The sequence below is a fragment of the Microbacterium sp. NPDC058342 genome (assembly GCF_042723935.1).
In the GTDB taxonomy this organism is placed as follows: Bacteria; Actinomycetota; Actinomycetes; order Actinomycetales; family Microbacteriaceae; genus Microbacterium.
Genome location: NZ_JBHXID010000002.1, coordinates 524387 through 579193, shown reverse-complemented (window position 1 = coordinate 579193; position 54807 = coordinate 524387). Strand labels below are relative to the sequence as shown.

At 70.5% G+C, this 54807-nt stretch carries 57 protein-coding genes (2 of these 57 only partly in view); 27 read left to right on the top strand and 30 right to left on the bottom strand.

Annotated elements, in window-relative coordinates; genetic code table 11:
- Positions 1-146, bottom strand: the start of a protein-coding gene (locus tag ACFWHT_RS12650) for an isochorismate synthase MenF (protein WP_378829044.1). Its footprint begins 1120 nt before the window's first position; 146 of the gene's 1266 nt are visible here — the first part of the coding sequence; the start codon lies at positions 144-146; its stop codon lies off the left edge, out of view.
- A gap of 43 nt (positions 147-189) precedes the next feature.
- A complete protein-coding gene (locus ACFWHT_RS12645) occupies positions 190-780 on the bottom strand; it encodes a hypothetical protein (RefSeq protein WP_378829042.1) in 591 nt (196 codons plus the stop codon).
- 158 nt (positions 781-938) lie between these two features.
- On the opposite strand from ACFWHT_RS12645, the gene ACFWHT_RS12640 reads away from it, so the two are divergent.
- The gene (locus ACFWHT_RS12640) at positions 939-1652 is read left to right on the top strand and encodes a class I SAM-dependent methyltransferase (RefSeq protein ID WP_378829040.1); all 714 of its coding nucleotides are present in this window, start codon (positions 939-941) and stop codon (positions 1650-1652) included.
- Positions 1653-1671: 19 nt separating this feature from the next.
- On the opposite strand, the gene ACFWHT_RS12635 is transcribed toward ACFWHT_RS12640, so the two are convergent.
- On the bottom strand, positions 1672-2526 hold the full coding sequence (locus ACFWHT_RS12635) for a PPK2 family polyphosphate kinase (RefSeq protein WP_378829038.1): 855 nt from the start codon (positions 2524-2526) through the stop codon (positions 1672-1674).
- 56 nt (positions 2527-2582) lie between these two features.
- Here ACFWHT_RS12635 and rmuC point away from each other — a divergent pair, with 56 nt between their 5' ends.
- The gene (gene rmuC, locus ACFWHT_RS12630) at positions 2583-4151 is read left to right on the top strand and encodes a DNA recombination protein RmuC (RefSeq protein ID WP_378829036.1); all 1569 of its coding nucleotides are present in this window, start codon (positions 2583-2585) and stop codon (positions 4149-4151) included.
- 15 nt (positions 4152-4166) lie between these two features.
- Here rmuC and menD read toward each other — a convergent pair whose 3' ends face one another.
- Positions 4167-5837, bottom strand: a complete 1671-nt coding sequence (gene menD, locus ACFWHT_RS12625; protein WP_378829034.1) for a 2-succinyl-5-enolpyruvyl-6-hydroxy-3-cyclohexene-1-carboxylic-acid synthase — start codon at positions 5835-5837, stop codon at positions 4167-4169.
- Positions 5834-6175 (bottom strand): PLDc N-terminal domain-containing protein, encoded by a 342-nt coding sequence (locus ACFWHT_RS12620; protein ID WP_378829032.1) that lies wholly within the window; start codon positions 6173-6175, stop codon positions 5834-5836. Before ACFWHT_RS12620 ends, menD begins: the two co-directional genes overlap by 4 nt.
- A 110-nt stretch (positions 6176-6285) precedes the next feature.
- On the opposite strand from ACFWHT_RS12620, the gene ACFWHT_RS12615 reads away from it, so the two are divergent.
- Positions 6286-6561: a DUF4229 domain-containing protein gene (locus ACFWHT_RS12615; RefSeq protein ID WP_378829029.1), complete on the top strand. Its 276-nt coding sequence runs from the start codon at positions 6286-6288 to the stop codon at positions 6559-6561.
- A gap of 27 nt (positions 6562-6588) precedes the next feature.
- On the opposite strand, the gene ACFWHT_RS12610 is transcribed toward ACFWHT_RS12615, so the two are convergent.
- From ACFWHT_RS12610 to ACFWHT_RS12600, 3 genes are read right to left on the bottom strand one after another with little or no spacing between them, the layout of a single operon-like run.
- Positions 6589-7233, bottom strand: a complete 645-nt coding sequence (locus tag ACFWHT_RS12610) for a dihydrofolate reductase family protein (RefSeq protein WP_378829027.1) — start codon at positions 7231-7233, stop codon at positions 6589-6591.
- Between the two features lie 2 nt (positions 7234-7235).
- Positions 7236-7553: a DUF4287 domain-containing protein gene (locus ACFWHT_RS12605; RefSeq protein ID WP_378829025.1), complete on the bottom strand. Its 318-nt coding sequence runs from the start codon at positions 7551-7553 to the stop codon at positions 7236-7238.
- Between the two features lie 10 nt (positions 7554-7563).
- On the bottom strand, positions 7564-7920 hold the full coding sequence (locus tag ACFWHT_RS12600) for a cupin domain-containing protein (RefSeq protein ID WP_378829023.1): 357 nt from the start codon (positions 7918-7920) through the stop codon (positions 7564-7566).
- Between the two features lie 61 nt (positions 7921-7981).
- Between ACFWHT_RS12600 and ACFWHT_RS12595 the strand changes: the two genes are divergently transcribed.
- Positions 7982-9007, top strand: coding sequence for a DUF5937 family protein (locus tag ACFWHT_RS12595; protein WP_378829021.1), 1026 nt, complete (start codon positions 7982-7984; stop codon positions 9005-9007).
- 46 nt (positions 9008-9053) lie between these two features.
- Here the strand turns inward: ACFWHT_RS12595 and ACFWHT_RS12590 are convergent, their stop codons facing one another.
- Positions 9054-10016, bottom strand: a complete 963-nt coding sequence (locus ACFWHT_RS12590; RefSeq protein WP_378829019.1) for a 1,4-dihydroxy-2-naphthoate polyprenyltransferase — start codon at positions 10014-10016, stop codon at positions 9054-9056.
- A 40-nt stretch (positions 10017-10056) separates the two neighbouring features.
- Positions 10057-10506 (bottom strand): Lrp/AsnC family transcriptional regulator, encoded by a 450-nt coding sequence (locus tag ACFWHT_RS12585; RefSeq protein WP_378829016.1) that lies wholly within the window; start codon positions 10504-10506, stop codon positions 10057-10059.
- Positions 10507-10579: 73 nt separating this feature from the next.
- Between ACFWHT_RS12585 and ACFWHT_RS12580 the strand changes: the two genes are divergently transcribed.
- Positions 10580-12010, top strand: coding sequence for a DUF6421 family protein (locus tag ACFWHT_RS12580; protein WP_378829014.1), 1431 nt, complete (start codon positions 10580-10582; stop codon positions 12008-12010).
- Between the two features lie 36 nt (positions 12011-12046).
- Positions 12047-12688, top strand: a complete 642-nt coding sequence (locus ACFWHT_RS12575) for an SDR family NAD(P)-dependent oxidoreductase (protein ID WP_378829012.1) — start codon at positions 12047-12049, stop codon at positions 12686-12688.
- Between the two features lie 18 nt (positions 12689-12706).
- Here the strand turns inward: ACFWHT_RS12575 and ACFWHT_RS12570 are convergent, their stop codons facing one another.
- Positions 12707-14218 carry an MFS transporter gene (locus tag ACFWHT_RS12570; protein WP_378829010.1) on the bottom strand — a complete coding sequence of 504 codons (1512 nt, stop codon included), beginning with the start codon at positions 14216-14218 and terminating at the stop codon, positions 12707-12709.
- Between the two features lie 50 nt (positions 14219-14268).
- On the opposite strand from ACFWHT_RS12570, the gene ACFWHT_RS12565 reads away from it, so the two are divergent.
- Positions 14269-15336, top strand: a complete 1068-nt coding sequence (locus ACFWHT_RS12565) for a threonine aldolase family protein (RefSeq protein ID WP_378829008.1) — start codon at positions 14269-14271, stop codon at positions 15334-15336.
- 6 nt (positions 15337-15342) lie between these two features.
- Here ACFWHT_RS12565 and ACFWHT_RS12560 read toward each other — a convergent pair whose 3' ends face one another.
- The 10 genes from ACFWHT_RS12560 to ACFWHT_RS12515 all read right to left on the bottom strand — a co-directional run bounded on the left by ACFWHT_RS12560 (position 15343) and on the right by ACFWHT_RS12515 (position 25662).
- Complete coding sequence (locus ACFWHT_RS12560; protein WP_378829006.1) at positions 15343-16065, bottom strand: FadR/GntR family transcriptional regulator; 723 nt, start codon at positions 16063-16065, stop codon at positions 15343-15345.
- Positions 16066-16079: 14 nt separating this feature from the next.
- Positions 16080-17522, bottom strand: coding sequence for an aldehyde dehydrogenase family protein (locus ACFWHT_RS12555; RefSeq protein ID WP_378829004.1), 1443 nt, complete (start codon positions 17520-17522; stop codon positions 16080-16082).
- Between the two features lies 1 nt (position 17523).
- Complete coding sequence (locus tag ACFWHT_RS12550; RefSeq protein ID WP_378829002.1) at positions 17524-18897, bottom strand: glutamine synthetase family protein; 1374 nt, start codon at positions 18895-18897, stop codon at positions 17524-17526.
- Positions 18894-19658, bottom strand: coding sequence for an SDR family NAD(P)-dependent oxidoreductase (locus tag ACFWHT_RS12545; protein WP_378829000.1), 765 nt, complete (start codon positions 19656-19658; stop codon positions 18894-18896). Before ACFWHT_RS12545 ends, ACFWHT_RS12550 begins: the two co-directional genes overlap by 4 nt.
- Positions 19659-19682: 24 nt before the next feature.
- The gene (locus tag ACFWHT_RS12540) at positions 19683-20411 is read right to left on the bottom strand and encodes a gamma-glutamyl-gamma-aminobutyrate hydrolase family protein (protein ID WP_378829491.1); all 729 of its coding nucleotides are present in this window, start codon (positions 20409-20411) and stop codon (positions 19683-19685) included.
- Between the two features lie 80 nt (positions 20412-20491).
- A complete protein-coding gene (locus tag ACFWHT_RS12535; RefSeq protein WP_378828998.1) occupies positions 20492-21976 on the bottom strand; it encodes an APC family permease in 1485 nt (494 codons plus the stop codon).
- Between the two features lie 122 nt (positions 21977-22098).
- Complete coding sequence (locus ACFWHT_RS12530; protein WP_378828995.1) at positions 22099-22695, bottom strand: NUDIX hydrolase family protein; 597 nt, start codon at positions 22693-22695, stop codon at positions 22099-22101.
- A gap of 26 nt (positions 22696-22721) precedes the next feature.
- Complete coding sequence (locus ACFWHT_RS12525; RefSeq protein ID WP_378828993.1) at positions 22722-23657, bottom strand: alpha/beta fold hydrolase; 936 nt, start codon at positions 23655-23657, stop codon at positions 22722-22724.
- 8 nt (positions 23658-23665) lie between these two features.
- A complete protein-coding gene (locus tag ACFWHT_RS12520; protein ID WP_378828991.1) occupies positions 23666-25093 on the bottom strand; it encodes an amidase in 1428 nt (475 codons plus the stop codon).
- Positions 25090-25662 (bottom strand): TetR/AcrR family transcriptional regulator, encoded by a 573-nt coding sequence (locus ACFWHT_RS12515; RefSeq protein ID WP_378828989.1) that lies wholly within the window; start codon positions 25660-25662, stop codon positions 25090-25092. Before ACFWHT_RS12515 ends, ACFWHT_RS12520 begins: the two co-directional genes overlap by 4 nt.
- 192 nt (positions 25663-25854) lie before the next feature.
- Here ACFWHT_RS12515 and ACFWHT_RS12510 point away from each other — a divergent pair, with 192 nt between their 5' ends.
- Both ACFWHT_RS12510 and ACFWHT_RS12505 read left to right on the top strand, forming a co-directional pair.
- Entirely contained in the window at positions 25855-27171 is a 1317-nt protein-coding gene (locus tag ACFWHT_RS12510; RefSeq protein ID WP_378828987.1) for an MFS transporter, read from the top strand.
- Positions 27168-27818 (top strand): alpha/beta hydrolase, encoded by a 651-nt coding sequence (locus tag ACFWHT_RS12505; RefSeq protein WP_378828985.1) that lies wholly within the window; start codon positions 27168-27170, stop codon positions 27816-27818. The genes ACFWHT_RS12510 and ACFWHT_RS12505 overlap by 4 nt, the downstream gene beginning before the upstream one ends.
- Here ACFWHT_RS12505 and ACFWHT_RS12500 read toward each other — a convergent pair.
- Positions 27815-28075: a hypothetical protein gene (locus ACFWHT_RS12500; RefSeq protein WP_378828983.1), complete on the bottom strand. Its 261-nt coding sequence runs from the start codon at positions 28073-28075 to the stop codon at positions 27815-27817. The two genes, ACFWHT_RS12505 and ACFWHT_RS12500, sit on opposite strands and share 4 nt — an antisense overlap.
- A gap of 320 nt (positions 28076-28395) precedes the next feature.
- Here ACFWHT_RS12500 and ACFWHT_RS12495 point away from each other — a divergent pair, with 320 nt between their 5' ends.
- The gene (locus tag ACFWHT_RS12495) at positions 28396-30060 is read left to right on the top strand and encodes an ABC-F family ATP-binding cassette domain-containing protein (protein ID WP_378828981.1); all 1665 of its coding nucleotides are present in this window, start codon (positions 28396-28398) and stop codon (positions 30058-30060) included.
- 38 nt (positions 30061-30098) lie between these two features.
- Positions 30099-30281, top strand: coding sequence for a PspC domain-containing protein (locus ACFWHT_RS12490; protein WP_378828978.1), 183 nt, complete (start codon positions 30099-30101; stop codon positions 30279-30281).
- An 8-nt stretch (positions 30282-30289) separates the two neighbouring features.
- Here ACFWHT_RS12490 and ACFWHT_RS12485 read toward each other — a convergent pair whose 3' ends face one another.
- Complete coding sequence (locus ACFWHT_RS12485) at positions 30290-30904, bottom strand: hypothetical protein (RefSeq protein WP_378828976.1); 615 nt, start codon at positions 30902-30904, stop codon at positions 30290-30292.
- A 51-nt stretch (positions 30905-30955) separates the two neighbouring features.
- On the opposite strand from ACFWHT_RS12485, the gene ACFWHT_RS12480 reads away from it, so the two are divergent.
- The 6 genes from ACFWHT_RS12480 (at position 30956) to ACFWHT_RS12455 (ending at position 38252) form a co-directional block, all read left to right on the top strand.
- Complete coding sequence (locus tag ACFWHT_RS12480) at positions 30956-35542, top strand: ATP-dependent helicase (RefSeq protein WP_378828974.1); 4587 nt, start codon at positions 30956-30958, stop codon at positions 35540-35542.
- 51 nt (positions 35543-35593) lie between these two features.
- Positions 35594-35842 carry a type II toxin-antitoxin system Phd/YefM family antitoxin gene (locus tag ACFWHT_RS12475; RefSeq protein ID WP_378828972.1) on the top strand — a complete coding sequence of 83 codons (249 nt, stop codon included), beginning with the start codon at positions 35594-35596 and terminating at the stop codon, positions 35840-35842.
- On the top strand, positions 35839-36105 hold the full coding sequence (locus ACFWHT_RS12470; RefSeq protein WP_378828970.1) for a Txe/YoeB family addiction module toxin: 267 nt from the start codon (positions 35839-35841) through the stop codon (positions 36103-36105). The genes ACFWHT_RS12475 and ACFWHT_RS12470 overlap by 4 nt, the downstream gene beginning before the upstream one ends.
- 111 nt (positions 36106-36216) lie before the next feature.
- Positions 36217-36975, top strand: coding sequence for an EI24 domain-containing protein (locus tag ACFWHT_RS12465; RefSeq protein ID WP_378828968.1), 759 nt, complete (start codon positions 36217-36219; stop codon positions 36973-36975).
- Positions 36968-37741, top strand: coding sequence for a DNA-formamidopyrimidine glycosylase family protein (locus ACFWHT_RS12460; RefSeq protein WP_378828966.1), 774 nt, complete (start codon positions 36968-36970; stop codon positions 37739-37741). The genes ACFWHT_RS12465 and ACFWHT_RS12460 overlap by 8 nt, the downstream gene beginning before the upstream one ends.
- 103 nt (positions 37742-37844) lie before the next feature.
- Complete coding sequence (locus ACFWHT_RS12455; RefSeq protein WP_378828964.1) at positions 37845-38252, top strand: transferase; 408 nt, start codon at positions 37845-37847, stop codon at positions 38250-38252.
- A gap of 98 nt (positions 38253-38350) precedes the next feature.
- Here ACFWHT_RS12455 and ACFWHT_RS12450 read toward each other — a convergent pair whose 3' ends face one another.
- On the bottom strand, positions 38351-39010 hold the full coding sequence (locus tag ACFWHT_RS12450) for a LuxR C-terminal-related transcriptional regulator (protein WP_378828962.1): 660 nt from the start codon (positions 39008-39010) through the stop codon (positions 38351-38353).
- A complete protein-coding gene (locus tag ACFWHT_RS12445) occupies positions 39003-40253 on the bottom strand; it encodes a PspC domain-containing protein (protein ID WP_378828959.1) in 1251 nt (416 codons plus the stop codon). Before ACFWHT_RS12445 ends, ACFWHT_RS12450 begins: the two co-directional genes overlap by 8 nt.
- A 114-nt stretch (positions 40254-40367) precedes the next feature.
- Between ACFWHT_RS12445 and ACFWHT_RS12440 the strand changes: the two genes are divergently transcribed.
- Genes ACFWHT_RS12440 through ACFWHT_RS12430 form a run of 3 tightly spaced genes read left to right on the top strand, consistent with a single transcriptional unit; the run spans position 40368 to position 43048 of the window.
- Positions 40368-41939 (top strand): PspC domain-containing protein, encoded by a 1572-nt coding sequence (locus ACFWHT_RS12440; RefSeq protein WP_378828957.1) that lies wholly within the window; start codon positions 40368-40370, stop codon positions 41937-41939.
- A complete protein-coding gene (locus ACFWHT_RS12435; protein WP_378828955.1) occupies positions 41936-42277 on the top strand; it encodes a hypothetical protein in 342 nt (113 codons plus the stop codon). The genes ACFWHT_RS12440 and ACFWHT_RS12435 overlap by 4 nt, the downstream gene beginning before the upstream one ends.
- 42 nt (positions 42278-42319) lie before the next feature.
- Entirely contained in the window at positions 42320-43048 is a 729-nt protein-coding gene (locus ACFWHT_RS12430) for a LysR substrate-binding domain-containing protein (RefSeq protein ID WP_378828953.1), read from the top strand.
- Between the two features lie 12 nt (positions 43049-43060).
- On the opposite strand, the gene ACFWHT_RS12425 is transcribed toward ACFWHT_RS12430, so the two are convergent.
- A complete protein-coding gene (locus ACFWHT_RS12425; RefSeq protein ID WP_378828950.1) occupies positions 43061-45613 on the bottom strand; it encodes an ATP-dependent Clp protease ATP-binding subunit in 2553 nt (850 codons plus the stop codon).
- A 100-nt stretch (positions 45614-45713) separates the two neighbouring features.
- Between ACFWHT_RS12425 and ACFWHT_RS12420 the strand changes: the two genes are divergently transcribed.
- A complete protein-coding gene (locus ACFWHT_RS12420; RefSeq protein WP_378828948.1) occupies positions 45714-46430 on the top strand; it encodes a GMP synthase in 717 nt (238 codons plus the stop codon).
- A gap of 11 nt (positions 46431-46441) precedes the next feature.
- Here ACFWHT_RS12420 and ACFWHT_RS12415 read toward each other — a convergent pair whose 3' ends face one another.
- Positions 46442-46900: a glutaminase gene (locus ACFWHT_RS12415; RefSeq protein WP_378828945.1), complete on the bottom strand. Its 459-nt coding sequence runs from the start codon at positions 46898-46900 to the stop codon at positions 46442-46444.
- A gap of 75 nt (positions 46901-46975) precedes the next feature.
- On the opposite strand from ACFWHT_RS12415, the gene purU reads away from it, so the two are divergent.
- Positions 46976-47839 (top strand): formyltetrahydrofolate deformylase, encoded by an 864-nt coding sequence (gene purU / locus ACFWHT_RS12410; RefSeq protein WP_378828943.1) that lies wholly within the window; start codon positions 46976-46978, stop codon positions 47837-47839.
- A 721-nt stretch (positions 47840-48560) separates the two neighbouring features.
- Here the strand turns inward: purU and ACFWHT_RS12405 are convergent.
- Entirely contained in the window at positions 48561-49607 is a 1047-nt protein-coding gene (locus ACFWHT_RS12405) for an NAD(P)H-dependent flavin oxidoreductase (protein ID WP_378828941.1), read from the bottom strand.
- Between the two features lie 138 nt (positions 49608-49745).
- Between ACFWHT_RS12405 and ACFWHT_RS12400 the strand changes: the two genes are divergently transcribed.
- Genes ACFWHT_RS12400 through ACFWHT_RS12390 form a run of 3 tightly spaced genes read left to right on the top strand, consistent with a single transcriptional unit; the run spans position 49746 to position 53067 of the window.
- Complete coding sequence (locus ACFWHT_RS12400) at positions 49746-51155, top strand: ABC transporter substrate-binding protein (RefSeq protein ID WP_378828939.1); 1410 nt, start codon at positions 49746-49748, stop codon at positions 51153-51155.
- Positions 51152-52132: a carbohydrate ABC transporter permease gene (locus ACFWHT_RS12395; protein ID WP_378828936.1), complete on the top strand. Its 981-nt coding sequence runs from the start codon at positions 51152-51154 to the stop codon at positions 52130-52132. The genes ACFWHT_RS12400 and ACFWHT_RS12395 overlap by 4 nt, the downstream gene beginning before the upstream one ends.
- Positions 52129-53067 carry a carbohydrate ABC transporter permease gene (locus ACFWHT_RS12390; RefSeq protein WP_378828934.1) on the top strand — a complete coding sequence of 313 codons (939 nt, stop codon included), beginning with the start codon at positions 52129-52131 and terminating at the stop codon, positions 53065-53067. Before ACFWHT_RS12395 ends, ACFWHT_RS12390 begins: the two co-directional genes overlap by 4 nt.
- A gap of 93 nt (positions 53068-53160) precedes the next feature.
- Here ACFWHT_RS12390 and ACFWHT_RS12385 read toward each other — a convergent pair whose 3' ends face one another.
- Positions 53161-53472, bottom strand: coding sequence for a hypothetical protein (locus ACFWHT_RS12385; protein ID WP_378828933.1), 312 nt, complete (start codon positions 53470-53472; stop codon positions 53161-53163).
- Entirely contained in the window at positions 53469-54353 is an 885-nt protein-coding gene (locus ACFWHT_RS12380; protein WP_378828931.1) for an SDR family oxidoreductase, read from the bottom strand. The genes ACFWHT_RS12385 and ACFWHT_RS12380 overlap by 4 nt, the downstream gene beginning before the upstream one ends.
- 203 nt (positions 54354-54556) lie before the next feature.
- On the opposite strand from ACFWHT_RS12380, the gene ACFWHT_RS12375 reads away from it, so the two are divergent.
- Both ACFWHT_RS12375 and ACFWHT_RS12370 read left to right on the top strand, forming a co-directional pair.
- The gene (locus ACFWHT_RS12375; RefSeq protein ID WP_378828930.1) at positions 54557-54796 is read left to right on the top strand and encodes a hypothetical protein; all 240 of its coding nucleotides are present in this window, start codon (positions 54557-54559) and stop codon (positions 54794-54796) included.
- On the top strand, positions 54793-54807 hold the start of the coding sequence (locus ACFWHT_RS12370; protein ID WP_378828927.1) for a hypothetical protein. 246 nt of this gene lie beyond the right edge of the window; 15 of the gene's 261 nt are visible here — the first part of the coding sequence; it begins with the start codon at positions 54793-54795; its stop codon lies off the right edge, out of view. The genes ACFWHT_RS12375 and ACFWHT_RS12370 overlap by 4 nt, the downstream gene beginning before the upstream one ends.

The window sequence follows — 54807 nt, the reverse complement described above, 5'->3', positions numbered from 1 at the left end:
ACGACCGCCGCCGCATCGTCGCCTGCCGCCACCATCCCCTCGCCGCGGCGCAACCAGGCGAGGGGCCTTGCGGCGGAGGCATGTGACAGCAGATCGTCGACGGGTGGGATCTCGCGGGTCTGCGCGACCAGGCGGATGCTGCTCACCCGTCCAGCCTACTTGTGAGCGGACGACCGGGATGCCGGAGCGTCAGCGCTCGAGACCCAGGGCCTCGAGGCGGTCGAGCCAGGCATCCGCGGTGGCGTCGTCGAACGGCGCCACCCGGGCGCGCACCCGCTCCTCCAGGTCCAGAGCGAGCGACTCCAGGTGGGCGATCACGTCGGCCGGGTAGCCGTACCGCACCAGGTGCTCGGCCCACTCGTCGCGGTCGTCGACCCAGGTGCCGCGCTCCCCCTCGACGCGCACGACGTCGAGATCCATGTCGATGCCGCGGGCGAGGACGGGCAGGTCGTCCTCGGCATCCGCCGGGCCCGTCCAGCGCAGATCCCACGCGAGGTCGATGTAGATGCGCATCCCCTTGGGATGACGCCTGTTCACCGTGAGGGCCAGATCGGCTGCGCCGCGCACGGAATCCGGATGCGGGATGAGGGTCACGTTCGGGCCGGGTGCCGCGAACTCGCGGCCCGGGCGGGTGTTGCGCCATCCGGTCGGCTGGCCCACCCAGACGCCCCACCGATCCTGGCCGAGATAGACGACCTCGTTCGCCCAGTGCGGCGAACCGTCCCACTTGCGCCATTGGACGATCATCGGGGTTCCGGGTTCGGGACGGCTCTCGCTCACCCGGCGAGTCTATGCCCCGGCATCCGCCGCCCGACGGATGCCGGCGCAGAACACGGATGTCGGCAGGATCCCCCGAGTCGCGCCGACATCCGTGTTCCGAGCCGCCCGGTGAAGGCTCGGGGCGGCAGGCGCCGGGCGGACGCGCCTAGGATCGGATCATGGAGCCGAATCGCGCCGACCTCGGCAGAGATCCCTCGCACGTCAGCGGCATGTTCGACCAGGTCGCCGCCGGCTACGACCGCACCAACACCGTGATGACCTTCGGCAACGACGCGCTCTGGCGCGCCGCGACCACCCGCGCGGTCGATCCGAAGCGCGGCGAGCGCATCCTCGACCTCGCCGCGGGCACGGCGTCGTCCTCGGCCTCCCTCGCCGGCAGCGGAGCGCAGGTCGTCGCCGCCGACTTCTCCCCCGGGATGCTGGCGGAGGGCCGGCGCAGGCACGGCCACCTGCCCAACATCACCTTCGTCGAGGCGGATGCCACCGATCTGCCGTTCGGCGACGGCGAGTTCGACGCCGTCACGATGTCCTACGGGCTGCGCAACGTGCAGGAGCCGAAGAAGGCGCTCGCGGAACTGTTCCGGGTCACCAGGGCGGGCGGGCGCCTGGTGATCAACGAGTTCTCCACACCTCCGGGCAGGCTGTTCCGTGGCCTGTACCGCTTCTACAACGCGCAGGTGCTCCCCCGCGTGGCGCGCATCGCCGGCACCAACGGCGACGCATACGACTACCTCAACGAGTCCATCCGCGACTGGCCCGACCAGCGCACGCTGGCGGCCTGGATCCGCGAGGCGGGCTGGACCGACGTCGAGTATCGCAACCTGACGTTCGGGATCGTCGCCCTGCACCGCGCCCGCAAGCCGCTCTCCTGAGTCGTCCCTCTCGCCGGACTCAGCTCGCGGCGAGGCGCCGCTTCTCGGCCTCGACGTCGAAGTCGGCCTTCGGCCACTGCGGGTCGATGTCCTGCAGCGCGTCGATGAGCAGCTCCTGCACCGCGAGCCGGGCGTACCACTTGCTGTCCGCCGGGACGACGTACCATGGCGCGAGCGGTGCGGATGTGCGCTCGATGACCAGCTGGTAGGCGGCCATGTAGTCGTCCCACCGCATCCGCTCGTCGATGTCGCCCGGGTCGTACTTCCAGTGCTTGTCGGGGCGCTCGAGGCGCTCGGCGAGCCGCTGCTTCTGCTCGTCGCGCGAGATGTGCAGCATGACCTTGACGATGCGGACGCCGGATGCCGCGACGCGGCGCTCGAACTCGACGATCGCGCCGTACCGGCGCTCGATCTCGGCGGCGTCGGCGAGCCCCCGCACCCGGCCGATGAGGACGTCCTCGTAATGGGAGCGGTCGAAGACCCCGATGAACCCCGGCTGCGGCAGGCGCTTCTCGATGCGCCACAGGAAGTCCTCAGCCCGCTCCTCAGGGGTGGGCGCCTTGAATGCGGCGAGCTCCACGCCCTGCGGATCGACACCGCCGACGACGTGGCGCACGATGCCGCCCTTCCCCGCCGTGTCCATCGCCTGCAGCACGAGGAGCACCGCACCCTTCGCCTCACCCGCGCGTGAGGCGGCGAAGAGGCGCTCCTGCAGATCACCCAGGACCTCCCGCCTGCGGGCCAGCTCCCGCTTTCCCGCGACCTTGTCGCCGCCGAAACCGGGGTGCGAGCCCGGGTCGACGGCGTCGAGTCGGAAGCCCTCCTCGGCACGCAGGAGCTCACCCGGCCGTGACGTCCACCTGTGCTCTTCCATGCAGACATCATGCCCGGGATCGGCCGGATGTCGGTGGCCCCCGCCACAATCGGCGCATGGACACTTCGCTTCTCGTGATCGTCGTCGCGGTGATCGCCGCGGCTCTGGCGGGCGGGCTGGGCTTCATGATCGGCACCCAGCGCGGTCGCTCGACCGATGCCGCCGGCCGCGCGGATGCCGAGGCGGCGCGCCTGCGTGTCGGCGCGCTGGAGAGGGAGGCCGAGGCGCTGCGCGAACAGGTGTCCTCCCGGGTGCAGGAGGAGCGCGCCCTCGGGGAGCGCCGGGTCGCCGAGACCCGAGAACGGGGTGAGGCTGCCGTGGCGAGCGCGAAGGACGAGGCCGCGGCGCGCCTGGCAGAGGCTCGCGCCGAGCACGTGCGGCGCCTCGCGGAGGTGCGCCAGGAGGCGGATGCCGATGTCGCCGCCGAGCGCGCCCGCGCCGCTGAGCGGCTCGACGAGCTGAGAGCCGATCAGAAGCGACTGTCCGACGAGTTCGACGCGCTGAGCAGGAAGGCCCTCGAGGCGAACACCCGAGCGTTTCTGGAACAGGCGGAGGAGCGACTCAAGCGCAGCCACAGCGAGGGCGCGGCCGAGCTGCAGAAGCGACAGGACGCCGTGCAGCAGCTGATCGAGCCCATCCAGAAGACGCTCGACACGGTCAAGACCGAGATGACCAGCGCCGAGCGCGCCCGCCTCGAGGCGAACGCGGCGCTCACCGAGCAGCTGCAGTTCATGCGTCAGTCCTCCGAGACCCTCGGCTCCGAGACCCGCAACCTCGTCAACGCCCTCCGGGCGCCGCAGGTGCGGGGGCGCTGGGGCGAGCTGCAGCTGCGCCGCGTGGTGGAGGTCTCGGGCATGGTCAACCACGTCGACTTCGACGAGCAGCTGCACCACGCCACGGATGACGGAGCCCTGCGCCCCGACCTGGTCGTGCACCTCGCGGGCGACAAGCGCGTGGTCGTCGACTCGAAGGTGGCGTTCAGCGGCTACCTCGAGGCGATGGAGGCGACCGACGACGCCGTCCGCTCGCAGCGGCTGCAGGCGCACGCCCGGCATCTGCGCAAGCACATCGACGACCTCGGAGCGAAGCAGTACTGGGACGTGGTCGCCGGCTCGCCCGAGTTCGTGGTGATGTTCGTCCCGGCCGAGCCCTTCCTCGCGGCCGCACTGGACCAGGACGCGACGCTCTACGAGTACGCGTTCGAGCGGAACGTCGTGATCGCCACGCCGTCGACGCTCATCGCGCTGCTGCGCACGGTCGGCCACGCCTGGCGTCAGGACCAGCTCGCGCAGGAGGCGCAGCAGATCTTCACGGTCGGGAAGGAGCTGCACAAGCGCCTGGGCACGCTCGGCCAGCATCTCGCCAAGCTCGGGCGCAGCCTGAACTCCACGGTCGACGCCTACAACCGCTTCGCGGGTTCCCTGGATCGCAACGTCGTCACGCAGGCCCGCCGGTTCAGCGCCCTGCAGGGCCTCGACGACGTGCTCGGCGACACGTCTCCGGTCGAAGCGCTCGCGATCGCCCCGCAGAAGAGCGACCTGTACGACGCCGCACCGGCCGCCGACATCGAGGACGAGCGCTATGCCAGCGCCGATCTCGGCGATGTCACCCAGCGCCTGGAGTGACGCGCCGCCGACGGGTCATCGCTCCAGCGGGACCTCGATGATCTGCGGTGCTGTGACGGGCGAGGTGAGCGCCTGATCCAGCGCGGAGCGGGTCGTGGCCCGAGCGAAGTCCCAGCCGTAGGCCGCCGCGATCTCTCGCAGGTCGGCGGCATGCGGGGTGTAGAACGCGCGGTCGAGATCGGCCTTCGGAGCGGTGGCGGCCACCTCGAGCCCGTCGAAGATCGAGCCGCCGCCGTCATTGCCGACGACGACCTGAATGCGAGGGCGCGGCTCATCCGGCGGCAGCAGCAGCGCGCCCACATCGTGCAGGAACGCGAGATCGCCGAGCAGCACCCGCGTCACACCCGGTGCGCCTTCGGCCTGGCTGGCCGTGGCGATGCCGATCGCCGTGGCGATCGTGCCGTCGATGCCCGCGAGACCGCGATTGGCGTGCACGGGGACCTTCTTGCCACCGAGCACCTGATCGGCCACCCGCACGAGCCGGGACGACCCGAACACGAGCCGGTCATGCGGCCACGTCGCCCGCCACACGGCATCCGCCAGGAGTTCGCGGTCGACGCGCCGTCGCACGGCGTCGAGCTCCGCGCGCACGGCTCCGAGACGGGCCGCCCTGTCGTCCGAATACAGCCCGTCCTGATCCGGCGCGGGCGCGCTCAGGTCGACGGCTGCGGCCGCCGAGGCGTTCATCCACGCCCCGAGCCACAGCCGATCAGCCGGACCCTCGGCCACGGCGGCCGCCGCCACCGCGCGTGTTCGCCCGTTGAGGTTCAGCTCCTCGCCTCCGCGGCGCACGGCGACCACGTCCACGTCGGTGCGCGCCAGCAGCGCCGCGACTTCGCGACTGAGGGTCGGATGCCCGAAGACGACGGCGCGCTCGATCCGCCCTCCCAGCGACTCGTCGCGAAGCAGCGCACGATACCCGTGCACGAGCAGGCGACCGTACCGGGCGCCGCTGACGACCTCGGCGATCAGCGGCCACCCACCGTCGTGCGAGAGTCCCTCGGCATCCGGTCCGGCGTCCGCTCCGGCGATCACGACCGTCCGCGGGCCGCGTTCGAGCACGGTCGGCGCCGGAGCCGGCAGGGCGGGCGCCGAGCCCGAGGGAGCGGAGAAGTCAGCCGCGGCCGACAGCGGCTCACGCGCAGGAAGATTGAGGTGCACAGGTCCGGCGACGCCGGGAAGTCCCGCGCCGGCGACCCCTCGCGCTGCGGCGAGCGCCGGGTCGGCGAGATGCGCCCAGCTGGGCGTGCCGTCGGGTGCGGCCGGCACCTCGGCGTCCGCCGCGAACCGCACGAACGGACCGAAGATGCCCGGCTGCACTGTCGCCTGGTTGGCACCGATCGCCCGCAGCTCCGGTGGCCGATCGGCGGTGAGCAGCACCAGCGGCACGCCGGAGTGGAAGGCCTCCATCGTCGCGGGCAGCAGGTTGCCGACCGCCGTGCCCGAAGTGCAGACGACCGCAACCGGAAGCCCGGTCTCCCGGGCGATGCCGAGCGCGGTGAAGCCGGCGACCCGCTCGTCGATCCGCACGTGCACACGCAGCGCACCGGAGCGGGCGAGCGCGATCGCGGCGAGCGCGAGGGCCTGCGAGCGCGATCCGGGTGAGAGCACGAGATCGCGCACACCGCGCCCCACGAGGCCGGTGAGAAGCTCTGCCGCCGCCTCGCTCGCGGGCGAATCGGTCACGAGCGCGGATCCGCGCCGTCGGACTCGTCGTCCAGACGCGCCAGCTCCGCCTCGAGCTCGCGGATGCGGGCGTCCTGCTCGGCGGTGCTCATCCGCCGCAGCGCTTCGGGATCGTCATCGGGACCGGTGACGTACCCGGTGTCGACGTCTCCCCGGCGCAGGCGCCCGAGGGTGAACCACAGAATGCCCCCGATGACCGGCAGCAGCACCACGATGAAGACCCATGCGGTCTTCGACACGCCACGGTGCCGCGATGCCGGCTGCACGGCGCAGTCGACGATGCTGTACACCCAGAACACCACCGCGAGGAATCCGCCGATGATCAGGAAACGTGCCATGCCTCCAGTGTAGGTCGCGCCGGCACGCCCGGGCCCGGGTGAGCGCAAGCGCCAGGGCCGGCGATCCGGCGGCTCAGCCCGCGCTTAGGGACCGCTCGTAGACTGACGAGGTGAAGAAGCTGCCACCCCTCCTCGTCTACACCGTGCTGCGGTTGCTGGCGTTCATCGTGCCGCTGGCGATCCTGTGGTTCTTCTTCCCCATCTTCCGCGAGTTCTGGTGGCTCGCTGCGCTGTTCGCCGCACTGATCGGCATGAGCATCTCTCTGCTCTTCCTCCGCACGCCCCTGTCGCAGAGCTCGCGTGAGATCTACGAGAAGCGCGCCGCGTCCTCGCGCAAGCGTGAGACGGACGAGGACATCGAGGACCAGGCGAACCCCGACGCCTGACGCCGGCATCCGCACGACCCGCGACGATCACCTGCGCTTGAACGTGATGTGTGTCGTACCGCTCTCGGCGACCTCGCTGCTGACCTCGTAGCCGCTCTCCAGCCCGCGCAGGCCCGTCCAGATGCTTTCACCGCGACCGAGCACGATCGGTGCGACGGCGAGGTGCATTCGATCGACGAGCCCCGCTGAAAGGAACCGCCGCGCGACATCGACGCCTCCGCCGATACGCACGTCGGCGCTTCCCGCGAGCTCGGATGCCCGCGCCAGCGCCTCCTGGGGCGACGCGTCCACGAAGTGGAACACGGTTCCGTTGTCGAATTCGATCGCCGGGCGCGGGGTGTGCGTGAGCACGAGGACAGGGACACGGAACGGCGGGTCTTCGCCCCACCAGCCGCGCCAGTCGGGATCATCGCCGTAGGCGTGCAGCCCGAACATGCCCGCGCCCATGATCTCGGCGCCCGTTCCCACGAAGTACTGGGACGCGTACTTCTCGTCGACGCCGGTGGTTCCGGCGCCGGAGGTGTCGCCGAGCACCCGCTCGCGCATGGTGCGCGTGGAGACGTAGGCGTCGACCAGTCGCCCCCAGTCCTCGCCCATCGGGTTCTCCGGCGTCTGGTCAGTCGTCGTCGCGTACCCGTCGAGCGAGACGTTCATGTCGATCTTGACGGTCATCGTCAGCGCCCTTGATTCCCGGCGGCTGCGAGTGTCGCAGGGTTGGTGTCCTTGCCGTCGAGCCACAACGTGTCAGACGCGTCAGCGTGCGAACCGGAGCCGCCGACGTGCTTGTCGCTGATCTGCGGCCCCTTCGTGATCACGTGCACGAGCGCCATGCCGTGTCCGCGGCCGAGGTCGTAGTCGTTCTTCAACCACTCCAGGATGGGCGTCGCCTTGGTGCCCGCGCCGAAGCCGCGCTCGGATGCGATGTCGATGAACTGCCGGGGTGTGAGGCCGGTCTTGGTCTCGATGTTGTCGAGGTAGCTCTGGAAGGACATTGTGCTCCGATCAGTCGATGACGGTCTGGATGATGACGGCGGAGGCGTGGATGCCGATGAGGCGCATCGTGCCGACGCCGGTGTTGGTGAACGTGTGCGGGACGTAGGCAGGACCGGTGACCGTGTCGCCGGCCGTGGCGTGGATCTGCTCATCGCCAATGACGAAGGTGACGTCACCCTCGAGCACGACCCACGTCTCCGGATAAGGATGCCAGTGCAGCTGTGCGCCCTGGCCCGGCTGGTTGTCGACGTAGAAATACGAAACGTCTGCGCCGTGATCGCTGCCCTGGAACCGTCTGCTGACGCCGCGTCCCAGCAGGGTCTCGTGCGGGCGGACCAGCGTCGGCTCTGCGAGTGTGTTGACCATGGTGCTCCTTTCGTGCCTGTTCACTCTTCCGCGGCTCAGGGCGACGCTCTAGAGTTTCGATGTGGATCGAAACTCGTCCCCGGTCGAGGGGCAGGAGCACCCGGATCACCGGGTGGAGTTCCGGCTGACTCCTGGCGACATCCAAGCCGTGCGCTTCGGCATCTCGCCCGGGCATGAGCTCGTGCATGCGGTGCGCGCGCTGCTGCGCCCTGCGCAGCATCCGCTGCACTGGGGATGGCTGCGCGAGGCGCACGATCGGATGCCCGACGGTGCCTTCGGCCTGCTCGCCGACCTCGTCGGCGCAGACGGCTACCTTCCGGACTTCCTCACCACCGCACCCCGCTGGGATCTGACTCCGGAAGCCGAACTGGCCGCACTGCGCGACGCCGAGGTCCTGGGCATGCGCGTGGACCTCAGCAAGATGGTGCTGCGCTCGACGGGCGCGCGACAGGCGTCGCTGCGACGGATGCAGGCGCACCCGGAGCGCGCCAGGGAGCTGATCGCGGAGGCGTGGGAGCGCGTCTGGGACGCAGTACTGGCTCCGATCTGGCCGCAGCTGGAGCGGATTCTGCGTGCCGACATCGCCGTCCGCTCGCGCGCGATAACGACGGAGGGCATCGGACGGATGGCATCCGGCATCCACTCCGCAGTGAGCTGGCGCGACGACGCGGTGCGCGTCTCGCTGCGACGGCACAGTGAGGACGTCGACTGCCGAGGATCCGGTCTCGTGCTCGTGCCGTCGGTGATGGGCACCACAGGCTGCATGGTGCTCACCGAGCCGCCGGCGCAGCCGACCCTGTTCTATCCGGCGCAGGGGGTGACGGCAGGGTGGGCGCGCGACAACGTCGACACCGCGTCGGCGCTGGCCGCGCTGATGGGTGAGGCGCGCGCCGAGATCCTGCGCGCGGCGCATGTCGCGCGCACCACGTCGCAGGTCGCGGCGGATGCGGGCATCGCCGTGTCTACGGCGTCGCACCACCTCGGAGTGCTGCGCGCATCAGGCCTGGTGACGAGCACGCGGGAGGGCAATCGGATGCTGCATCTGCGCAGTCCGCTCGGCGAGGCGGTCGTCGGCGCAGCGCTGTGAGCCCGGCCGCTCCGGTCGCGCTTTCGGCCAGTCCTTCGGCGGGCTGTCAGCTGACGAGGGCCCAGTATGTGAGGCCGGCGTATGCGAGAGACGACAACGACGTGAGACTGAGCGCGATGATCAGCTCGCGGGGCTGCCGGTAGGTCCACACGATGAGCACGGCGGGGAGCACCGCGAGCAGCACGAGCAGCACCAGCCAGGCGACGGGGTAGAGAGTCAGCGCGAAGACGACGGTGACGGCGAACGGAGCCAGCACGAACAGGGTGAAGAGCACCTGCGTGGCCCGCCGGCCGATGAGCACCGTGAGGGTGCGCTTGCTGACCTTGCGGTCCTGGTCGATGTCACGCAGATTGTTGGCGAGCAGCACGGCGCAGGCGAACAGGCCCGCGGTGACGGCGGCGAGCCAGGCCTCGGCCGGCAGCGCGAGCGCCTGCACCCAGGTGGTGCCGAGCACGGCGACCAGGCCGAAGAACACGAAGACGAACAGCTCGCCCATCGCGTTGTAGCCGTACGGGCGCTTCCCCCCCGTGTAGAACCAGGCGGCCACGATGCTCAGGGCGCCGACGGCCAGCATCCACCACTGCTGCGTGCGGATGACGATCGCGAGTCCCACGACGGCGGCGAGAGCGAAGAAGATCAGCGCGGTGATCAGCACGCGCCGTGCGGGAACCCGGCCGGAGGCGGTGAGCCGGGCCGGGCCGACGCGCTCGGCGTCGGTGCCGCGGATGCCGTCGCTGTAGTCGTTCGCGAAGTTCACACCGATCTGCAGGAGGACCGCGACAGCCAGGCAGGCGAGGGCGATGACCCCGTGCAGGCGGTGGTCGACGACCTGCGCGGCGCCGGTGCCGAGCACCACGGGGGCGACCGCCAGGGGAAGGGTGCGCAGGCGCGCGGCCCCGATCCAGTCCTTCGCGGTGACCGGGCCGAGCTCGATCACCGGACGCCTGGCCGGGTTGCCCGAGGTGCGCTGCGACGCGCGCTTGCGCGTTCTCTTGGAGGATCCTGCCACGCAGGCATCCTACTGGCCACGCCGATGACGCCCGACGCGGTCAGGCAGGCGACACGATCGGGCGGCGCTCGTAGAAGGTCTGCAGGACCACGGTCGTGCGCGTGCGCACGTTCGCTGCGATGCGTACGTCGCGCACGAGCTGCTCCAGCGCACGGGGCGAGGCGACCCGCACGAACAGCATGTAGGCCGCATCGCCCGCGATGGAGTGACACGCCTCGATGGCGGTGAGATGCTCCAGCAGCTCGGGCGCGTTGTCCGGCTGCGCGGGATCGAGCGGGGTGATCTCGATGAAGGCCGAGAGCGGGGCGCCCACCGCCTCGGGATCGAGGACCGCCTGATAGCCGGTGATGACGCCGCGTGTCTCGAGGCGCTTCAGCCGCGACTGCACCGCCGAGGTCGACAGACCGACGCGCTCGGACAGCTGCGCGAGCGTCACCCGTCCGTCCTCGGAGACGGCTGCAAGGATCTCGCGGTCGACAGAATCATCCATGACTGGAATAATAGTGGTTGTATCCGACATTCGTCGGAAAATTTCCGTTGTTTCCTCAGGATCGGAGGTTCTGATGTCCTTCATCACCGCAAACTCTCAGGCTGTCATCGGCGAACCCGAGGTCGTGGCGGACGCGTCGACCGCCGAGACGAGCTCCGCCTGGAAACTGCTCAAGGACGCCGCGATCGCCCTCCGCCCGCTGCAGGTACAGGACGGGTCGGTGCCGGAGCAGGCCGATCGCGAGGCCGCAGCCGGGCACGTCGCGGCGATCATCGCGGGCATCCGCGCTCTCGCGCCGGCCTTCCCGCACGATGCCGACTACCTCGACGCGCTCGTGATCGACTTCCAGCGCTGGGCCGACGGCGGTTTCGCCGAGCCCGACTTCCTCGACTCGCTGATGGCGTTCCAGCCTCAGCAGCACCGCATCGACGGCATCCGCCACCTCGTCGTCTTCCCGATGTACACCCAGAACGGCTCGAGCGACCGCCTGGTCGAGGCGCTGATCGTCGAGACGATCTGGCCGGAGTTCATCGCCGAGCTCGAGGCGGGCGACTACGGCAACAAGCTGTTCGTCTCGTTGCGGTTGGTCGACTTCACCCCCGGCTACGACACGAACTCGGCCGTACTGTTCCCCGAGACGGTCGCCATGCGCGAGATCCCCTCCTTCACGTGGGGTGCGATCTTCCAGGACCGCGAGGCCGCCCGCTACCGGCGCGTCGTGCGCGCGGCATCCGAGATCACCAACCTCGAACTGCCCGAGCGCGCGGCGAAGATGCTCGATGACCAGGACGTCACCGAGAAGACCTTCGTGATGTGGGACATCATCCACGACCGCACCCACATGCGCGGCGACCTGCCGTTCGACCCCTTCATGATCAAGCAGCGGATGCCCTTCTTCCTCTACTCCCTGGAGGAGATGCGGTGCGACATGACCGCGTTCCGCGAGTCGGTGAAGATCGAGCGCGCGTTCGACGCCCGCCTCGCCGCCGGCGAGACGCTCACCGAGACCGAGCGGGAGATGCACGAGTACGCACACCTCGTGCAGTTCGCGGTGATCTTCGACCGGATCTTCCGCTTCGCCATCACCGGCAACCGCACGCGCAACTACGACGCCGTCGGCGGTCAGCTGCTGTTCGCCTGGCTGCACCAGCGCGGCGTGCTGCACTGGACCGACACCGCGCTCGCCTTCGACTGGGACAACGTGCCCGACGCCGTGGTGGCGCTGGGCGATGCGATCGACGACCTGTACTGGCACTCGATCGACCGCCCGAAGATCGCGCACTGGCTCGCAGCCTACGAGCTCGTCCGCGGCACGCTCACCCCGCACCCCGCTTCGCAGTGGGCGCGCGGCCTGAGCGACGAGATCCTCGCCGGTGCCCCCAAGGGCTACACCGACGCCGTGATGGACGACGAGTTCCCGCTGTCGATGTTCTTCGAGACGCTGAACAAGAAGATGAAGCCGGTCATCGAGTCGACGGTCGGAATCCGCGGCACCGACGACTGACCGGCGAGCCGCCGACCCGCCCCGAAGGAGTTGCTCATGACCTCATCCGGACGCACCGTCGTGCTCGCCGGTGCCACCAGCGCTTCCGGTCTCGCCACCGCCGCCGCCCTGGTCGCCGCCGGCGCCCGGGTGATCGCGACGGGCCGGTCGGCGCAACGTCTGGCCCCTCTCGCGGATGCCGGCGCGCAGACCGAGATCGCTGACGCGACCTCGTTCGCGGACATGTCGGCGCTCGCTGAGCGGATCGGCGCCGTCGACGCGGTCCTCCCCCTGGTGGGGGGCTGGCGCGGAGGCGGCGGGCTCGCCGGGCAGACCGATGAGGACTTCGCCGCCCTGCTGCCCGCCCTGCAGGCCGTGCGTGCGTCCAGCCGCGCCTTCGACGCGGCCGTCCGGGCATCGGATGCCGGCCGCTTCGCGGTCGTGTCCTCGCAGGCCGTCGTCCGCCCGCTCGCGGGCGGGGCGAACTACGCCGCCGTCAAGGCCGCGACCGAGGCATGGGCGCGGGCCGTCGCGCACGGCTTCGCCAAGGGAGCCCGGGATGCCGGTGAGCCGCTGCATGCGGCATCCGTCGTCTTCCGCGCCGAAGGCGCACTCGTGCCCGAGGCGCTGGCCACCGCGGTCGTGGGTCTGTGGGACCGGGACGCCGTCGAACTCAACGACACGGTCATCACGCTCTGATCAGCACCCGTCGCAAGATCAGCGGGACTCGCGCGTCTCCGGCGGCTGATCCGCCGACCCGTCGGGCCCCTCCGGGCGCTGGTCGTCGGCTCGTCCTCCCCGGGCGGCGATCGGGTCGAGCGCGACGTCGGCCTGGGCGACGTCTGCGCCTTCGGAGGCGGGACCGCCGGCGATCGACCCCGGGTCGGCGGGTGCCCGCTCGTACAGTTCGCTGAGCCGGTGGTACGACCGGGTCAGGAAGGCGAGTCCCGCCACGATCACCATGATCAGACCGGAGAAAAGGCAGAGAAGGGCGATACCGCGTGCCTCGCCCTCGCCGAGCAGCCAGCCCCAGTCCATCCGCCCCTGCTCGCCGCGCATGTACGGGATGATCAAAAACTCCGCGAGCGGCGCGATGAGGAAGGCCGTGACCGGAGCCGCGGCGGCCTCCATCGCCTGCGCCATGCCGAACACGCGGCCCTGCCTGGCGAACGGCACCACCTTCTGGATCACCGTCTGCTCCGCCGCCTCGACCGGCGGGACCATCATCATGTACAGCCACATGCCGACCGCGAACAGCGGCCACCACTCGCGCAGCATGAAGACCGATCCCAGCACGCCCATCGCGATCACGATCAGCAGCATCGTGCGCACCGGGCGACGTCCGAGCCCGAACTTCGCCACCAGCGCCCCTCCGATCAGGAAGCCCGTCGACGCGAACGCGAGCACGATGCCCCACATCTGCGCCGAGAAGAGCGTCAGCCCGTACGGGTCCATCAGCGCCATGTAGACGCCGCCGATCAGGTTGTTGAAGGTGGAGAACACGATCAGCGCGAACAGTCCCGGTGCCTGCCGGATCGCGGCGACGCTGCCGCGGAAGTCGAGGGCGCTCGGGGCCTGGGGATCGCGCTGCGGAGCCTGCTCGGGAATGCGCACGAACAACAGGTGCACGAAGGTCAGGACCATCGCGGCGACCGCGATCGCCAACGTCCAGCCCATGCCGAGGAAGCCGATCGACAGGCCGGAGAAGACGCTCGTGATGAGGAAGGCGATGCCCTGCACGGTGCCGACCAGACCGTTCGCGTTCGCACGCCTCTCCTCGGGGATGAGCAGCGTGACCGTCGTGGACAGAGCGATGCTGCGCAACTGCTCGATGACGCCGCCGCAGAGGATGACGAGGGCGAACAGCCAGAACCACGGCCCGCCGAGGTCGAGCAGAGCCGATTCGGGCTGCCACAGGTACAGCAGACCTGCCGCGACGAACGCGACCGCCGACACGACGCTGGACAGCACCATCACCGTGTGCTTGCGGTACCGGTCGACGATCGTGCCGAACACCATCGAGAAGAAGGCGATCAGCAGCATGTAGGCCCCGCCGATGACGCCCGTGGCGAGCACCGACTGGGTCTCGATGTACACCCAGAACGTCAGCGCGAACCACAGGAAGCTCGTCGTCACGTTGGCGATGAGCGTGTTGACGAGGACGTTCGCGAACGCCCGCGTCTGGATGGATCCCTTCACGGATTCGAGAGTAGCCAGCGCCGCCGACATTCGACAGGGTCGTCCGTGAGCCGCCCGCGCCGAGGCCCTAGGCTTGTACGGTGAGCGCTCTGCATGACACCGCCGTCCGCGGCTTCGCATCCGACAACTACTCCGGCATCCACCCCGAGGTGCTCGCCGCGATCTCGGAGGCCGCCGGCGGCCACCAGGGCGCGTACGGCGGCGACGTGTACACCGCACGGCTGCAGGAGGTCTTCGCCGGGCACTTCGGCGAGGGCGTTCAGGCGTTCCCCGTCTTCAACGGCACCGGCGCGAACGTCACCGGTCTGCAGTCGATGCTTCCGCGCTGGGGCGCGGTGATCTCGGCGACCACGGCGCACATCAACGTCGACGAAGGCGGCGCACCCGAGCGCATCGGCGGCTTCAAGCTGCTCACCGTGCCCACCGACGACGGCAAGCTCACCCCCGAGCTCGTGGACCGCGAGGCGTGGGGGTGGGGCGACGAGCACCGCGCCCAGCCGCTGGTCGTCTCGATCACGCAGTCCACCGAGCTCGGCACTCTCTACACCGTCGACGAGATCGCGGCTCTCGCCGAGCACGCGCACCAGCGCGGCATGAGGCTGCACCTCGACGGCGCGCGTCTCTCCAACGCCGCCGCCGCCCTCGACGCACCGCTGCGCGCCTTCACCACCGACGCCGGCGTCGACGTGCTCAGCTTCGGCGGCACCAAGAACGGCGCGATGCTGGGCGAGGCGATCGTGGTGCTCGACCCCGAAGCCTCCGACGGACTGGTCTACAGCCGCAAGTACAACATGCAGCTGGCCTCGAAGATGCGCTTCGTGTCGGCGCAGCTCATCGCCCTGCTGGAAGGCGACCTGTGGCTGCGCAACGCGCGTCACTCGAACGCGATGGCACAGCGCCTGCGCACCGCGGTCGAGCAGGGGCTCGCCGACGGCAGCATCCGCGGCGTCGAGTTCACCCAGCCCACTCAGTCGAACGGGGTTTTCGCCACCCTGCCCGACGGTGTCGCCGACCGGCTGCGCGAGACGTTCCGCTTCTACGACTGGGATGCCTCGCGCAACGAAGTGCGCTGGATGTGCAGCTTCGACACGCAGGAGTCGGACGTCGACGCCTTCGTCGCCGAGCTCGGCCGCCTCACCGCGTCCTGACCGGCGTCAGCCCTCGACGACGCGGGTGAACTCCGCACGCGTGGTCCGCAGGTGCGCCCGCATCGCCTCGTCGGCGGCCTGTGCCTCGCCGCGTCGCACCGCGTCGAGGATGAGTTCGTGCGCGTGCCAGCTCGACTCCTTCACGAAGTCGAAGCTCATCAGATCCACCGGCTCGAACATGCGCACGCGCGCCTCCTCCACCGCATCGCGCACGAACGCGTTCCCTGAGGCTTCGGCCAGGGCGAGGTGGAAGGCCGTGTCGGCGACGCGGGACTGCGCCTTCGTGATCGCCGCTGCGAGGTCGCTCTGCGCCGAGGCCATCGCCTCGAGGTCGGCATCCGTGCGGCGTGCCGCCGCGAGCGCCGCACCACCCGACTCGACGATCTCGCGGAACTCGGTGAGCGCCCCGATCTCGGCCGCCCTCGTGCGCACCTCTTCGCGGATGAGCCGGGGATCGAGCGCTGCGTCCTGCACGATCGCTCCGCCGGAGGCGCCGCGAGTGATGACGATCTGACCGCTGCCCTCCAGGATGCGCAGCGCCTGCCTCAGCGTCTCCCGCGAGACGCCCAGCTGCTCTGCGAGCCGGCGCTCGGGTGGCAGCCGGTCGCCCGGCTGTATCCGGCCGAGGGCCATCTCGCGTCGAAGGAACCCGACGACCGCCTGATATCCGGAGACCGGCTGCAGCACGGCACGCGAGAAGTCGTGCGGCGCGTCGCCCTGCTCACCCATCGGCGCTCCTCCGGTCAGAGGGGAAGCCCGGGCCGGTCCCGGCCGACGATTCGCTTTCCCACGAAGAAGTCAAGCACATCGTCATCACCGTGCCCGCCCAGCCCGCTCGCGCCGAAGAAGCTCTGCGCCGAGGCCGGCGACATGTCGAGGACACTGGTGCCGTTGACCTTGACCTCACCGGCGATGAGCTTGGTCCCCAGCGCCGCGGCCTGTTCCTCGTCGGCGCCGAACACGTAGCCGGCGAGCCCGACCTGGCCGGTGTTCGCGAGCCGCACCGCCTCGTCCTCGTCGTCATAGCCGCCGACGAGCAGCATCGGACCGAACACCTCCTCGGCGAGCCCCGGACCGTCGAGCACGACGACCGTCGGCGCGAAGAACCAGCCCTGCGCCGGGACCTGCGCGACCTGGAGGAGCTCGGCACCACGCTGCGCGAGGCGCTCGCGCTGCTCGGCCAGCTCACGGTGGCGATCCGCGAAGGCGACCGGGCCGACCTCGGTCGTGTCATCGAGACTGGACCCGATCACCCGGCGACCGAACTCCTCGACGAGCAGATGGGCGAGCTCGCCCCGACGCGCGCGATCGACGAGCACCCGCCGCGGAGCCTCGCACCACTGCCCCGAGAGCTTGAGCACGCCGTCGGCGATCGCCTTCGCGGCCTGCGCGAGATCAGCATCCCTGCGCACGACAGCGGCGTTGTTCGATCCGAGCTCCAGCTGGAGTCGGGCGAACCGCGGCGCCGCCGTGGCGGCGATCGCACGTCCCGTCGGCGTGGATCCCGTCATCGAGATCGCAGCGACGCGTTCGTCGGCGACCAGTGCCCTTCCGATCGCACCGCCGCCTTGCACGAGTCCGACCACCCCCTCCGGGATGCCCGACTCGCGCACTCCCTCCATCAGCACCTGGGCGCTCCACGGCGAGAAGGACGACGGCTTGAGCACGATGGTCGCCCCCGCGGCGAGGGCGAAGGCCGCCTTCTTCACCGCCATGGCACTCGGGGCGTTCCACGGCAGGATGAGCGCGGTCGGCCCCCACGGCACCCGGTGGAGCCGCACTCCGCCCTGTTCCGCGGGCAGATCGCGCACATCGCCCGACGCCGTCGCGCGACGTGCTGCGTCTCGCAGTGTCGCGCCGTTGGCGCCGCCGAAGAGTCGCGTCACGGTGATCGGCACGCCGCTGTTGAGTGCGTCGAGGTGCGCGATCTCCTCGGCGCGGTCGTCGAGCCAGGCGGCCAGCTTCTCCAGCCGATCGGCGCGCTCTTCGGGTCCGAGTCCCCGCCAGCGGCCGTCGTCGTGCGCTCGAGCGGCGGCGGCGACGGCCCGGTCCACCTGGTCCAGCGAGCTCGACGCCGATGGCGCGAGCTGCTCCCCGGTGTTCGGGTCGTGAAGCCAGGAGCCGTCGTGCTCCGGGCTGTCCTCGGCGACACCGCCGATCCAGGTGCGCAGGGCGGGATAGGTCATGTCAGATCCGATCGAAGTAACGGTGCAGGTCCCAGTCGGAGACGCGGGACATGAACGTCGTCCACTCGTGCTCGAGCAGGATCTTCTGATGCGAGATCAGTTCGGGCGCGAGCATCTCCCGCACGAGCGGACTCTCCGCGAAGAGCGCGGCGGCCTGCCGCGGATCCGCGGGCATGGCGTCGTCACCGGGAAGGTCGTATGCGCTCCCGCTGACCGGGTCGCCCAGAGCGGAGCCCTTCTGCATCCCGTCGCGTGCGGAGGCCAGAATGCCGGCCAGCGCGAAGTACGGATTCGTGTCCGCGCCGGGCAGCCGGAACTCGAACCGCAGCGCCCGGGACGAGTGGCCCACGACCCGGACCGTCGTCGTGCGGTTGTCGAAGCCCCAGGTGCGCCCACTGCCCGCCACGTCCGTCGAGTTGCTGCGGCGGTAGGAGTTGACGGTCGGTGCGTACCAGGCCATGAGCGCAGGAGCATGATTCAGGGCTCCGGCGATCGCGGAACGCATCCGTGCGCTCAGACGGTCGGACGCTGACTCGTCCCAGAACACCGCCGCGCCCTCGTCGTCGACGAAGGAGACGTGCACGTGGCAGGACGATCCGGGCTGGTCGTTCAGGGGCCGCGCCATGAACGTCGCAGACATGCCGGCGCGAGCGGCGGTGTCGCGCACGGCCAGCTTGTACAGCGAGTGGCGGTCGGCCATCTCGAGAGGGTCGCCGTACTCGAAGGTCATCTCCCATTGCCCGAGACCCCACTCGCTCTGCGCCGCTTCGACGAGGATGCCGCTGGCGCGAAGGTCGGAGCGCAGCTTCTGGAAGAACGGCTCGTAGAGATTGCCCTCGTGGATCATGAAGTCCGACGGCGTGAGGGTCGTCGGGTCGAGATCGCGGAATCCGGAGCGGCGCAGCTCACGTGGGTCGTTGCGGAAGAGGTAGAACTCCAGCTCGGTGCCGGCCAGCGGCGTCAGCCCGGTCTCGCGGATGCGGGCGAGCTCCTGCTTCAGGATGACCCGCGGAGAGATCGCCATCGGCTCATGCGTGTGCACGTCGACCGGATCCGCGAGGCAGATCGCGACGCCCTCGAGCCAGGCAGCAGGTCGCAGCGTCTCCAGGTCGGGGATCAGGGTCACGTCGGGCACGCCGTTGTGCATGCCGCACAGGGCGAACCTGTTCGCGTCGATGAGCTCGAGGCCCTGATCGATGTCCCATGCCCAGGCGCACGTGCAGATGTCGACCCCGTTCTCGACGACGCGCCCGAAGCCCTCGACGGGGATCCGCCGCCCGACGAGGCGGCCCTGCATGTCGGGAGTGGCGACGATCACCGTGCGGATGCCGGCCGCCGTCAGGTCTTCGGGCGCGAGGCGCACATCGTCGATCATCGCGTCAGCCACCCTCCGTCGACGGGGAGCTGGATGCCGTCGATCCACGACGCCTCCTCGCTGAGCAGCCAGGACACGGCCGCGGCGATGTCGGCGGGCTGGCCCACGCGCGGCACGAGCAGCCGCTGCTTCATGAACTCGAGCGCCTCCGCACTCGTGACGCTCTCGTAGTCGAAGAAGTCGGTGGCGATCGGGCCGGGCGCGACGCAGTTGACGCGGATGTTCTTGCCTGCGAGCTCGACGGCGAGCGCCTTGGTGAGCATCGGGACCCCGCCCTTGCTGGCGTTGTAGTGCGGCTGGGCCGTGCCCGTGCTGGTCACGACGACGAGCGCCTCGACCGTCGAGAGATTCACGATGGCGCCGCCACCCGACTCGGCGATGAGGGGCGCGACCTCCTGCGCGACGAGGAACTGTCCCTTGAGGTTGATGTCGAAGACGAAGTCCCAGGCCTCCTCGGTCAGAGTCTCGAAGGAGTGCTCGGTGACGACCCCGGCGTTGTTCACGAGCAGGTGCAGCGACCCCCACGCCTCACGGGCCAGATCGACGGCGGCCCGGATCTGCTCGCGCGAGCGGACGTCGACCACCGCCGAGAGCGCCGAGCCGCCTGCCTCCTCGATCAGGCGCACGGTCTCCGCTGCGCCGTCGGCCGACACATCGGTCACGAGGATGCGCGCGCCCTCGCCCGCCAGGCGCAGAGCCGTCTCACGGCCGATGCCCGATCCTGCGCCGGTGATGAGCGCGTTCTTGTCTGCGTGTCGCATTTCTTCTCCTTGTCGTTGTCGCGGCTAGGCGACGGTCTGCGCGGCGGATGCGGCTCCGAGCGTCGCGTACGCGGCCGCTCGCTGGACCAGCCATCCGAAGATCGGGTCGGCATCGAAGGTCTCGGGATGCCACTGCACTCCCAGCACGGGGGATCCCTCGAGTTCGATGGCCTCGGGCACGCCGTCCGGGGCCCAACCGGTGACGATGACGCCGCGGCCCGGCAGGTCGACGGCCTGGTGGTGGAACGAGTTGACCCGTGTGGTCTCGCCGTAGAGCTCCTGAACGGCGCTGCCTGCCGCGGTGCGCACCTCGTGCACGCGGTGCGCACGCGGGTACGCGTACGAGCCGTGGGATTCGCCTTCGCCGTGCGCGAGGTGCTGGTGCAGTGTGCCGCCGCGGACGACGTTGAGCAGCTGCGCCCCGCGGCAGACGCCGAGCAGGGGGACGCCCCGGTCGATCGCGGCCTCGATCAACCCGGCTTCGAACTCGTCGCGCTGCGGGTCGATCAGCGGCGTGAAGGGTCCGGGAGCCTGACCGTAGCGGCGCGGGTCCACATCCTCTCCCCCGGCGATGACCACGCCGTCCAGGCGCGCGACGAGCTCGTCGGGAGCGGCGTCCATGGGCAGATGCAGAGGCAATCCGCCGGCACCGAGCACGGAGGTCGCGTACTCGCTGAGGTACGCCTCGAGCGGTGCGTCCGCGAAGCCGTGCGGTGCACCGATCGCGGTGCCGCGCAGGCGCCGTCCGGATATGCCGATGAGGGGCCGGGGCAGGGCGTGGATGCTGATGATGTCGTCCTTCGTGTGTGCGGTGTTCGGCGGCGCGGCGCCGGTCAGGCCTGTTCGTCGAACCGATGCATGATCTGCTTGTACGCCTGCGGCGCCCTCGTGCGCATGATCGCCGCCTGGATCAGCCCGATGACCGGGGCGATGACCACGACGGCGATCAGCGTGATGCTGACGGCACCCCAGGCCGGATTGCCCTCGGCATCGACATCACTCACCAGCAGCGGGAAGTTGGCGGCGATGAGGATCGCCGAGACAGCGAGGCCGAGGAAGCCCAGACCGGGCGCGATGATCGTGTGCCACGGACTGCGCAGCGCCTTCGTACGGGCGAAGTAGACGATCACCGCCAGACACGTCACGGCCATCAGCACGACGATGGCGAGGGTTCCGATGCCTGCGAACCACGAGAAGATGTTCTCCGGAGCGAAGCCGATGACTGCGAGCAGAATGATGGCGATTCCGGACGTGGTCACCTGGACGATCGAGGCGATGTGCGGCGAGCCGTGGCGAGCGTGCACCGTACCGAGCCGGTCGGGCAGCACCCGCGCGTTCGCCATCGCATGGTGGTAGCGCGTGAGCACGTTGTGCAGCGACAGCACCGCCGCGAACATGCTTCCGAGGAACAGCAGAGCCACCGCGACCGATCCGACGGGACCCAGATACTGCTCGGTGACGCGGGTGATCAGCGTCGTCGGGTCGGCAGCGGCCTCGTCGATGACCGCGTCTTCGCCGAAGCCGACGACGATCGTCCACGCCGCGAACGCATAGAAGGCGCCGATGACGATGGCGGAGGCGTAGGTGGCCCGCGGTATCGTGCGCTCCGGGTCTCGCACCTCGTCGCGGTAGACCACGGTCGACTCGAATCCGATGAAGCTCGCGATCGCGAACATGAGGCCGAGGGCGGGCGCGCCCGAGAGGATGTTCTGCAGCACGAACGATCCGAACGTCACACCCGAAGCACCCCCCGTCAGAAGGATCACGACGCCGAGGAGCACGACGATGCCGATCTCGGCGAGCAGCACGACGACCAGCACGCGGGAGCTGAGCTCGATGCGTCGGTAGCCGAGTGCCCCCACGATGGCCACGGATGCGAGCGTGAACACCCACCACGGGATCTCCGGTCCGCCGACGAGCGCGATGCTCGAGCTGAGGGTCGCGCCGAGATAGGAGAACACCGCGATCTGCACGGTCGTGTAGCAGACGAGGGCGAGGTAGGCGGTGGCGAGGCCGGGTGTGCGCCCGAGACCGTGGGTGGCGAAGACGAAGAACGAACCCGCGCGGGGCAGGAACCGGCTCATCGCCGTGAGACCGACGGCGAAGAGGAGCAGGATCACGGTTGCGACGAGGAACATGACGGGGAAGCCGATGCCGTTCCCCACCAGGTAGCCGATCGGCACCAGGCCGCCGATCACGGTCAGGGGAGCGGCGGCGGCGATCACCATGAAGGTGACGGCCACGGCGCCGATGTTGCCACGGAGATTGCGCTCGCGGAGGTGTTCCGCAGGCTGCGACGTCTTTGTCGAAGTGTCCATGTCGGGCGTCCTTCTGCTGAATGGGCTAATGGTCTAATTCATAGTCCATTGACGCGTGACAACGCAAGAGTCAACCGCGACGCGCGCATCCCGGCAGGGAGAGGAACAGCCTCGGCCTCCGCTCAGCGCAGCAGGCCGAGATGCGCCAGGGCCTGGCGCAGGAGCGTGCCGCGGCCGCCCTCCATGTCGGCGGAGAGCGCATCGGAGGCCGCCTCCTCCGGCGAGAACCAGGTCACCTCGAGAGCGTCCTGGCGCGGCTCGCACGTGCCCGTCACCGGCACCACGAACGCCAGAGACACAGCGTGCTGACGATCGTCGTGGAAGGCGCTGACGCCGGGGATGGGGAAGTACTCCGCCACCGCGAACGGCGCGGGCGATGCGGGCAGCAGGGGGAAGGCCATCGGGCCGAGGTCGTTCTCGACGTGCCGGAACAGCGCATCGCGGATCGTCTCGCCGTAGCGCACCCGCCCCGACACGATCGTGCGCGTGATCTCGCCGAGGGGCGTCGAGCGCAGCAGCGCCCCCAGCGCGGTCACCTGTCCCGACCCGTCGGTGCGCACCGGGATCGCCTCGACGTAGAGCATGGGCAGTCGCCTGCGGGCCTCTTCGAGCTCGACGTCACTGAGCCAGGCCGGGTTGCCCGGCAGCGGAGCGGCGTCGCCGAACCCGCCGAACTCCTCTTCGGGATCCGGGTCGGGGTCTGGAGTGCGCACCGCCATGTGTCATTTCTACCAGCCTCGTACCGTCATTCCTTCGAGGCATCCGGCGGCTGCGCCGCGCGCCGGATGACGTCCATGATCGCCTCGCGCACGGCATCGGGGCGCTCCTGTGGAATGAGGTGCCCGGAGTCGTCGACTATCCGCAGCTCCGCCCGGGGCTGCGCTTCGACCAGCCGCCGCGCCATCGCATCGAATTCCGCACGGAACCGCCGCGCCACCGCTCCCCCGGCCGGGCGCCCGGCCTGCAGAGCGATCACCGGCACGTCCGGAACACCGGCCGCCTCGAGCTCGAGCATCCGCTCACGCGCCGCGGCGATGTGCTCGGCCTCGCGCCGACCGGTGCGCATCGCTCGCACCGACGCGTAGTCGCGCCACAGCACCGTCATGTCGTCCTCGGTGACGCCGTCGCCGGGGCCGTACGGCAGCAGGCTCTTGCGCATCAGACCGACCAATCGGAGCCGGATCAGCAGGGACGTCAGCCGGAACGACAGCCTGAGCTGCGCGGCGTGCTGCGGCTGGATCGCCACGGAGAGCGTCGAGTCGACGAACACGACGGCGGCGACCCGGTCGGGATGCCGATCTGCGAACACCCGCACGATCGGCCCGCCCCAGCTGTGCGCGACGACGACGACGGGTGCGCGCTCATCGAGCACGTCGAGGAGCGCTCTCAGGTCATCCGCCAGGCGTTCGAGGGTGCGGTCGTGATCGTCGTCATCGCTGCCGCCGTACCCGGCACGATCGTAGGCGAGGGTCCTCGCATCGGCGGCCACCATGCGCTGGACGGTCACCCATTCCGCGGCGGGCGCGCTCATCCCGGCTTCGAAGACGACCAGCGGCCCCGGCCCCCGACCGGCGACGACGGTGCGCAGCCGACGCCCATCGGGCAGTCGCACGGGGCGCTCGGACAGGCCGGCCCCCGGGTGCAGGGGCTTCGGCTGCGGCGTGGGGTGGTTCGACATCATGGTCTCTCTCATTCCGACCAGACCGGCGGGTGCGTCTGGTGATGGGGGGCCGCCGCTTCCACCTGCGCGGCGAGGGCGAGCAGGCCGGCGTCGGCGCGCGGCCTGCCGATCAGCTGAACCCCGAGCGGGAGCCCCGCCTCGTCGAATCCCGCCGGCAGCGACACGGCGGGCTGACCGGTGAGGTTCACCCACGGCGTCGGACAGGACCAGTCCAGCATCCGGTCGAGGACCTGGTCGAGGCCGTCCTCGAGGAAATGCCCGACTCTGACGGGAGGGGCTGCCGTCGTCGGTGTCAGCGCGGCGTCGGCGTCCTCGAACGCTTCGAGGAAGGTGCTGGCGTATCGCGCCAGCACCGACTGCGCCGTGAGGACGTCGGCCGCCGACAACTCGGCCGCGCGAGCGGTGAGGTGCGCGGTGAGCGGCGAGACGAGGTCGCGGCGACCGGCGGGCACCACCGCGTCGACGGCGAATCCCACGGAGGAGGTCAGCCAGGTCCGCAGAGCATCGACCACCGGCGGATCCAGGCGAGCCGGAACGGGCACCTCGCGGATCTCATGCCCCATCCCGCGAAGCATCTCGGCCGTGCGCCGCACGGCGCGGACGAGGGACGGATCGATCGGCATCCGCTCCAGGCCGCTCTCGCTCCAGGTGATGATCCGCAGCGGCCGGACCTCGCCGTCCCGCGCGGCATCGGCGAACGAAGCGGATGCCCGCCAGGCGTAGATGTCCCCGGACCACGGCTGGGCCATCACGTCCAGGAGCAGAGCTGCGTCCTCGACCGTCCGCGCGAGGGGGCCCTCGATCGTCGTCGCCAGGAACGCCGTGGCGGGCGCGCTGCTGACGAGCCCGCGACTGGGCTTGACGCCGACCAGGTTCGCGGTCGCCGCCGGCGTGCGGATCGAGCCCGCCCCGTCGCTGCCGTGCGCCACGGATGCCAGGCCCGCCGCCACCGCGATCGCCGCACCACTGGACGAACCGCTGGCGTAGCGGCCGGTGTCGTACGGCGTCACAGCCGGTGCCCCGGCGATCTCGTCATCCGTGTAGCAGGTGGCGCCGAACTCCGAGGCGGTCGACTTGCCCAGAAGAACGGCGCCGGCCCTGCGGATGCCGCCGACCGCCCATGCGTCCTCGGCGGGCACGAAGCCGATCAGCGCGCGGGACCCGGCCGAGGTCGGCACTCCCTCGGTCGCCTGCAGGTCCTTGATCGCGATGGGCAGCCCGGTCAGCGGCCCGGACGCACCCTCGGACAGCAGCCGGTCCGCCTCTTCGGCCTCCCGCAGGGCGACGTCGGCGCTCACCGTCGCGAAGGCGCCGAGCCCGTGCGCGTGACGATCGATGCGGTCGAGGTAGTGCTGCGTCAGCTCGCGGGAGCTGATCTCGCGAGAGCGCAGCGCGCGCAGCTGCGCCGCCGCGGTGAGATCGTGGAGCCGGGTCACCGGGCGACCGTCTTCTCGATCATGAGACCGTGCACGGCAGCGGCCAGGGCATCCAGATCGGCCGAGGTCATGACCTGCCGGCCGATCATCCGGCGGTGCATGATCGGGCCTTCGAGCAGGTCGCCGAGCAGGGCCAGGTCGGGCACGTCCGAGACCTCTCCGCGCTGGATCGCGCGGACGATCGCATCGCGCATCGGCTGCGCGCGTCGTCTGCTCAGCGAGGCGAACGCGGCCTCGGCCCCGGCATCGCCCTCGAGATCCGAGAGAACTCCCATCACGCCGTCGATCCACGGCGACGACCAGGACTGCCACAGCCCTTCCAGGTACTGGCGCATGTCGCCGCGCAGCGAGCCCGTGTCGAATGCGGTGATCGGCGGAAGGTGCACAGCCATCGCCTCGGCCACGAGTCGTGCCTTCGTCGCCCACCGCCGATACACGTCGGTGCGGTGGGCACCCGCATCCGCGGCGACCTGCGACAACGACAGCGCCGCATAGCCGCGCGTCGTGACGAGCTTCCAGGCCGAGTCCAGCAGACGCTGCTCGAGATCGGGATCACGGGGACGGCCCACGGCGCACCTCTTTGTTTCGCTACAACCAGTAGCGGCAATCGTAGGCGGACTTCCTCACCGACCGCAAGGTCAAACGGCTGTCCTCTTGTGCCCGGATCGATTTGCGTCTAATTTTGCGCTACACGTCGTTGCGAATCCTTGGCCCGTCCGCAACGGTTCGAAGCCGTGAGGGCCCTCCGAAAGGTCATGACGATGGCGTCAGAAACCCCCTCTGCACGGCGCGCCGGAGAGCGCGTCGGCCCGATCGCACTGCTGATCCTCACCTCTGCGCTGCTGCTGATGGACACCAGCCTGATCAGCCTCCTCATCGAGCCCATCCGCCAGGACCTCGGCTTCTCGGATGGCGAGCTGGGGCTGCTGCAGGGCGCCGTGCCCACGCTCGCCTACGCGCTCTGCGCGATCCCTGTCGGCCTGCTGGTCGATCGATTCGACCGAGGACGGATGATTCTCATCGCACTCGTGCTGTGGACCGGCGCACTGGTGCTGATCGTGACAGCGCCCGGATACGCGATGCTGGTCGTCGCGAAGGCCATCATCGGAGCCGTGCAGGCCGTGCTCGTCACCGCACCGTTCAGCCTGATCGCGGATCTGTCGAGCCGACGGCGGCGAAGCGGGGCGATCAGCGCCCTGGTCGTCGGACAGTACATCGGCGCCGCCCTCGGCTTCGCACTCGGAGGCGTCGTGTTCGCCGCCATGGACGGCCTGGCCGATGTCGCCCCCTGGCGGCTGACGGTGCTCGCGTTCGGCGTGGCCGGCGTGCTGCTCATCCCGTTCTACCTCGGCTTCCGCGAACCTGCGCGCACCGAGCGCGAGACCGGCTTCTCGGCTGCAGGCGCACTGCTCGGCGGTCTCGGCCGCCAGACCCGCACCCTGTGGCCTCTGTTCGCCGCCTACGCGTTCGCGATGATCGCGGGGTCGGTGCTGCAGGTGTGGACGGCGCCCGCCTTCATCCGGCTGTACGGGCTCAGCGAAGCGGAGGTCGGCGGCATCGCGGGAGCCGTGACGCTGGTCGGCGGCGTCGCGGGCGCGGTCCTCGCGGGCTGGCTGGCCGAGCGCGCCCGCCGACGGCGGCGGCGCGGCACGCCTGCGACCGTCATCGCCGCGCTCCTGCTGGGCGTCTCGACCTCGCTCGCGATCATGCCCTCGACCGCGGCGGCTGTGACCCTGTTCACGGTGGGCATGATCGCCGCCGGCGTCATCGGGACGTCCGTCACGGCGTTCCTGATGCTCTACCTGCCCAACCAGATGCGCGGACTGGCCGGCGGCGCGCTCATCCTTCTCGGCATCGGCCCCGGCCTCAGCCTCGGGCCGAGCCTGGTCGCCGCGGTGTCCGAGCGCACCGGCGGCGATCTGGGCGGCGCGATGGCCTGGGTGGGCGTGCTCGCGGCCGTCTGCTCGGCGGCGCTGTTCCTCGTGCTCGGACGGCTCACCCGCCGGCTCCCGGTCCCCGAGGACGTGCCCGATGGCGCCTCGGCGGCGAACGGCGCGGATGCCAAGATGGTGGCGTGACCGATCACCTCGCGATAGACGAGACCCTCACCCGGTGGATGCACCGGGAGCGCGACGGCCGACCCCTGCTGGTGCTGCTGCACGGGTACGGCGCCGACGAGCACGACCTTTTCGGTCTGGCGCCGTACCTGCCCGACGGCCTGGCCATCGCATCGGTCGCCGCACCGCTGACTCCGCCCTGGCCCATGCCCGGACGCTCCTGGTATCCGATCGACTCGCTGGACACACGCGACGCCGCCGGCATCACGACCGCCGCCGAATCCCTGCTGCGCTGGCTCGAGGCCGAGGCGGAGGATGCGGCATCCATCGCTCTGCTCGGCTTCTCACAGGGCGCGGCGGTGTCGCTGCAGGCACTGCGGCTGGCACCGGACAAGGTCGACGCGGTGGTGGCCCTGAGCGGGTACGCCGCCCCGGGGGATCTGCCGCACGACGACACCCTGAGGGATCGGAAGCCGCCCGTGTTCTGGGGACGCGGCACGCACGACGACGTCATCCCCGCTCAGCTCGTCGACCACACGGCGCAGTGGCTGCCGGACCACTCCGAGCTCTCCGGACGCGTCTATCCGGGTCTGACCCACTCGATCTCCGAGCAGGAGCTCTCCGACGTGCGGGTGTTCCTCACGCAGTGGAAGGATGCCCTCGGCTAACGCCCGTCGCCGGCAGGCGGGTCGCCGGCGTCGTCGTCCTGCGGCGGCACAGAACGCTCATCCCGCCGCGCTCTCGACCCGGCGCCGGTGAAGGCACCCATCAGCGCTATCCCGATCGCCAGGCCGATGGCGATCCCGGCCCCCATGTTGTCGAGAGCGACGCCGAGCGCGACCCCGACGCCCATGCCGACGGCGATCCCGGCTCCCCAGCCGAGCCGCGTGCGCATCTCGTGTGAACTCGGCTGCCTGTCATCCATGGCTCCACCGTACGGTCACGGCGGCCGCCGGGCATCCCCCTCACGGCGGATATCGCGACACGCCCTGGTTGCACGATCCCGCGACCGCCGGTACAGTCATCTGGTCCTGTCCGCCGTGTCTGGAAGTCCATTGATCTGAATCGTCGCCTCTCCGCGCAATCATCCCTGCGCTGATCCGACGATCCTTCCGCACCGCAGGCCTCTCCAGAGGCCGAGGGCCCGCCCCGAGGCATCCGCCAGCCCGCGTCTCCGCGACGCGTCCGCCGGCGACTCGGGCCGCGTCGGCATCCGCGCACCCCCACACATTCCGGGAGTCGCCCATGTCATCACCGACCGCATTCACCACCGCGTCCGTCGTCCTCGACGCACTCACTTTCATCTGGCCCGACGGGTCCGTCGCCCTCGACGGCCTCTCCGGGTCGTTCGGCTCGGGCCGCACCGGGCTCGTCGGACGCAACGGCGCCGGCAAGTCCACGCTTCTGCGCCTGATCGCCGGCGGGCTGTCCCCCACCTCGGGACAGATCATCCGCACGGACGACGTGGCGTACCTGCCGCAGCGGCTCACCCTCGACACGGGCCGGCGCGTCGCCGACCTGCTCGGAGTGGCCGCGCCGCTCGATGCCGTGCGCGCCATCGCCGCGGGCGACGTCGACCCGGCGCACTTCGATGCGGTCGGAGACGACTGGGACATCGAAGGGCGCGCCGAGGCGTCGCTCGCCGAGGCCGGGCTCGACCCGTCGTTCCTCGACCGCACCGTCGGCGAGCTGTCGGGCGGCGAGGCGGTGCTCGTCGCGATCGCCGGCATCCGCCTGCGGCGCGCGCCCATCACCCTGCTCGACGAGCCCACCAACAATCTCGACCGCGAAGCGCGCCGCCGCCTGGCGGAGATGGTGCGCAGCTGGAAGGGAGCCCTCATCGTGGTGAGCCACGACATCGCACTGCTGGACCTGATGGACGACACCGCAGAGCTGTACGGCAGCCGGCTGAGCGTCTTCGGCGGACCGTACTCCGAGTGGCGTGCCTGGCTGGACGCCGAGCAGGACGCGGCACGGCAGGCCGAACGAGATGCCGCCCAGGCGCTGAAGAAGGAGAAGCGCCAGCGCATCGAGGCCGAGACCAAGCTCGCGCATCGCGCGCAGATGGGACGCAAGGCCTTCGAGGAGAAGCGCGTGCCGAAGATCATCGCGAACGGCCGCAAGATGGCCGCACAGGTCTCGGCGGGCCGGCTGCGCACCGAGGTGCGGGAGAAGGAGGATGCCGCCCGTCAGGCGCGGGAGGAGGCCGGCCGCCGCATCCGGGACGACGACTCGATGAGGATCGAGCTGCCCGATCCCGGCATCCCGGGTTCGCGGCGCATCGCGACGATCGGCGACGCGGAGCGATCCTGGGTGATCCAGGGGCCCGAGCGCGTCGCGCTGATCGGGCGCAACGGCGTGGGCAAGACGACCCTCCTCCGCCGGCTGGTCGACGGCTCCGTCCACGACTCCGGAGATCCGGACGGACCACGGCCGGAACCGGCCGTTCCGAAGGAACTGCAGACGGTCCTCCGGCGTTGCGAAACCCACACCGATCGCATCGGGTACCTCTCCCAGCGCGTGGACGGGCTCGACGAGCAGGCGTCCGTCGTGGTGAACATCGCCGCGGCCGCACCGCGGGTGCCCGACAAGGAGCTGCGCAACCGGCTGGCCCGCTTCCTCATCCGCGGGGGCACGATGGACCGCCCGGTCAGCGCGCTCTCCGGCGGTGAGCGGTTCCGGGTGGCGCTGGCGAAGCTGCTGCTGGCCGACCCGGCGCCGCAGCTCGTGGTGCTCGACGAGCCGACCAACAACCTCGACCTCGACACGGTCGACCAGCTGGTCCAGGCGCTGCGCGCCTACCGCGGTGCGGTGCTCGTCGTCAGCCATGACGACGCGTTCCTGTCGCGGCTCGATCTCGACCTGACGCTCGAGCTCGATGCCGAGGGTGGACTGACCGAGATCGCATGAGGGTTTCGCCCCGCGTTCCCGGCGGGCAGGATGGGGGAATGAGCTCCCTCGTCCGATCCCGCCAGGACCGCGTCATCGCCGGCGTCTGCTCGGCCGTCGCGCGTCGCTTCGACATCAGCCCCACCACGGTGCGCATCGTCACGGTGCTGGCGGTGCTGTTCGCGGGTCTGTCGCTCTGGGCCTACGTGCTGCTCTGGATCGTCATCCCGAACGAGTACTGACGCCGGCGTCACGCGAGCCGGTCGAGCCACGGATGCCCGGGCAGCGTGCGCTCCAGCGCGTCCGCCAGCCACGACCGGCGTCGCTCGTCCAGGAAGGGCAGGGTCGCGTCGAAGTCGGCCTGATCCTTCGCCCGCAGGCCCTTCGCCTTGTACAGCAGCTGGATCTCGGGCTGCAGGTAGCGGATGCCGTCGCGCTCCCAGAGGGCACCGGTCATCGGCATCCGGATGCGCGTGTCCCGCTTGTACTGCCACTCGACCGGGTCCCCCGGGCCGAGCAGGATGTCGTACTCCCACGGGTCGGCGGCGCTGCGTCGCGACCACAGCTGGCCGCATCCGTCCGGCAGGTCGGCGGGATCGTCGGATGCCACCGGCTTCAGCGCGCCGGATGACGCCGCCCACAGATCCAGCCGCCCCTGCGCATGCGCGCGGATCAGTGGCAGCTGTGCTCTCAGGATGCCGGGATCGATGTCCTCGTGGTGGCGTCGGACGCCCGTGAACGCCTGGAGGGACCAGCCACCGGCGATCCACCAGACGCCCGGATAGCCGTCGAAGAAGTCACGGACGTCTTCCGGGGTCCGCCGGACCCATTCGCCGTAGAGGCGGGTGAACTCGGCATCGTCCATCCGCTCACGCTATCGCGCCCCCGTGTCGGTGCCCTGCCTCATGATGGAGGGATGGGCGATGTGCTCGATCGGTTCACCCCCGCCACCCAGGACTGGTTCCGCGGGGCGTTCGACGCGCCGACGTCCGCCCAGTCGGGGGCGTGGGAGGCGATCTCGGCGGGGCGCAACGCCCTGGTGGTCGCACCCACCGGCTCGGGCAAGACCCTGTCCGCGTTCCTCTGGGCCATCGACAGCGTGTTCCGGGAGCGGGCGGACGGAACCGCGGATGCCGACGGCGCACCGCGCACCCGCATCCTCTACATCTCGCCATTGAAGGCTCTGGGCGTCGACGTCGAACGCAACCTCCGGTCACCGCTGGTCGGCATCGGGCAGTCCGCCCGCCGTCTCGGAGTGCCGGTGCCGGCGGTCACGGTCGGGGTGAGGTCCGGTGACACGACCTCGAGCGACCGGCGCAAGCTGGTCAGCGACCCGCCGGACATCCTCATCACGACACCCGAGTCGCTGTATCTGATGCTCACCAGCCGCGCCGGCGAGACGCTGCGCGGCGTTCACACGGTCATCATCGACGAGGTGCACGCGGTGGCGGCGACCAAGCGCGGCGCTCACCTCGCGGTGAGCCTGGAGCGGCTGGACGCCCTGCGCATGTCGCGCGGCGCAGAGGAGCCGGCCCAGCGCATCGGCCTGTCCGCCACCGTCCGCCCGATCGACGAGGTCGCGCGGTTCCTGGGCGGCTCGGCGCCGGTCGAGATCGTCGCCCCGCGCGCGGTCAAGACCTTCGAGCTGGGCGTGGTCGTGCCGATGGAGGACATGCGCAACCCTCCGCCGCCCCCGGGCGCACCGTCTCCCGCGGATGCTGCGGACGCCGAGTACACAGAGGTCACCGGTTCGGTCTGGCCGCACGTGGAAGAGGCCATCGTCGACAAGGTGCTCGAGAACCAGTCGACCATCGTGTTCGCGAACTCGCGCCGGCTGGCCGAGCGGCTCACCGGGCGGCTCAACGAGATCTACGCGGAGCGGATCGGGGTGCCGGTTCCCGAGAACGCCGCGCCGCCGGCCGCCATGATGGCACAGGCCGGCGCCACGGCAGGCGCCGACCCGGTGCTCGCGAAGGCCCACCACGGCTCGGTGTCGAAGGAGCAGCGGGCGATCGTCGAGGAGGAGCTGAAGTCCGGCGTCCTGCGCTGCGTCGTCGCCACTAGCAGCCTGGAGCTCGGCATCGACATGGGCGCCGTCGATCTGGTGATCCAGGTCGAGGCGCCGCCGTCGGCGGCATCCGGACTGCAGCGCGTGGGCCGCGCCGGTCACCAGGTCGGCGAGGTCAGTCGCGCCTCGCTCTTCCCCAAGCACCGCGGAGACGTGCTGCACACCGCGATCGTCACGGAACGGATGCTGAAGGGGCAGATCGAGGCGATCGCCGTGCCGCGCAATCCGCTCGACATCCTCGCCCAGCAGACCGTCGCCGCGTGCGCCCTCGATGCGATCCCGGTCGAGGGGTGGTTCGAGACCGTGCGGCGCAGCGCGCCGTTCCAGACGCTGCCGCGCTCGGCGTACGAGGCGACGCTCGACCTGCTCGCCGGCAAGTACCCGTCCGACGAGTTCACCGAGCTGCGCCCCCGGGTGGTGTGGGATCGGGATGCCGGAACACTGACCGGCCGCCCCGGAGCGCAGCGCATCGCCGTGACCAGCGGCGGCACGATTCCCGACCGGGGGCTGTTCGGCGTCTTCGTCGCCGGCGAGAGCACGGGCGCCCGGGTGGGAGAGCTCGACGAGGAGATGGTCTACGAGTCGCGCGTCGGCGATGTCTTCACGCTCGGCACGACGAGCTGGCGGATCGCCGAGATCACCCACGACCGGGTCAACGTCATCCCGGCCTACGGCCAGCCGGGCAAGGTGCCGTTCTGGCACGGCGACGGCATCGGCCGGCCGTTCGAGCTGGGCGAGGCGCTGGGCCGCTTCTCGCGCGAGGTGTCGACCGCAGCCCCCGCGAAGGCGCAGCAGCGCCTGATCGACGCGGGGCTCGATGCGATGGCGCGCGAGAACCTGATCGGCTATCTCACGGAGCAGCGCGAGGCGACCGGCACGCTCCCGACCGATCGCACTCTCACGGTCGAACGCGGCCACGACGAGGTCGGCGACTGGCGGGTCATCCTCCATTCCCCGTACGGCATGAAGGTGCACGCGCCGTGGGCGCTGGCCATCAACGCGCGCGTCCGCGAGCGCCTCGGCGTGGAGGGATCGGCGGTCGCGAGCGACGACGGCATCATCGTGCGCATCCCCGATGCCGATGCCGAGCCGCCCGGGGCCGACCTGTTCGTGTTCGACGCGGACGAGCTGGAGCAGATCGTCACCGCCGAGGTGGGCGGATCGGCACTGTTCGCCTCGCGCTTCCGCGAGTGCGCAGCGCGCGCACTGCTGATGCCACGGATGAACCCGAACAAGCGCACCCCTCTGTGGCAGCAGCGGCAGCGCTCGGCGCAGCTGCTCGAGGTCGCGCGGCGGCATCCCACCTTCCCGGTGATCCTCGAGACGCTGCGCGAGGTGCTGCAGGACGTCTACGACCTGCCGTCGCTGCGCCGCCTCATCACCGACGTCTCCGAGCGGCGCATCCGCCTGATCGAGACCGAGCCCGCCCAGCCGTCGCCGTACGCGCGCGACCTGCTGTTCGGGTACGTCGGCGCGTTCATGTACGAGGGCGACTCGCCCCTCGCCGAGCGCCGCGCCGCGGCGCTGTCGGTCGACCCTGCGCTGCTGGGCGAGCTGCTCGGCACGGTCGAGATGCGCGAGCTGCTCGACCCCGATGTGATCGCCCAGTTCGAGCGGGAGGTGCAGCGCCTCGACCCGCAGCGCCGAGCGCGCGGAGTCGAGGGCGTCGCCGACCTGCTGCGCATGCTCGGGCCACTCGACGCCGCAGAGGTCGCAGAGCGGCTGGAGGAAGCGGATGCTCAGAACGCGGCCGACCTGCTCGCCGACCTCGTCGCCGCCCGGCGCGCGATCCCCGTGACCATCGCCGGTCACTCCCGCTTCGCCGTGATCGAGGACGCCGGCCGGCTGCGAGACGCCCTGGGGGCGGCGCTGCCGACGGGCATCCCTGTCGCCTTCCTGGAGCCGGTCGCCGACCCGCTCGGCGACCTCGTCTCACGGCACGCGCGCACGCACGGACCGTTCACCGGCGATGCCGTCGCGGCGCGATTCGGCATCGGCACCGCCGTCGCCCGGCACACGCTGCAGCGGCTGGAGTCGTCGGGTCGGCTGGCAAGCGGGTTCTTCCTTCCCGTGACTGACGCCGACCCCGACGGCGCCAAGGAGTGGTGCGATGCCGAAGTGCTGCGCCGGCTGCGCATGCGGTCGCTCGCCGCCATCCGCGGCAGCGTCGAACCGGTTCCTCCGCAGGCGTACGCACGGTTCCTTCCCGACTGGCAGCATCTCACCCGGCCGCTCGAGGGCGTCGACGGCGTGCTGAGCGTGATCGAACAGTTCGCAGGAGTGCCGATCCCGGCCAGCGCCTGGGAGTCACTCGTGCTGCCCGGGCGGGTCCGCGATTACACGCCGGCGCTGCTCGACGAGCTCACCGCCGCCGGCGAAGTGGTCTGGTCGGGCCATGGCGCGCTGCCCGGTCGCGACGGCTGGGTGTCCCTGCATCCGGCAGATCTCGCGCCGTTCACGCTGCCCCTCCCGGAGGAGGCGCCGTCCGCCGGTTCGCTGGAGGAGCGGATCCTCGATGTCCTGCGGCTCAGCGGAGCGTCGTTCGCGGGTGCTCTGAGGGCGATGACGGATGCCGAGAACGAGCAGTCCGTACTCGATGCGCTGTGGTCCCTCACCTGGCAGGGGCACGTCACGAACGACACCTTCTCGCCGGTGCGAGCACTGATCGCCGGCGGCTCCCAGGCGCACAAGACCACACGGCGGGCGCCGCGCACCCGCACCTATCGCGGCATCTCCCTCGCGAGACCCGTGCAGCGCCCCTCATCGACCGGTTTCGGCGGACGCTGGGCGGTGCTGCCCGATACCGACCCGGATGCCGCACGCCGAGCGACCGTGACCGCCGGCCTGCTGCTCGACCGGTACGGGGTCGTCACCCGAGGGGCCGTGCAGGCCGAGGGCGTCCCGGGCGGCTTCGCGCAGGCGTACCGCGTGTTGGCCGGCTTCGAAGAGGCGGGTCACTGCCGTCGCGGCTACGTGATCGAGAAGTTGGGAGCCGCCCAGTTCGCGGCATCCACCACGGTGGACCGGCTGCGCACGTTCGCCGGGCTCGCGGACCCGCCGCCCCGCCGCGCCGTCACGCTCGCCGCGACCGACCCGGCGAACCCTTATGGTGCCGCCCTGTCCTGGCCGAGGCTCGGCGAGGTCTCGCACCGCCCGGGCCGCAAGGCCGGCGGGCTCGTGGTGCTCGTCGACGGCGCGCTCGTGCTGTATCTGGAGCGCGGCGGCCGAACCGTGCTGGCCTTCGACGACGACTCCGAGACGCTGCGGGCCGCGGCATCCGATCTCGTCGCGACGTCCCGCGCGCGCCGGCTCGAGACGCTCACGGTCGAGAAGATCAACGGCGCCGGGGTCTACGGAACGCCCTTCGCGCTCGCCCTGCAGGAAGCCGGCTTCGTCGCGACACCGCGTGGCTACGCCCTCCGCAAGGCAGTGTGACGAACGAAACCCGTGCAAGTGGTACCATATCCGGTACAAGAGGGGATCCATATGGCCATCACCACCAGCGAAGCACGTCGAGATCTTTTCGGTCTGATCGAGCGTGTCAATCTCGACCATTCTGAGATCGAGATCATGTCGAAGCGTGGCTCAGCTGTACTCATGTCGAAAGACGAGTACGACTCCCTCATCGAGACGAGCTACCTCCTGCGCTCGCCTGAGAATGCTCGCCGTCTGCTGTCGGCTCTCGAGAGCGCGCGCGTCGGCAGCGTCACTGAGCACGACCTGATCGACGAATGACAGATCGCCTTCTCGCCTGGACCGGCGAGGCGTGGGAGGACTATGTCTACTGGCAGAGCCAGGATCGACGCACTCTGAAGCGCATCAATCTGCTCATCGTGGATCTGCTGCGCGACGACCCGTTCGACGGCATCGGCAAGCCTGAGCCGTTGAAGCATGCCCTCGCGGGCGCCTGGTCGAGACGGGTCGATGAGGCGAACCGGCTCGTGTACATCGCAGATGACCGCTCTGTGACGATCCTGCAGGCGCGTTACCACTACTGAGGGATCACGCCTGAGATCGGCTGGCTGGATGAAGACCACGGCTGACGACGTGTTGCGGATCCCCACCGAACGAGGACGGTCGCGTCGGCGGACTGTCATAGTCTGGCGATCATGATCAGCGAGTTCCTCACCGGCATCCGGTTCCTGGGGCGCGGCTTCGGCTACTGGAAGCGGATGCCCGGGCTGATGCTCCTCGGGCTGGTTCCGGGCATCATCGCGCTGGTCGTGCTCGCGGCGCTGCTCATCCCGCTGTGGCTCTCGCTCGGCTCGATCACCAGCTGGATCACGCCGTTCGCGGATTCCTGGGACCCTGGATGGGCCATCGCCCTGCGCTTCGCGATCGGCACCGTGATCACGATCGGCTCGCTCGTGCTGGCGAGCGTGCTGTTCACCGCGCTCACACTGCTGATCGGCGACCCGTTCTACCAGCGCATCTGGCGCGCCGTCGAGACCGACCTGGGGGGCGAGGTGCCAGAGGGAGACGGCGGATTCCTCGTGGCGCTCGGCGAGAGCATCCGGCTCGTCGCGCTCGGCGCGCTCGTCGCGCTTCTCGCTCTGCTGACCGGCTTCATCCCGCTGGTGGGCGCGGCGCTCGCGGCGGTCGTCAGCATCATGCTCACCGGCCGGCTGCTCGCGAGGGAGCTCACCGGCCGAGCCCTGAACGCGCGCGACGTCCCCAGCGCCGTGCGATCACGCCTGTTCGCCGGCCGGCGCTCACGCCTGCTCGGCTTCGGCGTGGCCACTCAGCTGTGCTTCATGGTTCCGCTGGGCGCCGTGTTCATCATGCCGACTGCCGTCGCCGGAGCCACGCTGCTGGCCCGCGACGTCCTGTCGCAGCCGGCTTCGTCCGCCCCGAGCGCACATGCCTGAGGGCGACACCGTCTTCCAGGCCGCACGCCGACTCGACGATGCCCTGCGCGGGCACGAGGTGACCCGGTTCGACCTGCGCGTACCGCAAGCAGCCACCGTCGACCTCACCGGCCATACCGTGCACGCCGTCGTGCCGCGGGGCAAGCACATCCTGATGCGGATCGGCGAGCACACCCTGCATTCCCATCTGCGCATGGACGGCAGCTGGCGCATCTACCGACCGGGCGAGCGGTGGTCCCATCCCGCGTTCAAGGTGCGCGCGATCGTCGGCACCGGCACGCGAGAAGCGGTCGGCGTCGACATCGCCGAGGTGAAGGTCGTCCGCACCCGCGACGAGGACGAGCTGGTCGGACATCTGGGTCCCGATCCGCTGTCGGACGCCTGGGATGCCGACGAGGCGGTCGGCCGGCTGAGCGCCGACAGCCGCAGCATCCACGTGGCCCTGCTCGACCAGCGCAACGTCGCCGGCTTCGGCAACGAGTACGCCGCCGAGCTGCTGTTCCTGCGCGGCATCCTGCCCGAGACACCGGTCTCCGAGGTCGACGTGCCCGCGCTGATCGACCTGGGCGTGCGCACCATCCGCGCCAATCGCGACCGCGTCGACCGCACATTCACCGGCGACACCCGCCGGGGTCTCACCGACTGGGTCTACGGGCGGGCGGGTCGCCCCTGCCGCCGCTGCGGCACGCTGATCCGCCGGGGCGAGCTCGGCGCGGATCCCACCCGCGAGCGCATCACCTTCTGGTGCCCGAACTGTCAGCGCTGACCCCTCAGCACCGCCCTGCCGAAGCCCATCCCGAATGGGGAATGAAATCGCACCCCCCGTGGTTGTAGATATATCCGGAAGACTCCGGAACACGGGAGGAATCGTGGGCAAGAACTACATCGACATCGAGAACGACCAGGGCGCGACGCTGCGGTACCGCAAGCACGTGAACGGCCGCGGTCTCGTCGCGCACGGCGCGAAGGTGAACCCCAGGGCGCTCATCGAAGCCGGAGCCTATGTCGAACCCGGGGCGAAGGTCGGAGCGGGGGCGAAGGTCGCTCGTGGAGCCTGGGTCGACTCGGACGCCGTGATCGGCGAGAACGCCTCCATCGACGCGCACGCGCACATCGGCCAGGGTGCCGTGATCGGCGCCGGCGCGCACGTGGGCGTTCGCACGGACATCGGCCCGGGGGCACGGATCGCGCGCGGGGCGCGCATCAGCGACGACGAGACGGTCGCCGCCGGGTTGCGCATCGCCACCGACCAGAAGGGCCTCTGGCTGGCCGCCTGAGCAGGGGCGCCGGCGGGCAGACGCGGCATCCGCATGTCCCAGAAGCGGCGGGTCCGGATGCCCGGGACCCACCGATACTGAGACACGCACCGGACCGGCTACAGCAGCCGGCGCTCGGAGGCCCACACGGTCAGTTCATGGCGCGAGGAGAGCTGCAGCTTGCGCAGCACCGCCGACACGTGGGTCTCGACGGTCTTGATCGAGATGAACAGGTCGGCCGCAACCTCCTTGTAGGCGTAGCCGCGCGCAATCAGGCGCATGACCTCCTGCTCCCGGCTCGAGAGCCGATCGAGCTCGTCGTCCACGGCCGCCGTCTCGCCGGCCACCGCACCGAAGGCGTCGAGCACGAAGCCCGCCAACCGGGGCGAGAACACTGCGTCTCCGCCCGCCACCGCGTGCACGGCCCGCGACACCTCGATGCCCGATGAGCCCTTGGTGATGTATCCGCGCGCACCTGCGCGGATCACCCGCACCACATCCTCCGCGGCATCCGAGACGCTCAGGGCGAGAAACCGCGCCGACGTCGGCACGGAGCCGCGGATGACCGACTCGCCGCCCGTCGCGTCGGCTCCGCCGCCGCCGGGCAGATGCACATCGAGCAGCACGACGTCGGGCGTGCGCTCGCGGATCACGGCGATCGCCGACGGCACGTCGGCCGCCTCGCCGACCACCTCGACGGTGTCGTCGAGGTCGGCGCGCAGGCCCGACCGGAAGATCGAGTGATCGTCGACGATCACGACCCGGATGCTGTCAGCCATGCGCCTGCGCCTCCGTCACGCGGATCGAGGTGCCCGCGATCCGCAGGTGCACCTCGGTGCCGCTCGCGTCGCTGCGCACGGTGGCGGAGCCGCCCGCCCTCCGCATCCGCCCGATGATCGACTGGCGCACCCCGAGCCGGTCCGCCGGCACCTCGTCGATGACGAACCCGGCTCCACGGTCGCGGATGAACACGTCGACGCCGGTGGTCGCCCCCTCGATGTACACCGACACCTCTCCGCCGGCGTGCCGCGCCGCGTTCAGCATGGCCTCGCGGGCGGCGGCCGCCAGCTCCCCGCTCGCGCGCTCCGTGGACAGACCCGCGGAGACCACGTCGATCCGCACTGCGTAGTCGAGTTCGAGCGCACCGGCGTAGTCGCGCAGGTCGGTGGCCAGGTCGCTGTCGGCCGGCGCATCGCCGTCGTAGAGCCAGGCGCGCAGCTCGCGCTCCTGCGCACGGGCGAGACGTGCCGCCTCGCTCGATGCGCCGGCCCGATTCTGGATGAGTGCCAGCGTCTGCAGCACGGAGTCGTGCAGGTGCGCTGCCATCTCGCTGCGCTGCTCCTCGCGGATGCGCCGCACCCTCTCGCCGGACAGCTCGCGCCAGCGGTGCATCAGCGATGAGGCGAACATCGCGAGCAGACCGGCGAACGGCACGAGCAGGTACACGCGGTTGATCGGCTGCACGAGCATGGCGACGAGAAGCCAGACGATGAGTGCGATGGCGATGAGGCGCACGACCGCCGCATGGCGGGGCCCCCGTGCGGCGTCGTGCCGGTCGACGAGGTCTGCCCAGAGCGCTGCAGCGACCAGCAGCGCGACCAGCATCAGCAGGATCACCAGCCCGAGCACCGTCGAGCCGCCGTTCGGCTGATATGCCCAGGGCGGCGACATGGTGAAGCGGTAGTCGCTCAGTTCGGGAAGAACCAGCAGCTCGAGCACGACGGCTGCGACAAGCATCACCCACGCCGCCGGCGCCCGGCGCGACGGCGCGGACTCCCCCGGCTCCCACCGCGTGAACACCCAGCACCACACGTAGAGCAGGATTCCCGCGCCGCCCAGCACGGTCAGCGTGATGAACAACGCCCGCACCAGCCCGACCGGCGCACCGAGATGCCGGGCAAGACCTGCGGCTGTTCCGGAGATCAGGCACTCGCGCACGCGTGTCAGTTCCGGACGCGGAGTCGCGGCGACCCACGGTGGTCGCGCCAGAGACATCGGCGGATGCTGCGCGGAAGAGGACATGACGCCATCCAACCACCCGGTGGGCGCGACATCCGCGATCGGGAGGCAGGATCAGGGACGAGTCAGGGGATCACCCCATGGCGGGAGATGCGTGCACACCGGAAGGATCGGAGCATGACCTTCCCGACTGCCCCGCCGTCCACCGAGAGCGACCGCGCCGAGCCGCCTCGCCGCTCCGACCGCTTCTTCGCGTGGGTCGCCGGTCTCGGGGTCGCGCGCTCCGACGGCTGGATCGGCGGAGTCGCAGCCGGGCTCGCCTCGCGGCTGCGCATCGATCCGCTGATCGTGCGCGGCGTCCTGGTGGTCGCGGCAGTGTGTGGCCTTCCGCTGGTGCTGATCTACGCCCTCGCCTGGGCGCTGCTTCCCGATCCGGAGGGGCGCATCCATCTGCGCGAGCTGATGCGCGGCCGCTTCGAGCCGGCGCAGCTCGGCATCCTCGCCGGAGCGGTCGTCGGCCTGTTCACCCTCACGCCGTCGGCCGGAATCCTCCTGCTGGAGCGCGTGCTCAACCCCCCTGCGTACGTCTACGGCGACGGCTACGGGATGAACGGATTCGGCGTCTTCCTCTTCGTCGTCGGGCTGGTGCTCGTCGGCATCCTGCTCATCCTCATCGTGCGCGCTGCGCGCCGCACCCCGGGGGATTCCGCGACGGGTCCGCGAACGGCTTCCGCGGCTCCGGCTCCCCCGCACCCCTCCGCACAGACCGGCGATTCGGGCGCCGTCGGAGCGGAGACACGAGGGGAGGATGCCGCGACGACGGCGTCCTCCTCCCTCGTGCCCGATACCCCCGCCGATCCCTCGGACGCGGTCGCGCTCGACGCCTGGCGTGCGCAGCACGCCGAATGGCAGGAGCAGGAGCGGGGCTGGCGACGCCAGCAGCAGGATGCCGATCGCGCGGCGCGCGAGCGGGCACGCGGCGAGCGCCAGGCTGCGGCCGCCGCCTTCGCTGCGGAGGCCGCGGAACGACGCCGGGTGCGGCGTGCTGCGAATCCGCGCGCGAGCTTCGCCTTCGTGGCGGCGACCACGGGCGTCGCACTGATCACCGCCGCCGCCGTCTGGCTGCTGAGTGCGGACCCGACGCTGGCGACGGCCGGAACGGCCCTGTTCGCCGCCGCGCTGGTGGTGGCCTTCGGCATGGTGATCGCCGGCGTCGCGCGCCGCCGCAGCGGGTTCTTGGCCTTCGTGACCGTGGCGACGCTCGTCGCCGGACTGATCACAGGTGGTGCGGCGGCCCTCGGGGATGTGCGGTTCGGGCAGGTGGGACTGTCCAACGCCGACGGCGGGGCGATCCGTCAGCCGTTCGGCAACACGGGGATCATCCTGATGAACATGCCCGCCGCACGATCCCACCCGGTCGTCGTGCACAAGGGCGACGGCTACACGGAGATCTTCGTGAACGACGGCGTGGAGCTCGAGCTCACCGCGACGGTGCGTGACGCGACGGTGGAGTGGAACCGCATGGAGTACGGGCCCGAGGGCGAGAGCACCACGAGCACGGGCACGTTCGCCGGATCACCGCAGGCCGACGGAAGCACGGTCTACCGCGAGACGGTCTCGTCACCGGTGGACCCCGACCATCCGGAGGCACCGAAGGACGTCACCGTCGTCCCGGTCACGATCGACCAGCAGTCCGGTCGGATCGTGGTCGTCCACTCCGCCCGCATCGATGAGGGGACCTCCGAATGAACACCGAGCCGACGCAGCCGTTCACGGGTGCCGATGAGACCCTTCCGGTGACGGAGGAGGACGCGGGCGTCTCTGCTCCCGTCGAGGATGCCGCGGCCCAGCCGCGCACCCGCTGGGCTGCGATCGTCTGGGGCCTGTTCTTCGCCGCGCTGGCGTGGGGCGGGATCTGGATGCTCAGCAGCGGCGATCGCCGCAGCGCCCTGACCGACTGGTTCGCCGGCATGACTCCGGGCACGATCACCGCGGTCGCTCTGCTCTCGCTCGGTGTGCTGGCCCTGATCGGCGGTCTGGCCGGGCTGATCCGGCAGGGTCAGCGCAGGTGGGTCTCGCGGCGCTGAACCCTGCCCGGATCTCGAAGAGCGAGCCGATACGCTGATGCGATGAAGAACGACCGGCGCCGACCCGCTCGGCCTCGCCCCGGCAAGCCGGTCACCGGCAAGCCCGGGCCGAAGAAGCCGGCCGGCACGGCACGCCGCACCGGAAAGCCGGCCGCGCGTGCGCAGCCGCTGCCACCCGAGGAGGCGCGCGTCCTCCGCCTCGGGCTGGTGCCCGGGACCACCCCCAACAAGTGGATCGATGCCTGGAAGCAGCGGATGCCGCACGTCGAGCTCGAACTCGTGCCGGTGTCGTTCGCCGATCAGCGCGAGCGCCTCGACGAGGTCGACCTGGCGCTCGTGCGCCTGCCGATCGGGCATCCCGAGGACCTGCACGTCATCCCGCTCTACGACGAGGTCGCGGTCGTCGTGGCATCCGCCGACTCCCATCTGATGGCCGCCGAAGAGCTGACCGCGGCAGACCTCGCCGGAGAGGTGCTCATCACCCCGCGGGACGACGTGCTGGGCGCGCTCGAACTGCCCACGGCCACCCCGAGGTTCCCGGCGGTCGCGACGACCGAGGAGGCGATCGCCACCGCCGCGTCGGGGGTGGGCGTCGTCGTCGTGCCGATGTCGCTCGCGCGACTGCACAAGCGCAAGGATGCCGACTACCGACCGCTGCTCGAGGGCCCCGCCTCGACGGTGGCGCTGGCGTGGCCGCGCGAGGCGACCACGCCAGACGTCGAGACGTTCGTGGGAATCGTGCGCGGCCGCACCGCGAACTCCTCCCGCTGACCCTGCGCGCTGCTACGCCGCCGAGGCGAAGGAGCCGGTCGAGATCACCAGCAGCTCGTCGCCCGCGGCATCCACACGCACCGTGCCGCCGTCGCCCAGCTCGCCGGAGACGAGCAGGTCGGCGACCCGGTCGTCGACCTGCCGCTGGATCAGGCGACGCAGGGGACGCGCTCCGTACTCCGGCTCGTAGCCGTGCTCGCCCAGCCACGCCACCGCGGCATCCGTGACCTCGAGCGCGATCTCGCGCGCCTCAAGGCGGGCCGAGCTGGCCCGCAGCAGGAGCCGCACGATCTGGTCGAGCTCGGTCCGGCCGAGCTTCTGGAACAGCACGATCTCGTCGATGCGGTTCAAGAACTCCGGCCGCATCGCCTCGCGCAGCTTGCCCATGACCCGCGCCCGAAGGTCGTCGGCAGAGGCGAAACCGTTGGCCGAAGCATCCCGAGAGGCCACGAAGCCGAGCGCGCCCGACCGCGACGCGAGGAACTCCGAGCCGATGTTCGAGGTCATCACGATGACCGTGTTGCGGAAGTCGACCGTGCGGCCCTGACCATCGGTCAGTCGCCCGTCGTCGAGCACCTGCAGCAGCAGATTGAACACGTCGGGGTGTGCCTTCTCGATCTCGTCGAACAGCACGATCGAGTACGGGTTGCGTCGCACGCGCTCGGTGAGCTGGCCGGCCTCGTCGTATCCGACGTATCCGGGAGGGGCGCCGACCAGGCGTGAGACGGTGTGCCGCTCGCCGAACTCACTCATGTCGAAGCGGATCACGGCGGTCTCGTCGTCGAACAGGCGGTCGGCGAGGGCCTTGGCCAGTTCGGTCTTGCCGACACCGGTGGGACCCAGGAACAGGAACGATCCCACCGGGCGGCGGGAGTCGCCCATGCCGGTGCGGCTGCGCCGGACCGCGCGCGCCACGGCGGCGACCGCGTCGTCCTGCCCGATCACCCGGGCGTGCAGGTCGGCTTCGAGGTCGCTCAGTCGCTCGCGCTCGGTCTCGGTGAGGCGGCTCGCCGGGATGCCCGTGGCCCGCGAGATCACCGCGGCGATCTGCGCCTCATCCACGACCGCCTCGGTCGAGGCCGTCGCGGACGCGGACGTGCCGGTTCCGTCGATGCGGCGCTGCACCTCGGCGATCTCGTCGCGGATGCGCGACGCCTCCTCATAGTGCTCGGCCGAGACCGCCGCGTTCTTGCGTGATTCCAGTTCGGCGAGCTCGGCGAAGAGCTTGTCGATGTCGGGGGCGACGCCCAGCTGAAGCCGCAGCCGCGCACCGGCCTGGTCGATCAGATCGATCGCCTTGTCCGGCAGCACGCGATCGGGCAGATAGCGCGCGCTCAGTTCGACAGCGGCGCGGATCGCCTCATCCGTGTAGGTGACGGCGTGGTGCTCCTGGTAGGCGGGCTTCAGGCCGTCGAGGATGCGCACGGCGTCCTCGATGGAGGGCTCGGCGACCTTCACGGGCTGGAAGCGGCGCTCCAGCGCCGGGTCCTTCTCGATACGGCGATACTCACTGAGGGTCGTCGCACCGACCAGGTGCAGATCACCGCGTGCCAGACGGGGCTTGAGGATGTTGCCCGCGTCCATTCCGCCGCCGTCGCCCGCGCCGCCCGCACCGACGACGGTGTGAACCTCGTCGATGAAGACGATGATCTCGCCCCGGTTCGCAGCGATCTCTTCCATCGTCTTGGTGAGGCGCTCCTCGAAGTCGCCGCGGTAGCGGGTGCCGGAGAGCATCGCCGGCAGATCGAGGGCGATCACGCGGCGGTCCTTCAGCTGGGCGGGCACGGCGCCTTCGACGATCGCGCGGGCGAGGCCCTCGACGATCGCGGTCTTGCCGACGCCGGCCTCGCCGATGAGCACCGGGTTGTTCTTGGTGCGCCGGCTGAGGATCTCGATGGTCTGGTCGATCTCGGATGCCCGGCCGATCACAGGGTCGAGCTCGCCCGCGCGCGCACGGGCGGTCAGGTCGAGCCCGAACTGGTCGAGCATCGGGGTGCCGGATGCCGCATCCGCGACGGGGGCGTCCGTGGAGGCACCGGCCGACACGGGCTCGCGCAGGCTCTGTGTGAGCGCCTCGGCGGTCACGCCGGCGCGCGCCAGGATCTGCCCGGCCGGCACGTCCTGGCCGAGCACGAGTGCGAAGAACAGATGCTCCGGCTCGATGTACGTCCCGCCCGACGAGCGGGCGACCTGATACGAGTGGAACAGCGCGCGACTGGCGCTGGGCGTGATCGTGGCGGCGTCGTGATCCGACGCTCCGCCCGGGACGGGCAACCGTGCCTCGACGGCCTTGACGATGGTCCGCGGGTCGACGCCGATCTGCCGGATCGCCTGAGACACGGCCTCGTCCTCCACGATCATGCGCAGCACGTGCAGGGCATCGAGGTCGGTCTGGCCGCGTTCGAGCGCGAATCGTCCGGCGCGCTGCAGGATCTGCTGCGTGCGCGCGGTGAGGAACCGGCTGAGGTCGATCGAGCGGGCCTGCCGGGCCTGCTCACCGGCGAGATACCGGGCCAGGAACTCGTCGAACGAACCCGGGCCCGCGTCGTTGAAGTCGTTGGGCATGTCGCTTCCTCTCAAACTTGAGCGTCCTTCTATCAAGTTCAACGTCACATGATGACCCGTATTCCCGTCGTCCGTCAAACCCCGCGAATAGAATCACTGCATGTCCTCGGTGCTCTACGTGTGCGCTCGCCCCGAGCGGAGCGCGGCGGACGCCGAGCACCGCTCCTTCGCCCGCGATCTCGGCATCCGCGACCTCGACAGGATCGATCTGCTGCATGCCTCGCTGGAGACGGTGGAGTGGGAGCAGTACGACGGATTCGTCATCGGCGGCTCGCCGTTCAACGTCACGGATGCCGACAAGAGCGAGACCCAGCAGGCCGTGGAACACGACCTCGAGCGGATCGCCGCTCGCGCGCTCGACGACCACGCGACCGCACTGTTCACCTGCTACGGCATCGGCGTGGTCACCCGGATGCTCGGCGGCACGGTCACGATGCGGCATCCCGAGCGGGTGCAGGCGGCTCGCATCCGCATCACCGACGAGGGAGCCGACGACCCGCTGTTCGGACCGGGCGCCCCGGAGATGTCGGTGTTCACGGCCCACAAGGAATCCGCCGCCTCGACACCGCCCGGGGCGGTGCTGCTCGCGACCAACGACGCCTGCCCCGTGCAGGCATACCGGGTCGGCAGCCGCCTCTATGCGACGCAGTTCCACCCCGAGGCCTCACCGCAGGACTTCGCCGATCGGATGGCGGTGTACCGGGCATCCGGCTATTTCGACCCCCGCGAGTACGCCGTCACCGAGCGGATGGTGCTCTCGGCCGCCGTCGACGGCGCCGATCTGCTGAGCCGCTTCCCCGGCCTGCTCGCCGACTGAGGGCGCCCGCTTCAGCCGCGCAGCAGCGCGATCTTCTCGTCGAGGTATCCGGCCAGCGGCACGAGCGCGCCGCCGGGCGACCAGCGCACGCCCGGTTCACCGTCGAGCAGCGCAAGAGGGCCGGATGCTCCGCCCGCGTCGATCGCGGTCACATCCAGCGTCCGCCAGCCGAGGTGCACCACCTCGCCCTCCGCGAAGCCGCCGCGCCGCGCCTGCGCGCGCCGTTCGGCCCGCGCCCGCGCCGACTCCGCAGCGAACCCCCGGCGCACCTCCGCCGCGGCGCGCAGGATCTCACCGGTGGCGAGCACCGCGTCGTCGGTCAGCAGCAGCACGCCCAGATGCCACGCGGTTCCGGCCCGCACGATGCGGTCGGCGCGCCACCGGGACGTGCGCAGCAACCCCAGCCCTTCGCGCCGCGCGCCGGCGAGGCGCTCGCGGGCGGCGTCGAAGAGGGCACTGGTGGTCGTCACCCACCCAGGGTAACGATTCGCCCGGGCCGGGCCGATGCGGGCAGAATCGATGGACACCCCAGCTCAGGAGCATCCATGCCTCAGACCGACACCGCGCGCCTCCTCATCGCCTGCGACGACCAGCCCGGCATCGTCGCGGCCGTCGCCGGAGTGCTCGCATCGCACGGGGCGAACATCATCTCGCTCGACCAGCACTCCACCGACGAGGTGGGCGGTCGATTCTTCCAGCGCACCGTCATCCACCTCGACGGACTGGCCGACCGGCGTCCCGCTCTCGAGGCGTCGATCGCCGAGGTGGCCGACCGCTTCGGCATGGAGTGGTCACTGCACGACACCGCCACCCGCAAGCGGGTCGCGATCTTCGTGTCGAAGTACGACCACTGCCTGCTGGAACTGCTGTGGCGCACCCAGCGCGGAGAGCTGGACATCGAGGTCACCATGGTCCTCTCCAATCACCCCGATCTCGCCGAGTCGGTGCGCTCGTTCGGCGTGCCCTTCGTGCACGTGCCCCGCGGCACCGGCGACGACGCGAAGGCCGAGATGGAGCGGCAGCAGCTCGACCTGCTCAGGGGCGAGGTCGACCTGGTCGTGCTCGCGCGCTACATGCAGATCCTCACCGACGACTTCATCGAGCGCCTCGGCGTGCCGGTGATCAACATCCACCACTCGTTCCTGCCCGCCTTCATCGGGGCGAACCCGTACGCGCGCGCGAAGGATCGCGGCGTGAAGCTCATCGGCGCGACCGCGCACTACGCCACGGCGGACCTCGACGAGGGACCGATCATCGAGCAGGACGTCACCCGCGTCACGCACGCGGAGTCGGCGGCCGAGCTGCAGCGCCGCGGTGCCGACGTCGAGCGCTACGTGCTGGCGCGCGCGGTGAAGTGGCATGCCGAGGATCGCGTGATCGTGCACGGCCGCTCCACCGTCATCCTCTGATCGGCCCGGACGCGCCGCGGGTCGAACGCATCCGGTCTCACCTCCCGGTCGCGATTCGTCCGGGTAACCGACGGCATCCCACCTCCAAGTCGCGCGTCCCAGGTCGCGATTCGTCCCGGTAACCGACACCATCCGAGTTCCAAGTCGCGCCTCCCAGGTCGCGATTCGTCCCGGTATCCGACGCCATCCGAGCCCCAAGTCGCGATTCGTCCCGGTAACCGACCGCCAGAGCGGGACGAACTGCGACCTGGACGCAGGAACCCCCGCCTAAGCGGGACGAACTGCGACCTGCAGGCAGGAAGCCGGACGCATCCGGCCTCACCTCCCGGTCGCGATACCGGGTCGCGCCTCCAGGTCGCGATTCGTCCCGGTAACCGACGGCATCCGAGCTCCAAGTCGCGATTCGTCCCGGTAACCGACCGCCAGAGCGGGACGAACTGCGACCTGCAGGCAGGAACCCGGACGCACCCGGTCTCGCATCCGGTCTCGCATCCGGTCTCGCCTCCGGGTCGCGCCTCCAGGTCGCGATTCGTCCCGGTAACCGACGCCATCCGAGTTCCAAGTCGCGATTCGTCCCCGTATCCGACCGCCAGAGCGGGACGAACTGCGACCTGGACGCAGGAACCCCGGCCTAAGCGGGACGAATCGCGACCCGGACGGACCGCAGACCAGGACCGGCCGCAGGCCCGGGGGATCCCCGGGCAACCCTGCGAGAGGCGGTTCAGCGCGGCTCGGGCACCCCGGCGACGAGCTCGGCGAGCACGTCGGCCGCGGCATCCCACCTCGCCAGCGGCGCCGACTGGCCCAGCCACAGCGACTGCAGCTCCCCCATGCCCCGCTCGCCGGCGACCGCCCGGAAGCGGCCGGTGAGCCAATTCTGCGCGGGGAAGGGCGCGATCGCCGCGGATGCCTCGATCTCGGCGACCGCGCGATTGCGGGCGCCGCGGGCCAGGCGCCCGCTCATCGCCCGGGTGAGCACGCTGGCATCCGCCGCCGTGCTCCGGATCGCGGTCCGGTGCGCCGCGTTGGCGGCGGATTCGGCCGTCGCGAGGAACGACGTGCCCACCTGCACACCCGACGCGCCGAGGGCGAATGCCGCCGCCACACCCCGGCGATCGGCGATGCCTCCGGCGGCGATGACGGGCACGTCCACGGCATCCGCCACCTGCGGCAGCAGCGAGACGAGTCCGACGAGCGAATCCTCGGCCGGGCGCAGGAACGACACCCGATGTCCTGCGGCCTCGGCGCCGGTGGCGACGATCGCGTCGACCCCTCCGTCGGCGAGGGCGACGGCCTCGTCGACGGTGGTGGCGGTGCCGAGCACGCGGATGCCTCGGCGGTGCGCCTCGTCGACGACCGAGACCGGGGGAACGCCGAACACGACGCTGAGCACCGCGGGACCGGCATCCCAGATCGCGTCGAGCTGCTCCTGCACGGGCGGCAGGTAGCGCTCCGGCCGGGCGGGCGGCTCGATGCCGACCTCGTCGTAGAAGTCCTTCAGCGCCGCCGCGCGGTCGTCGTGCTCCGGACCGGGGACGACCTCGTCGCCGGTCGGCAGCCAGATGTTGACCGCGAACGGCGCGGACGTCGCCTCACGCACTGCGGCGACCGTCGATCGGATGCGGTCGCCGTCGTACCCGTACAGGCCGTACGAGCCGAGGCCGCCGCCCTCGCTCACCGCGGCCGTGAGCGCCACCGACGACAGTCCGCCGAACGGGGCGAGCACGACCGGATGCCGGATGCCGAGCAGGTCGCGAAGATCGTCCATGCTCCGAGGCTACGCCCGCGGCATCCGGCTGTTACGCGCAGTGCCCCCGAACAATCGCCGGTGTCAAGGCCCGTGCCCGCCTCGTCACGCGGGTCTATGGTCGACGCTTCCCCACCCATGGCCGGACAGGAGCCCATCATGATCCACCAGGCCCGCACGCCCCGGGCGACGCGAACGCGCCGCACGTTCGCAGGCATCGCCGCCGCGCTCACCACGATCGCACTGGCCTCGTGCGCCGTCGGCACCGGAGGTGCGACGAAGAGCGATGCGCATTACGACCCGGGGGCGGAGCTCACCGGAACACTCAGCGTCATGGGGTTCTCGGGCGTCGACGAGGTCGCCACGACGCGCGCCGACATGGCTCGCGAGGCTCTGGGCGACGTCGAGGTGAAACTGGCCGAGGGCGAACTGGACATGCAGCAGCTGCTCTCGGCCATCGCCGCGGGCGACCCGCCCGACCTCATCTACGCCGACCGAGACCAGATCGGCTCTCTCGCCGCGCGCGGCGCGATCATCCCGCTTGAGCCGTGCATCGACGGAGAGGGGATCCCGACCGGGGACTTCGACGAATCGGCACTGGCACAGGTCTCCCTGAACGACGAGATCTACGGCATCCCCGAGTTCAACTCCGTGCAGATCATCATGGCGAATCAGCAGCTGCTCGACGCGGCGGGCCTCACCGTCGCCGACGTGAACGGCTCCGATTGGGAGAAGGTCAGCGCAGCGAGCGAGAAGCTCATGAAGGAGAACGGGGGAAAGCTCGACGTCATCGGGTTCGACAGCAAACTGCCCGAGTTCCTGCCGCTGTGGGCGCGGGCGAACGGCGCCGACCTGATCTCGGCGGACGGCAGGACCGCGCAGCTCGACGACCCGAAGGTGATCGAGGCGCTGACCTGGGCCGCGTCGATCTACGACGATCAGGGCGGCTTCGACAAGGTGAAGGCCTACCGGGACTCGGCCGACTTCTTCGGCAAGGGCAACCAGTTCGCCACGAACGTGCTCGGTGCCATGCCGATGGAGCAGTGGTACGTGAACGTCCTGAACGACGTCTCCCCGGATGCCCCTCTCGTCTTCGACACCGTCCGCGACCGCGAGGGCGAGGCTCTGGCCTACGCATCGGGTTCGGCGTGGGCGATTCCGGCGGGCAGCGACGACCCCGAGGCGGCCTGCCGCTGGGCGCGCGTGATGACCTCCGTGGACGCCTGGAAGGCGGCGGCGGAGGCTCGGGTCGAGCTGCGCGACGCGGACGGGAAGCCGTTCACCGGCATCCTCACCGGGAACCGCAAGGCGGACGCCGAGGTGGAGACCATGCTCACGGACGGCGGCGAGCCGTGGGACACGGCGGTGAAGAAGGTCTACGAGGCGAACGAGCACACCTTCGCCCTGCCGGCGAATCCCGCTGATGCCGAGTTCACCGACGCCGTGCAGGATGCCGTCAACGCCGTGCTCAACGGCCAGAAGGATCCCGCGCAGGCGCTGGGCGAGGCGCAGGACAAGGCGCAGAAGGCTCTCGATGAGGGCTGGTCCAAGCTCGAGAAGAACGGATGAGCACCGCGACGGCCGCCCGCGAGCGCGAGCCCGGAGGGCGCACCCCGCGGCGCGCGCTCCGGGCGGGGCGACGCCGGCGCGGCGAGCGAGGAGAGCGCTTCGCCGCCTTCGCGTTCCTCTCACCCTGGTTGATCGGCTTCGCCGTCTTCACGGCCTGGCCGCTCATCTACAGCGCGTACCTGTCCCTCACCGACTACGACGTCATCAACGATCCCTCTTTCGTCGGGTTCGACAACTACGCGCAGTTGTTCGACGACCCGAAGGTGGGCCTCGCACTCGCCAACACCTTCGTGTTCACGGCGCTGCAGGTCCCGCTTCACGTGATCGTGTCGCTGCTGCTCGCGCTCCTGCTCAATCAGGCGGGGCGCGCCGCCGGCGTGTTCCGCACGACGTTCTTCCTCCCGAAGATGACCCCGCCGGTGGCCGTGGGCATCCTGTTCCTGCTGCTGTTCAACGGCCAGAACGGACTGATCAACGCGGTGCTCGGGCTCTTCGGTGTCACCGGCCCCTCGTGGACGACGGACCCGGCCTGGGTGAAGCCGGGTCTGGTGCTCATGAGCCTGTGGAGTGTGGGCGCGTCGGTGCTCATCCTGCTCGCCGCGCTGCAGAACGTGCCGCGGGAGCTGCAGGAGTCCGCGCGCATCGACGGGGCGGGTGCCGTGCGCACCACCTTCAGCGTGACCCTGCCCATGATCAGCCCCGCGGTCTTCTTCATCGTGGTGGTGAACACGATCGCGTGCCTGCAGACCTTCGACGAGGCGTACACCGCGTTCTTCGGGGCAGGCAACACGACGTACGGGAACGACGCGGCCCTGTTCTATGTCATCTACCTCTTCCAGCAGGCGTTCGAGTACCTGCACATGGGCTACGCCTCGGCGATGGCCTGGGTGCTCTTCGGGCTGATCATGGTCGTCACCGCGGTGCAGCTGATCGTCTCGCGCCGCCTCGTGCACTACGAAGGCGAGGCGAAGTCATGACGACGAGGATTCCGTCCGGCGCTCCCGACAGGCTCGATCCTGCGGATCGCGCGCTCGACACCCGCGCCGTGCTCACGGGCATCCCCCGGCATCGGCATCCCGGCCGCCGCACGGTCACCCGGCGCGTGCTGGTGGCGAGTGCGCTCACGCTGCTGTCGATCGTGTTCGTGTACCCGTTCGTGTGGCTCGTGAGCGCGTCGTTCAAACCGCGCGGGGAGGTGTTCGACAACCGGCTGATCCCCGAGACGTTCACCTGGGACAACTACGTCAACGTCTGGCAGGAGGCGCCTCTCGGCGTCTGGATGCTCAACACCCTGATCGTCACCGCGCTGGCGGCGGTGACGGTGACGATCAGCAGCGCCATGGTCGCCTGGGCGTTCTCGTACTACCGCTTCCGCGGTCGCGGCGCGCTCTTCGGACTGGTGCTGGCGACGATGATGCTGCCCGGGGCCGTCACGATGATCCCGACGTTCCTCATCTGGAACGGGCTGGGCATGGTGGGCACGCTCGTGCCGCTCTGGGCCCAGAATCTGTTCGGCAGCGCGTTCTACATCTTCCTTCTCCGGCAGTTCATGTTGTCGTTGCCGCGCGATCTCTTCGACGCGGCGCGGGTGGACGGCGCCGGTCACTGGCGGGTCTTCCGCAGCATCGCGTTGCCGCTGACCAAACCCGCCCTGGCGGTGACGGCGGTGTTCGAGGTGCAGGCGGTGTGGACCGACCTCATGCGGGCGCTGATCTACCTGCGCGATTCCTCGACCTTCACGATCCCTCGCGGCCTGAAGTCCCTGGTGGATGCGTTCGGGTTCGGCGGGGAGTGGCACTGGGAGACCATCGTCACCGCCAGCGTGATCTCCACGCTTCCGCTGATCGTGGTCTTCTTCCTCTTCCAGCGCCAGATCCTCGAGGGCGCCACGATGTCGGGGATGAAGGGCTGACAGGACGAAGTCCCGCCGCGCTTCCGGGTCCGCTGGGGGGAGGTCGGCGACGGGAAGCGCGGCGGGAGGGTGATTCCCGCGGTGGGCGGGAGCTCAGAGCGGCGGGAAGTGGCGGATGGGCGACGGGGCCCGGGAGCGGTCGGATGCCATGGCGAGGGCCTCATCGAGAGCGCTCAGCAGCTGAGCGAAGTCGTGGAAGCGGGTCCGGCGCGGGCAGGGCCGGCGCAACCAGAGCACGTCCAGGCTTCCCGTGCTGTTGCGCTCGACGTAGGCGATCAGGCAGTCGGCGTCGCCCTGACGGCGCGCCCGATCGCAGATGCGCCAGTTGTCACGGCCCAGCGGGGTGAGCTCCCAGTCGCCGTGCGGAGCCGGGGTACTCGGGGGGTCGGAGAGCGTGATACTCATAGCGGCTTGCCTCCTGTCACGGCGACGACGCTGCCCGAGCTGTACGAGGACTCCGCCGACGCGAGGTAGACGTACGCGCCGGCGAGTTCGGCCGGCTGCCCGGCCCGGCCGAGCGGGGTGTCGGACCCGAAGTTCTCGACTTTCTTCTCGTCCCAGCCGGTGGCGGGGATCAGGGGCGTCCAGATCGGGCCGGGCGCGACCGCGTTGACACGGATGCCGCGCTCGCCGGCCTCGGTGGCGAGCGCCTTCACGAACGCGACCTGCGCCGCCTTGGTCATGGCGTAGTCGATGAGCCCGGGCGAGGGGTTGTACGCCTGGATGGAGGCGGTCACGATGATGCTCGCGCCCGCCTCCAGGTCGGGGTAGGCGGCGCGGGCGGTGAAGATCGTGCCGCAGAGATTGGTGTCGAACACCCGGCGCATGTCCTCGGTGCGCAGCGACTCGAAGCCGTCGACGTCGTGCTGGTAGCCGGCGTTGAGCACGAGCACGTCGAGACCGCCGAGGTGCTCGCGCGCCCGGCGTACGGCCTCGGTCGCGAAGGCCTCGTCCTGCAGGTCGCCGGGGATGCTGAGGCCGGTGCGCCCCGCGTCCTCGATGTGACGGAGGGTGGTGTCGGCGTCCTCCTGCTCCTCGGGCATGTGCACGATCGCGACGTCGGCGCCTTCTCTCGCGAAGGCGATGGCGACCGCGCGGCCGATGCCGGAGTCGCCTCCGGTGATGAGGGCGCGGCGCCCGCTCAGGCGGTCGTGGCCGACGTACGACTCCTCGCCGTGATCGGGTTCCGGGTGCGTGCGCTCGGTGTGGCCGGGCTGATCCTGCTGCTGGGGAGGGAACTGCTCGTCGTGGTGCTCGTGACGGGGATCGGGCGTGCTGTCGGTCATCTTCGCGCCTCTCTTCACATATCAGGAAACCGTTCTGCACAGCTTCACCCGCGCGTCGCGCGCGGACCAGGGGGTTGACAGTACGAGAGCCGGAAGGCACGCGTGCGGGCGAGGAGTCGCTAGCTCGGTCGAGTCGCGCTGTCAACGCCCGTGCATCCGGCACGCACTCCCCCGCACGCTGGGATGCCACGAGAGGAGAGGTCATGAGCGAATCGATGGATGCCGCCGGAAACACGCCGGAGATGGATGCCGCCATCGCGGGCCGACCGGACCTGCAGCCGGACACGCAGGGCGACGTCCCTCTGGACGCGGAGCTCGGCGAAGACGGTCAGGGAGACCTGGCCGAGGGGGACGAGCGCCAGCATTCCGGGGACGCGCCCGACGATCTTCGCACCGAGGCCCCGTCCGGCCCGGTCGAGGAGAGCGGAGCCGGGGCCTCGTGAGCGGCATCGGC

Excerpts from the sequence above, each read along its gene's own strand:
- ACFWHT_RS12640 (WP_378829040.1), top strand. The coding sequence starts at position 939 with ATGGAGCCGAATCGCGCCGACCTCGGCAGAGATCCCTCGCACGTCAGC.
- ACFWHT_RS12635 (WP_378829038.1), bottom strand. The coding sequence starts at position 2,526 with ATGGAAGAGCACAGGTGGACGTCACGGCCGGGTGAGCTCCTGCGTGCC.
- rmuC (WP_378829036.1), top strand. The coding sequence starts at position 2,583 with ATGGACACTTCGCTTCTCGTGATCGTCGTCGCGGTGATCGCCGCGGCT.
- ACFWHT_RS12620 (WP_378829032.1), bottom strand. The coding sequence starts at position 6,175 with ATGGCACGTTTCCTGATCATCGGCGGATTCCTCGCGGTGGTGTTCTGG.
- ACFWHT_RS12610 (WP_378829027.1), bottom strand. The coding sequence starts at position 7,233 with ATGACCGTCAAGATCGACATGAACGTCTCGCTCGACGGGTACGCGACG.
- ACFWHT_RS12605 (WP_378829025.1), bottom strand. The coding sequence starts at position 7,553 with ATGTCCTTCCAGAGCTACCTCGACAACATCGAGACCAAGACCGGCCTC.
- ACFWHT_RS12600 (WP_378829023.1), bottom strand. The coding sequence starts at position 7,920 with ATGGTCAACACACTCGCAGAGCCGACGCTGGTCCGCCCGCACGAGACC.
- ACFWHT_RS12585 (WP_378829016.1), bottom strand. The coding sequence starts at position 10,506 with ATGGATGATTCTGTCGACCGCGAGATCCTTGCAGCCGTCTCCGAGGAC.
- ACFWHT_RS12580 (WP_378829014.1), top strand. The coding sequence starts at position 10,580 with ATGTCCTTCATCACCGCAAACTCTCAGGCTGTCATCGGCGAACCCGAG.
- ACFWHT_RS12575 (WP_378829012.1), top strand. The coding sequence starts at position 12,047 with ATGACCTCATCCGGACGCACCGTCGTGCTCGCCGGTGCCACCAGCGCT.
- ACFWHT_RS12570 (WP_378829010.1), bottom strand. The coding sequence starts at position 14,218 with ATGTCGGCGGCGCTGGCTACTCTCGAATCCGTGAAGGGATCCATCCAG.
- ACFWHT_RS12560 (WP_378829006.1), bottom strand. The coding sequence starts at position 16,065 with ATGGGTGAGCAGGGCGACGCGCCGCACGACTTCTCGCGTGCCGTGCTG.
- ACFWHT_RS12555 (WP_378829004.1), bottom strand. The coding sequence starts at position 17,522 with ATGACCTATCCCGCCCTGCGCACCTGGATCGGCGGTGTCGCCGAGGAC.
- ACFWHT_RS12550 (WP_378829002.1), bottom strand. The coding sequence starts at position 18,897 with ATGATCGACGATGTGCGCCTCGCGCCCGAAGACCTGACGGCGGCCGGC.
- ACFWHT_RS12545 (WP_378829000.1), bottom strand. The coding sequence starts at position 19,658 with ATGCGACACGCAGACAAGAACGCGCTCATCACCGGCGCAGGATCGGGC.
- ACFWHT_RS12535 (WP_378828998.1), bottom strand. The coding sequence starts at position 21,976 with ATGGACACTTCGACAAAGACGTCGCAGCCTGCGGAACACCTCCGCGAG.
- ACFWHT_RS12530 (WP_378828995.1), bottom strand. The coding sequence starts at position 22,695 with ATGGCGGTGCGCACTCCAGACCCCGACCCGGATCCCGAAGAGGAGTTC.
- ACFWHT_RS12525 (WP_378828993.1), bottom strand. The coding sequence starts at position 23,657 with ATGATGTCGAACCACCCCACGCCGCAGCCGAAGCCCCTGCACCCGGGG.
- ACFWHT_RS12510 (WP_378828987.1), top strand. The coding sequence starts at position 25,855 with ATGGCGTCAGAAACCCCCTCTGCACGGCGCGCCGGAGAGCGCGTCGGC.
- ACFWHT_RS12500 (WP_378828983.1), bottom strand. The coding sequence starts at position 28,075 with ATGGATGACAGGCAGCCGAGTTCACACGAGATGCGCACGCGGCTCGGC.
- ACFWHT_RS12495 (WP_378828981.1), top strand. The coding sequence starts at position 28,396 with ATGTCATCACCGACCGCATTCACCACCGCGTCCGTCGTCCTCGACGCA.
- ACFWHT_RS12490 (WP_378828978.1), top strand. The coding sequence starts at position 30,099 with ATGAGCTCCCTCGTCCGATCCCGCCAGGACCGCGTCATCGCCGGCGTC.
- ACFWHT_RS12485 (WP_378828976.1), bottom strand. The coding sequence starts at position 30,904 with ATGGACGATGCCGAGTTCACCCGCCTCTACGGCGAATGGGTCCGGCGG.
- ACFWHT_RS12480 (WP_378828974.1), top strand. The coding sequence starts at position 30,956 with ATGGGCGATGTGCTCGATCGGTTCACCCCCGCCACCCAGGACTGGTTC.
- ACFWHT_RS12475 (WP_378828972.1), top strand. The coding sequence starts at position 35,594 with ATGGCCATCACCACCAGCGAAGCACGTCGAGATCTTTTCGGTCTGATC.
- ACFWHT_RS12470 (WP_378828970.1), top strand. The coding sequence starts at position 35,839 with ATGACAGATCGCCTTCTCGCCTGGACCGGCGAGGCGTGGGAGGACTAT.
- ACFWHT_RS12465 (WP_378828968.1), top strand. The coding sequence starts at position 36,217 with ATGATCAGCGAGTTCCTCACCGGCATCCGGTTCCTGGGGCGCGGCTTC.
- ACFWHT_RS12460 (WP_378828966.1), top strand. The coding sequence starts at position 36,968 with ATGCCTGAGGGCGACACCGTCTTCCAGGCCGCACGCCGACTCGACGAT.
- ACFWHT_RS12450 (WP_378828962.1), bottom strand. The coding sequence starts at position 39,010 with ATGGCTGACAGCATCCGGGTCGTGATCGTCGACGATCACTCGATCTTC.
- ACFWHT_RS12445 (WP_378828959.1), bottom strand. The coding sequence starts at position 40,253 with ATGTCCTCTTCCGCGCAGCATCCGCCGATGTCTCTGGCGCGACCACCG.
- ACFWHT_RS12440 (WP_378828957.1), top strand. The coding sequence starts at position 40,368 with ATGACCTTCCCGACTGCCCCGCCGTCCACCGAGAGCGACCGCGCCGAG.
- ACFWHT_RS12435 (WP_378828955.1), top strand. The coding sequence starts at position 41,936 with ATGAACACCGAGCCGACGCAGCCGTTCACGGGTGCCGATGAGACCCTT.
- ACFWHT_RS12430 (WP_378828953.1), top strand. The coding sequence starts at position 42,320 with ATGAAGAACGACCGGCGCCGACCCGCTCGGCCTCGCCCCGGCAAGCCG.
- ACFWHT_RS12425 (WP_378828950.1), bottom strand. The coding sequence starts at position 45,613 with ATGCCCAACGACTTCAACGACGCGGGCCCGGGTTCGTTCGACGAGTTC.
- ACFWHT_RS12420 (WP_378828948.1), top strand. The coding sequence starts at position 45,714 with ATGTCCTCGGTGCTCTACGTGTGCGCTCGCCCCGAGCGGAGCGCGGCG.
- purU (WP_378828943.1), top strand. The coding sequence starts at position 46,976 with ATGCCTCAGACCGACACCGCGCGCCTCCTCATCGCCTGCGACGACCAG.
- ACFWHT_RS12405 (WP_378828941.1), bottom strand. The coding sequence starts at position 49,607 with ATGGACGATCTTCGCGACCTGCTCGGCATCCGGCATCCGGTCGTGCTC.
- ACFWHT_RS12400 (WP_378828939.1), top strand. The coding sequence starts at position 49,746 with ATGATCCACCAGGCCCGCACGCCCCGGGCGACGCGAACGCGCCGCACG.
- ACFWHT_RS12395 (WP_378828936.1), top strand. The coding sequence starts at position 51,152 with ATGAGCACCGCGACGGCCGCCCGCGAGCGCGAGCCCGGAGGGCGCACC.
- ACFWHT_RS12390 (WP_378828934.1), top strand. The coding sequence starts at position 52,129 with ATGACGACGAGGATTCCGTCCGGCGCTCCCGACAGGCTCGATCCTGCG.
- ACFWHT_RS12385 (WP_378828933.1), bottom strand. The coding sequence starts at position 53,472 with ATGAGTATCACGCTCTCCGACCCCCCGAGTACCCCGGCTCCGCACGGC.
- ACFWHT_RS12380 (WP_378828931.1), bottom strand. The coding sequence starts at position 54,353 with ATGACCGACAGCACGCCCGATCCCCGTCACGAGCACCACGACGAGCAG.
- ACFWHT_RS12375 (WP_378828930.1), top strand. The coding sequence starts at position 54,557 with ATGAGCGAATCGATGGATGCCGCCGGAAACACGCCGGAGATGGATGCC.